The organism is Kaistella treverensis, assembly GCF_900114045.1.
GTDB classification, from domain to species: domain Bacteria; phylum Bacteroidota; class Bacteroidia; order Flavobacteriales; family Weeksellaceae; genus Kaistella; species Kaistella treverensis.
Map to the genome: position 1 here is coordinate 345,888 of NZ_FORQ01000002.1, position 57,671 is coordinate 403,558.

Sequence of the window (57,671 nt, forward strand, 5' to 3'; positions counted from 1 at the left end):
ATATTCTTTGCTGGTGATGACATAGATGTTTTCCGGAAGTACAATTTTGCTGATTCGGTTGTAGGTTTGCTGGATCATGGTGTGGCCGGTTCCCAAAATATCCTGAAACTGTTTTGGGTATTTCTGGGTGCTCATCGGCCAAAATCTGCTTCCTACGCCTCCCGCCATGATGACGCAGTAATTATTTGATTCTGACATATTTAACTTAGTTTTTCAACGCGGGCCAACGGCTTGAAAATATACTTTTTTCCGTTGTCCGTGTTCAGGCAAAGATAGTTTTTTTTCCGCTTCTCCTCAATGATATAAGTCTCCTTTCGGTAGGTAAAACGGTCGTTTTCGTTAAGGTCTTCGATATAAGAGGTTTCGTCGTCATAATTTTCAATGTGGAAATAGCGCACAAGATCGGGGCTTGACATAAAATTGGCTTTCGGCGCTTTTGAAAATCTCCGGATAATCGGTTTTAAATCTTCGGGATAAATCTCGATGCTTTCGAGTAACATCAGTCGGAAAGTCTGCTTCCATTCAGCTCCGTGTGCTGAAATGCGCTTTTTGCTTTGGTCAAAAGCGATAAGATGTGCGAGTTCATGCGTCAGCACAAAGAAAAAAAGATACGGCTGTAATGTGGAATTGATGGTGATTTGATGCGTTTTATCCGGCATTTTCCGGTAATCGCCAAGCTTCGAATTTCTCCCGCGCGTTACTTTGATGTGAATTGTATATTCACCGAACCATTTTTTTAGAAAAATTAGGCTATTATCCGGCAAATATTTCTGTAACAGCACGATGGACATAACAACAATTGAAGTTTTTTAAAACTACAAAGTTAAAGGAATTCCTGCGTAGAAATTTAGAAGTTTCAAGCTGAAAATGTAATTGTATTTTGCCTGTGCCACGCTGCCTTGCGCATTCGCATAATTATTACGCGCGTTGTTTAGGTCATAAACCGTGGCGCGGCCGGCGTTGTAGCTTTTCTCCGCAAAATCCAGGGCTAATTTGGCACTTTTTTCAGCTTCGCGTGACGCAATGAAAGATTCATAGTTGCTTTCCGCATCGAACTGTGCTTTCTGAACGTTTTGTAAAACGTCCTGCTTTTGTAAGAGTAAAGAATTCTTTGCGATATCTTCGTTTACTTTAGACTGCTCTACGTTAAGTCGCGTAATTCCTTTATTGAAAATCGGGATGTTTGCGGAAATGCCAACCTGCTGCCCGAAATTGTCTTTGTATTGTTTAAAAAATCCACTTTGCTGAATGGTGTTTCCGGTAAGATCTTTTCCGGCGTTCAGCAAATAAAAGTATGAACTTCCCAATCCGGCGTTTGCTGAAATTGTCGGCCAGAAGGCGGTTTCGGTAATTTCTGTTTGGGCTTCGGCCGATTTTATCCGGCTTTCAGCAGCTTTTATCTGCGGTTGGTTTTCAAAAGCTTTATTAATGATTTGGTCTGCTGTAAATAAAGGCGCCTGAATATCATCTTCAATGGCAACATTTTGCACATCGAAGTTTTTATAATCCGGAAGCTGCAGAAGCATTGCTAAAGAAAACAAACTTCGGTCGGTATTTATTTCCGCAGTTTTTACGTTCAGTTTTTCGCGTGCCAGCGCGGCTTCAGCTTCAGCTAAAACCGTTTGTGCCGTGGTGCCGACCTGCGTCGTGATTTTTGCACGCTCGTAAAGTCTTTCCGCATTTTCCAAAGCACTTTTCGCAATAGTTACAACTTCGCGGTTCAGCAAAATGGCTAAATATTGCTGCGCAATTTGCAGTGAAATGTCATTTTTTACCTGTTCCACATCAAATCCGCTTGCCTGAACATCATATTCGTTTTTGCGGATATTTTTTTCGAGTCTGCCGTGGTTGAAAAGCAACATATCAGCGCCAATATTTGCGCTGTTGCTGAAATTATCATTGCTGCCTGTGCGGCCAAAAGTATCGCGGCCCTGCCCGAAAGTTGCAGAATTATTGATGTTTCCGGAAACCGACGGAAGATATTGCCGTTTTGCAATCGACAGATTATAATCCTGAAGTTTCTTGTTGTACTCGTTCTGGATGACCTGCAGATTATTTTCTACGGCGTAATTCACGCATTCCTGAAGCGTCCATTTCTTTTGAGAAAACAGAAAAGCAGACATCAAAGTCAAGGAAAACAGCAAAGATTTTCTCATGGATTATTTTCTGTAATAAGACGGTTTTTTTGCAAAATTGTTACACAGATTTCTTTAATTCATTAATTCTGCTTACAATTGGTAGGGAAAATACTCCACTTTTTTGCAGATAGAGCTCGTAAAATTTCTGCGCTTTTGCAGCGAAATTTCCGTTTGTATTTTCCTTGTTTTTAAAGTAAAATAAATGACCGAGTAATTCGTAATACGGAATGTGGTGACTGCTGTCTTTCGCTTCGATGAGCTCAATTATTTCGTCGGTGCTTTTTGCCGACAAAGTTTCGAAATCCATTTTGAAAGTATCGTTCATGTTGGTATCGAAAATCCTTTCCTGTTCCGGCAATTCGCCTTCATTTTTTTCTAAAAGCAGCTTCGAAAGGAATTCGGAAAACTGCTTTACAATGCGGATGATGTAATCTTTATCGTGGATCATTTTAAAAAAATTTAATTAAAGTTTAAGCAAAGAAAAGGTAAGCCAAAATTACCGAAGTAATGATTCCCACCAAATCCGCCATCAGCATCGCAGTTACCGTGTATCTGGTGTTTTTAATGCCGACCGCGCCAAAATAAACCGCGATTACATAGAAAGTGGTGTCCGAACTTCCCTGTAAAACCGCTGCTAATCGTCCCTGGAAACTGTCCGCACCGAAAGTCTGCATAGTGTCCACCATCATGCCGCGTGCGCCGGAACCCGAAAGCGGCTTAATGAGCGCCGTTGGTAAACCGTCAACAAATCGGGTATCGAAACCGACAACCTGTGCTACCCATTTCATTCCATCGATTAAAACATCGAAAACTCCGGAAGTTCTAAGCAAGGAAATCGCGATGAGCATTCCCACTAAATACGGAATGATTTTCACACACGTCCAGAAACCTTCTTTAGCACCGTCAATAAAAGCATCGAAAACATTAATTTTTTTATAAACCGCGCCTAGAACAATTGCAAAGAAAATAAGCAAAATAATGCCGTTGCTCAGCAACATGCTGAAATTATCGAGCCCTTCTTTGGTTAAATTTACCAGATACACCACGAGCAGCGCAACAATGGCCGAAATTCCGCCAACATAAGCGATTACTGCGGGTTGCAACAAATTTATTTTCTGATAAAGCGAAACGAAAATCATCGCAGCTAAAGTGGCTGCAAAAGTTGCAATCATGCAGGGCAGAAAAATATCGGTTGGCGTTGTAGAACCCATCGAAGCACGGATTGCGATAATGGAAACCGGAATTAAAGTCAAACCGCCGGCGTGCAAACACAAAAACATGATTTGGGAATTACTCGCACGTTCTTTATCCGGATTTAATGTCTGCAGACTTTCCATTGCCTTTAAACCAAAAGGTGTTGCGGCATTATCCAAACCAAGCAAATTCGCGGAAAAATTAAGCAACATATGTCCGAAGGACGGGTGATTTTTCGGGATTTCGGGGAATAATTTTGAAAAAAACGGCTGAATTATGCGTGAAAGCAAATTGATTCCGCCAGCTTTCTCAGCAATGCTCATAAAACCCATAAAAAGCGTCATAATTCCGATTAAGCCAAGGCAGATTTTCACCGCGGTTTCCGAAGTTCCGATGACACCATCGGTTTCCTGAACACGGTAAACTGCTACTTTCGAAGTTGCTGAATCGCTTTTGTAATGAATTCGGTTTTGATTAAAATTGGGTGCTAAAGCAAGGTTTTTTTGAATTTCAGGTGAGAGTTCACCAATATTTTTGGCCGCAATCTTCACCGTATCACCGCTTTTGCCGACCACCATATCGTTGTAAATGGCTTTGTAATGATCTGAAAAAATATATTTGATGCTGGCGACAATAATCGCGACGATGATAAAGGCGCTCCAGATTCTGCTTAAAACCATTTTGTAGAAAATTTTGTTAAAAATAACCAAAATCTTGAAGTAATGGTTTGCGCGGTGCAATTATTCAGCTGAAAGTTTATAAAACGAAAAAATTTGACGTTTTAAGGGCAAATTTTTAATTATAATTTCATCAACACAAAACAAAAAAATTCCGCCTTAAAAGGACCGAATTTTTTAAATAAGTATGCTTACAATACGGCGAGAAACTCAACGCCGTCGTTGTTTTCTTCTTTAGGTATTTTCACGAAATGACGGTGAAAGTCTGCGTAATAATCATCATATTCCTGGCTTTTTTTCTTCAAAAACTGCTTGAGCCCAAAAATGCCGATTCCGATCAAGATACCGGCACCTCCCGCCAATAATATGCCTACCTGTGTTTTCATAAGTTTATTTTTCTCGACGATGTCAGAAGCAAATTATGTTCCTTTTGTGGTGGATGCCGGATTAAAAAATTGTTAAATAATCAAAAATTTTGTTTTATCATTTGTGAATGAGTAAAAAATTTCGCAGAAATCTTGCTGTTGAGCGCGGAATAATTCGGTAAAAAATGGTATTTTTGAACAAATCCTGAACTATGAATATTAAAACTTTTGCTTTGGGCGCCGCCGGTTTTTTGGCCGCAGCATGTACACCACAAAAAATGATCAGCACCATCAACTATCCTGAAACGAAAAAAATAGACCACACGGATACTTATTTCGGAACCACAGTTGCCGATCCGTACCGCTGGCTCGAAGATGATCGTGCCGCTGATACCAAAGATTGGGTGCAGCGAGAAGTGGCTTTTACCAACGATTATTTAGCAAAAATTCCTTTCCGCGAAGAAATTCGTGCGCAGCTGAAAGATATTTGGAACTACGAAAAAATCGGCGCTCCATTTAAAGAGGGCGACTATACTTATTTTTATAAAAATGATGGTTTGCAGGCGCAGTCTGTTTTGTACCGAACAGATAAAGCCGGTAAGACTGAAGTTTTCCTGGATCCAAATAAATTTCCCGAAAAAGGCACGACTTCTTTAGCCGGAGTTTCCTTTAATAAGAAAGGAAATTTAGTTGCTTATTCGATTTCCGAGGGCGGAAGTGACTGGAATAAAATTATCATTCTGGATGCTGTTACCAAAAATAAAATCGATGAAACCATCAACGATGTGAAGTTTTCCGGAGCTTCGTGGTTAGGTGACGAAGGTTTTTTCTATTCAAGCTACGATAAACCAACGGGCAGCGAACTTTCCGCAAAAACCGATACACATAAAGTTTATTTCCATAAGTTGGGAACAAAACAAAGCGCTGATCAGCTTGTGATCGGTGGCGACCAGTTTAAAAGACGCTATATGGGAATGGGCGTTACCGACGACGAACGTTTTCAGATTTTAAGCGCTTCGGAAGCTACCAACGGCAACGAAGTTTATATTAAAGATTTAAAAAATAAAAGCGATCTAATTCCGGTTCAGAACGGTTACGATTTTAATACAGATATCATAGATTCTAAAGGCGATTTCATCTACGCTTTAACTGATAAAGACGCCCCCAATATGCGCTTGGTTAAATTTAACATCAAGACGGCAAATGTTTGGGTAGATGTAATCCCGCAAACCGAAAATGTGTTGAGCGTTTCCACTGGCGGCGGCTATATTTTCGCAAAATATATGCAAGACGCGGTAACGTCTGTAAAACAGTATGATTACGACGGAAAGCTGATTCGCAAGATCGAACTTCCGGGAATTGGTACTGCGGGCGGCTTCAGCGGAAAAGAAAACGACAAAGATTTGTACTACACTTTCAGCAATTATATTACTCCTGGAACAACGTACAAATTCAATGTGGAAACCGGAAAATCCGAAGTTTACCAAAAACCGAAGGTGAAATTCAATCCTGAAGATTACGTTTCCGAGCAGGTTTATTACACTTCAAAAGACGGCACGCGCATTCCGATGATGATAAACTACAAAAAAGGCCTTAAAATGAACGGAAAAAATCCAACCATTTTATATTCTTACGGAGGTTTTAATATCAGCCTGCAGCCAGGTTTTTCTGTGGTAAACGCCATCTGGATGGAAAATGGCGGAATCTACGCTGTTCCTAATATCCGCGGTGGTGGTGAATACGGTAAAAAATGGCACGATGCCGGAACAAAGATGCAGAAGAAAAATGTTTTTGATGACTTCATCGCCGCTGGTGAATATCTTCAAAGCAAAGGTTACACTTCCAAAGATTATATGGCGCTTTCGGGCCGTTCAAACGGCGGACTTTTAGTCGGTGCTACCATGACAATGCGTCCGGATTTGGCTAAAGTTGCCTTCCCGGGAGTTGGCGTTCTGGATATGTTGCGTTACAACAAATTTACGGCAGGCGCAGGCTGGAGCTACGATTACGGTACCGCCGAAGACAGCAAAGAAATGTTTGAATATTTACGCTCTTATTCCCCGATTCATCAGGTGAAAGAAGGCGTATGTTACCCGTCCACTATGATTATCACCAGTGATCATGATGACCGCGTGGTCCCAGCGCACTCTTTTAAATTTGGTGCCGAACTTCAGGAAAAACAGTCGTGCAACAACCCGATTTTGGTTCGTATCGAGACCAATGCCGGTCACGGAGCAGGTAGAAGTACCGAACAGGTCATCGGTGAAAATGCTGATATCCTAAGTTTTGCGCTTTATGAAATGGGTTACAAAACCTTAAAAAAATAAAAACCTCTGAATAGTTTTGAAACTTTCCGCCCGCAAGCGGAAAGTTTTTTTATTCAAGTCAAGAAATAAATTCACTAATTTTGCCTTTATGCACAAAGAGGAAATTGCCGGTTATTATGATGTGTTTTCTGCAACGCAGGTGAAAACCGGCGCCAATGAAAGATTGATTTCTCTTTACAAAAGACTTCTTGAACTTGGTTTAAATTCGCGCTCAAATGTACTGGAACTCGGCTGTGGTGTGGGAAATTTTACCAAACTTCTGGCGGAAAAGGTAACGTCCGGAAAAGTTGAAGCGGTAGATTTTAGCAAAAAAAGCATAGAAATAGCCCGAAAAAAATGTGAGGCTAAAAAAAATGTACATTTCGAAGTTGCTGATGTTACGGCTTACACGCCAAAATTTTCTGACTTCGATTTTATCACTTTAATGGATGTTATCGAGCATATTCCGCTGGAAAAACATCAGGAATTATTTTCGAAAATTTGCCGTTTTAGCACGGAAAAAACCTTAATTGCGCTTAATATTCCGAACCCGGAATATATTGCATTTACACGCAAAAACCAGCCGGAAACTTTGCAGGTGATCGACCAGGAAATCCATTTGGCACCTTTGCTTACAATTTTAGAAAATTCCGGCTTAGAACTGGTTTTTTTTGAAAAATACAGCATCTGGGAAATTGAAGATTATCATTTTCTTTTGGTTCGTAAAAAGCAGAATTTCGAACTACGGCACCTTTCGGATGAGCGCACGCTTTCGGAAAAAGTTTTAAACAAAATTTCCCGAAAAATCGACGCGCTGAAATACCGATAATGCAGAAAAACCTTTATTTGATTAAATTTTAATGTCTGATATTATAAAACTTTTACCCGATCATGTTGCCAACCAAATTGCCGCAGGCGAAGTGGTGCAGCGGCCTGCGTCGATTGTAAAAGAACTCATCGAAAACTCCATCGATGCCGGAGCGACAAAAATTGAACTGATTGTTCGCGATTCCGGTAAAAACCTCATTCAGGTGGTAGATAACGGCAGCGGAATGAGCGAAACCGATGCACGCCTGGCTTTCGAGCGCCACGCAACATCGAAAATAAGCACCACAGAAGATATTTTTCGCATTTCTACAAAAGGTTTTCGCGGCGAAGCTTTAGCTTCAATAGCGGCGGTTGCGCAGGTGGAACTTCGCACCAAAACGCACGACGCGATAAGCGGCACCAACATTTACATTGAGGGCGGAGGTTTTCAGTTTCAGGAACCGATTCAAACTGTGGCGGGCTCCAGTTTTTCGGTCAAAAATCTTTTTTACAATGTTCCGGCGCGCCGGAAATTCCTTAAAAATAATAATATTGAGTTCCGTCATATTATCGATGAATTTCAGCGCATTGCGTTGGCGCACGATAATCTGGATTTCGAACTTTACCATAACGATGATATTATTTTCCGGCTTCGCAAAGCAAGTCTTTTACAAAGGATTGTAGATGTTTTCGGTCGGAAATTACAACCGCTTTTAATTCCCATTAAAGAAGATTTAGGCTGGGTGCAGCTTAACGGTTTTGTGGCAAAACCCGAAGGCGCAAAAAAAACGCGCGGCGAGCAATTTTTCTTTGTTAATGGCCGCTTTTTCCGCAGCGCTTATTTTAATAAAGCCGTTCAGGAAGCCTTTGAAGGTTTACTTTTACCCGGTTATATTCCTACTTTTTTCCTTTTTTTAGAACTCGATCCGGAGAAAGTGGATGTTAACATTCATCCGCAAAAAACGGAAGTGAAATTCGAAGATGAAAATCTGATTTTCGCTTTAGTACGTTCTACAATTAAGCGGTCGTTAGGAATTTATAATATTTCACCAAGTCTGGATTTTGACCGTGGTGAAGGTGTAGAAGCTTTTCTGGCGCAGTCAACCGGTGGAAACACCGCTTACAAAACACCCGAAATTGTGGTGGACCGCAGCTATAATCCTTTTCTGGAAGAGCGCGAAACTGAAGGTGAACGGGTGGCGATGACCGAGCTATATCAGCAAAATATGCCCGCAGAGCCGTCAAAAATTAATCTTTTTGAAGATGATGACTTTGATGAAGACCTGATGCGTTTGCCCAACGGTTACTGGCTTTTCAATAAAAACGGTAAAACCCTGATGCTGGATTTAGGTAGAATGCACCGCCTGGTTGTTTCTGAAAAAAATGCCAAAAAGAAGCGCAATTCCGAGAAACATACGCTGCTGTTTTCATTGGAATATCACATGAATGAAACCGAAAAAAATAAATTTCGGTCGATTAAAAAATTTCTGCCGGAACTTGGTTTTGAGATGATATTGGCGAACGACAATGTGTTGCGAATTGATGCTGTGCCCGAAGGTTTGAAAGAAACTCAGGTGATGAAATTCCTAGAAAATCTTTTCGAAATTCTGGATTACCGCACTGAAGATGAGTTTATGGAGTTTTACAACAGTCAATGGAACAAAATTCACAGCAAGTCGCGCTTCGATTTTCTGTACAAGACTGATGCCGAGCACGTCATCAAAGATTTTACCGCGCTGGGTTTCCCGGAATTTTTACCGTCCGGGAAGCGCTGCTACATCATTCTTCCGCTGGAAGAACTAAAAAACAAATTTTAAATTATGTTCCCACGACTAACGCCGATCACCAAAAATATTATCATTCTGAATGTTATATTTTATCTTGCCTCGAATTTCATTGCTTTTCCTAAACTTTATGAAATGTTTTCGGTGTTTTATTTTGAATCACCTTATTTTAAAGTATGGCAAATCATCACGCATATGTTTATGCACGCGCCTATGGGACAGGGCGTTGGACTTACGCACATTCTTTTCAATATGCTGACGCTGATGAGTTTCGGACCAGTTTTAGAGCAGGTTTTGGGCGACAGAAAATACATTATTCTTTATTTTGCGAGCGGCATCGGCGCTTATCTGTTGAACTGTGGCTGGAATTATTTTGAAATAACACAGGGTGCAGATCCGATGGAAATTTATTCCATTCCGATGATGGGTGCTTCCGGTGCAATTTTCGGCGTTGTAGCGGCATTTTCTACTATGTTTCCTGATTCTAAACTTTACTTCATGTTTATTCCGTTCGGCATCAAAGCCAAATATTTATTACCCGGGATTATCCTGATTTCACTGTATTTAGGCTTCAGTGGCTCGATGGGTGGAATTGCGCATTTTGCGCATATTGGCGGCGCGATTGTCGGATATGTTTTAGCGCAAAAATGGAAAAATGATCATTTCAGAGTCAATTAAGCAAAAATTTCTGTGAAAATAATCCGTTTTTTTTCTACGCTGTTTCATGCTGGTGTTTTGATTTTGTTGTTGGCAACTTCACTCAATGCTGTGGTTCCGCCGCAAAAATTTGCTTATTTAAACCTACTTTCGCTGGCTTTTCCGGTTTTAATGATTTTAAATGTTTTACTGTGTTTATGGTGGATGATTCGAGGTAAAAAAAGAGCAATTCTTTTCATTGTGCTTTCGTTACTTTTAATAAAACCAACCGGTCGATGGCTAAACTGGCAGACTAAAAGTGATGAAAAAGCAAATCTGAAAGTAGTTTCTTTAAATATAAAAGGCGGCAATTTCGGTCGGGAGAAAGTTTATGAATATCTGAAAAACCAGAATGCGGACATTATTTTTGCTCAAGAATTTGGTACTGAATTGAATGTTCCTACTTATGCGAACAAAGTGGTGGATTACCAAATTGTGGCTATAAATTCAAAATTTAAAATCATTAATACCGATAAAATTGCGACTTCAGGAAACGGAAATTCTTTTTATGCTGATATCGAAGTGAATGGTAAGATCATCCGCTGCATCAATTTATATCTGACGCCCTTCGCTTTTGATAAAAAAAAGGTAAAACCGAGTGAAGACTTGGAAACGAACAAAACTAAGATGAGTTATATTCTGAAACGCCTTGTGCCGACATTTAAAGCGCATCAGCAGGAAGTTGCAGAAGTGCGTCAGGCGGTTTTGGATTCGCCCTATCCGGTTTTGTTAGCTGGCGATTTCAATGCGGTACCAAATTCCTACGAATATTATCAGGTGAATTCCGTGTTGGAGGATGCCTTTGTAAAAGTGGGGCGTGGAAGCGCGACGAGTTTTCATGATTATAAATTCCCCATTAGAATCGACTATTTTTTCTCTTCAAAAGAAATTCAACCGATTACCTATCGCGTGGACAGAAGCGTAAAAGTTTCCGATCATTTTCCCGTAATTGCAACCTTCAAAGTACATTAAAATGCCAAAAACGAAATTTTTGCTCATTTTGCTCGTAATTTTTTCCTGCAATAAAGAAACTGCTGAAAAAACTATAATCAGCGCCGAAAATACCACAATACCACCCTACGACACAGTAGCTATTGATTCTTTTTCTGCCGGTGCAACCTCGGTGGATATAGCACGGCAGATACGGATGTCTACCGTGAAATTTCAGGATTCTTTACAGCAGGTTAAAATTAAAGCCGAAGAAGAGCAGCTATTGAAAAAAGCTAAAGAAGAAAAACAGAAGCTGGAAAAAGCTAAAACGGAAAAAAATGCCGCTGAAGCAGCCAAAAAATCAAAATCTGAAGAGCCAAAAGCTTCTGTGCCGGAAGTAAAAACCGAAAAAGCAGAGTAATTACGCTTCGTTCATCTGAATGAGCGGCTCGATATATTCGCGGTCGTTGCTGAGACGCGGAACTTTATTCTGTCCACCCAATTTTCCGCGCTGCGACATCCAATTGTAAAAAAGCTGAGGTTTTGCGACATGAATAATCGGTTTTTTCAACGTCATATCATTGTATCTTTTCGCCTCGTAATCGGAGTTCACGGACTTCAGATGATTGTCGAAAATTTCACCAAAATGCTCGATATTTTCCGGTTTCCGCTGAAATTCCAAAACCCATTCGTGCGCTCCGCTTTCGCCATTTTGCATAAAAACCGGCGCGCCGGTGAAGTCGAGAATTGATGCATCTGTTGCTTCGCAAGCTTTTGTCAGCGCCGTTTCCACGTTATCAATCATCAACTCTTCGCCAAAAGCATTGATATAATGTTTTGTACGACCGGAAACTTTAATTCTGAAAGGCTCAAGCGAGGTAAAACGTACGGTGTCGCCAATTAAATAGCGCCATAATCCGCTGTTGGTGGTGATAACCATCGCGTAGTTTTTGCCAACTTCCACTTCTTCCAGCGGAATTGCGTGGAGATTTTTTTCATCGAAATTTTCCATTGGAATAAATTCATAGAAAATCCCGTAATCCAGCATCAGCAACATTTCATCGCTGCCGTGCTGATCCTGAATGGCAAAAAATCCTTCGGATGCGTTATAGATTTCGTAGTAATTAATTTCTTTGCCAATCACCTGACGGTACTGGTCACGATATGGTTTGAAACTGATGCCGCCGTGGAAAAAAACCTCCAGATTCGGCCATAAATCCGAAATCGTTTTGTGTCCGGTTTCGGCTAAAGTTCGCTGTAACAAGACCAACATCCAGCTTGGAACGCCGGTTAAACTGCCGACATCTTCATTTTTAACTTCGGAAATGATGGCTTTCAACTTACTTTCCCATTCGGACATCAACGAAACTTTTTTGCTCGGTGTTGTGGTTATTTCTACCCAAAACGGCAAATTATCAATTAAAATCGCGGAAAGATCGCCAAACTTGGTATTGAAATCTTCATAAAAATCTGCGCTGCCGCCGAGACGTAAATTTTTGTTGGTAAAGAGTTGGTTGTCGGGATGATTATTCGCGTAAATGGAAATTAAATCTTTACCGGCTTTCATGTGGCAAAGCTCCAGACTTTCGTCGGTGATTGGAATGAATTTACTTTTAGCATTTGTAGTTCCGGAAGATTTAGCAAAATTCTTTACCAAACCCGGCCAAAAAACATCGCGCTGGCCTTGGCGCGCACGTTCGATATACGGCTCGAAATCTTCATACGTAACGATTGGAATATTGCGGCGAAAATCTTCGTAGCTGGAAATGGAGCTGAAGCCGTGAATTTTACCGTAATCGGTATTTTCAGCATGGTAAAGCTGGGAAAAAAGCACGCCTTTTTGAGTTTCAACCGGGTGATCCATAAAATTCTGGATCTGGTCTATACGCTGACGGATAAACCAATTGACGACCGTATTGAAAAGTGCTTTTGTTGCCATAAAGACAAATATAATATATTTTGTCTAAAGGAGCTCCATCAATTTTTTACAAAAAAATTCCGTGCAAAAAGCACGGAATTTCAGGTTTTAACTAAAGTTTTAGTTTAACAATATTCAGCGTAAGCGCCCTGCAGGTTAGCAGCAATTGCGCCAGCAGGATTACCTTCAATGTGGTGTCTTTCCAGCATGTGCACCAACTCACCATCTTTGAAAAGCGCGATACATGGTGAACTTGGTGGAAAAGGTGCCAAATGTTTTCGTGCAGCGTCAACTGCTTCTTTATCTACACCTGCAAATACGGTGATTAAATTATCTGGTTTTTTGTCGCCTGTCAAAGAAAAAACAGCTCCTGGTCTCGCAGCACCTGCCGCACAACCACAAACGGAATTGATCATCAACAAAGTTGTTCCTTCTTTTTTGATGGCTTCATTTACTTCTTCAGCTGAAGTTAAGTCCTGGAAACCTTTATCGGTTAGCTCATGCTTCATTGGCATTACTAAATCATCTGGATACATATCTATATTATTTATAAGTTAAAATATTGAGTACAAAATTAATTCTTTTTAATCAATCACCCGCTATTTATAATCCATCAAAACAATACCAATAATCTATTGCGACTTTTTGGCGGAGTTTCTGGCCGGTTTTGGCAAAATAAAAAAAATGGGCTTAAATACAGGTAAAAAACCCGACGCATAAAATGCGCCGGGTCTCAATCAAATCGATATGCAAAGGTTGAATATCCGTACTACTTTTAGGAAAGTAATTTTTTAGCCATTTCGGAAATGCTTTTCCCGTCGCTTTTTCCGGCAAGCGATTTACTCGCCAGGCCCATTACTTTTCCTAAATCTTTGGCGCTTGTGGCGCCGGTTTGCGCGATGATTTCTTTCATCGCACTTTCTAATTCTTCAGCAGACAACTGCTGAGGTAAAAATTTCTCGATGACTTTAGACTGCGCTTCTTCAACTTCTGCCAGGTCGTTTCTGCCCTGTGCCGTAAACTGGTCGAAAGAATCTTTGCGCTGCTTGATCATTCGCTGTAAAATTGCGGTTTCCTGCTCTTCCGAAACTTCAGCACCTTTAGCTTCGGTTTTTAAAAGAAGAATTTGAGATTTTACCGCGCGAAGAGCATCCAAAGCAACTTTGTCTTTAGCGCGCATCGCGTCTTTTATCGCTTCGCTGATAGTGTTTTCTAAACTCATGATTTTACTTATTAATCTACGTCTTTATTTAAAAAACGGTTTTCGCGAACTTGCATTTTTCCGTTGCTGTCAGCTAAAAAATTGTTGATTTTCTGCTCAGAAGCATTTTCCTGGCCGATTGAAATATTTTTTCTTCGGAATGCCGGTACAGTTTCGAACTCATTTTCAACTTCCATATTCTGGTAACGGGAATTGAATTCTTTTAATTTATTACGTCTTTCCTGAACTTTTTCGTTGGTTGGAGTTTTTGTGATGAAGGTGAAATCGCTTTCAGACTCGAAGACATTATTTTCCTCAATTTGCGGTTCTGCAGGAATTACCGTCGGTTTCGCAGGTTCTTCTTTAACAACAGCTTTTGGTTCCGGTTTTTCGTAAACAGGTTCCTGAACCGGTTCATTGATTACAAAACTGAATTCTTCCACCGGTTTGGTTGGAATTTGTGAAGCTGGCATTTCTGCTTTTTTTTCTTCAGTTTCAAAAGTAAAAGCACGTGAAACTGGTTCATCAATTTGCTCCTCGCTGATGGTGAACAAATCGAATTCGTTTTTTACGTTATTCTGAGGCGTTTCAGAATCGTCCTTCGGAATTGGAAAACGGTTGATTTCAGTTGGAGTTTCTCTTTCAATAATCATTTTTTTTTCCACCGTATTCACTTTAAAATCAGTGCGCGGATAATCATCTTCGTCGTCCAGAATAAATAAATTACCTGCTGAAAGGTGATCTTTTTTCAAATCGGTTTCTTCATCAGGCTGAAAAAAAGACTCCTTTTTGCTCGAAGAATCTCTCGAGTCAGAAAGTGTTAACTTCACTTTTTCGGTCACGCCGGAGTGTTTTTTATGATCTTTTGCAAAACCGGTTGCAATCACCAAAACGCTTACAGAATCGCCCAATTCTTCATCGGTACCAACCCCGAAAATGATATCGGCAGTGTTTCCGGCTTCGTCCTGGATATGATCCATGATAACTCCGATTTCGTCCATGGTAACTTCTTCAGAACCACTTCGGATAAGAAGCAAGACGTTTTTAGCGCCGGTGATTTTGTTGTCATTCAATAACGGAGAATCAAGCGCTTTTTTTACCGCTTCTTCGGCCTTATTTTCGCCGGATGCAACACCGTTGGACATTAATGCCGTACCGGAATTTGCCAAAACAGATTTCGCATCACGGAAGTCAATATTTACATCGAAATAGCCGGTAATAACTTCAGCCATGCCTTTTGCAGCATTTGTCAGAACCTCATCGGCTTTAGAAAAACCGGATTTAAAGCCTAAATTTCCGAACTGCTGACGTAATTTATCATTATTAATGACAATCAGGGAATCCACATTATTTCTCAGTTTATCCAAACCAAGTTCCGCCTGCTCTAATCTTCTTTTGCCTTCAAAACTGAAAGGTACGGTGACAATTCCAACAGTCAGGATTCCCATATCTTTAGCAACTTTCGCGATAACAGGAGCAGCTCCGGTTCCGGTTCCACCGCCCATTCCAGCGGTAATGAAAACCATTTTGGTATTCTGTCCCATTGCAGCTTTGATGTCTTCAATGCTTTCAATTGCTGCTTTTTCGCCAACTTCAGGATCGGCGCCCGCGCCCAAACCTTCGGTGATGGTGATTCCCAACTGAACTTTGTTGGCAACCGGGTTATTATCTAATGTCTGTGAATCGGTATTGCAAATCACGAAATCTACACCGTGAATGCCGCGCTCGTACATGTGTTTCAGCGCGTTATTACCGCCGCCACCGACGCCTATTACTTTAATGATTGAAGAACTTCCTTTTGGTAAATCAAATGAAAATCCTGTCGTGCTTATGTTTTCCATAGTATTGGTTTTTTTATTATTCAACTTCTTCAAAGAATTTCTTTACACTTTCCATAATTTTCTGGCCGATGGTCAGTTTGTTGCGTCTTTTTTCGGCGCTTTGCGCGATGTGTTCTTCACGCGTCATCTCTTCCTGCTGCTCAGTTTTTTCCGCTCCAACCGGTGTTTCGTTTTTCGGTGCTGTTTCGGCATCTTTTTCTTCAACAGGTTGTGGTGCACCTTTTTTATCGCGGATTTTAAGGCTTTCCATCAGCAAACCGATAGAAGTTGCGAATTCCGGACCTTTTAAAAGTTGGCTTTTGTCATTCACCACATATTCATTTGCAAAACCGATTCTGCTGTCAAAACCTGTGGTGTAATTTGCCAATTGCCGAAGATGACGAAGATTGGAACCACCTCCAGTCAATACGATTCCGGCGATCAATTTTTTCTTCTGCTCGAAAGCGCCGTAAGCTTTAAGTTCAGTGTTCACCATTTCCAGGATTTCTTCAACGCGTGCGTTTACGATTTGCGCCAAAGTTTTTAAAGAAATTTCTTTGTCCGGTCTGCCGTGCAAACCTGGAATGGTTACAAAAGTGCTGTCTTTTTCAAGTTCGGGAACTGCAGAGCCGAAATTTACTTTGAGCTTTTCAGCATGTTTTTCAATGATTGAACAACCTTCTTTGATATCTTCGGTAATAATGCCGCCACCGTAAGGAATTACGCAAGTATGGCGAATAATATTGTCCTTAAAAATCGCGATATCTGTAGTACCACCACCGATATCAACTATCGCAACACCAGCTTCTTTTTCTTCTTTGGTTAAAACCGCTTCAGACGAGGCTAAAGGTTCCAGCGTTAAAGCTTCCATAACTAAACCTGCTTCGCGAACACATCTTGCAATGTTTCGGATGCTGCCCATTTGGCCTACAACTACGTGGAAGTTGGCTTCCAGACGGGTTCCGTGCATGCCGATAGGTTCCTGAATTTCACCCTGTGAATCCACTTTATATTCCTGCGGAAGCACGTGAATAATTTCTTCACCAGGTAACATGACCAACTGTTTTACCTGATCTTTCAGTCTCTCGATGTCGTCATCCGTGATGTATTGGTCCGGATTTTCGCGCATGATGTAGTCGGAGTGCTGCAGCGATCTGATGTGTTTGCCCGCAATACCTACCGTAACTTTGTGGATGGGAACTTCGGCGCTGGACTGGGCTTGTGCTACTGCAGACTTGATAGACTGTATGGTTTGCGAAATATTATTCACAATACCTTTGTGCACACCCAAACTTTTTGCGGTTCCAACGCCGAGGACTTCGATTTTTCCGTGGGCGTTTCGTCGGCCGACAATGGCCACAATCTTTGTGGTACCGATGTCTAAGCCTACTGAATACTCGTGATTTTCCATTTTATGTCGATTTGATTTTTAACATTTTCTTATTCAACCTTAACCGTGGCTTTGCGCTTGGTCTCAGTTTTTTTCGGCGTTATAGCGGCTTTTTTTTCTGATTTAGCCTCTGCCACTGTATTTTTTACCGGCTTTTTAGCCGTTTTTTTCGTATTTGCCGAAGTTGCTGAAACACTGCTTTTCTTTTCAGCCTTTTCTTTTCTCTCCGCTATAACCGGCAATTTTGCCAATTCTTTTTTTCCTACGGAAATAATGCTGTCGTTTTCCTCGAAAGACGGGTTTAAAGTCGTAACGATTTGATTATCATATTTTAAAGAAACTTTCGTATACTTTTCCGGCGACTGATAAATCAGATATTTATTTACAAAAGCTTTAAAACCTTTAACTTTCAGGTCGATATTTTCCAGATCACCAATTTCTACCTTAAAGTTTCCTTCGCTGGTTAAAAGGTTATAATCGTTTTTTGTTTTTGAAACACCGATGAAATATTTCCTGCTGAAATCATCTTTATTTATTTTATTGATGAGTTCTGCAAGCTGCACATATTCAGCCTTTTTCACGTTTCCTGTAACGAGCATACACGGAAACGAATAGTTTTTCGAAATCGGAAATTCAACGCCTTTTTCATCAACATAGAAATCTTCACCATTTTTATTCAACCGGAAAGCCGGCACGCGCTGTTTGATATTTAAATTCAGATTTCCGTTGAGGTTTAAATACACATTTGCGCTGTCCACACCCGGAAGCTCGTTCAGTTTTTTTTCAAGCTCCGGAATATTGATGTCGCCTACTTTCTTCGTAGGATTCGATTTTTTTACGAGCTCTTTTACCTCTTTTTCGTCAATAAAATAAACCGGTTCTTTGGTTTCCGTCATCTTCACCGAAACTTTTTCCATCGGTTTTTCATTGAATCTTTTCAACGAGAAACTCAACAGAAAACCAAAGATGATTACTGTGACTAAAATTTTTAATATTCTGAATTTCTTTTTCATTCGTTCTTAGAAAGCCATTCTACAATTCCGTCGTACAAAGTGTCGATATTTCCGGCACCAACCGTCAGCAAAACGTCGAAATCCTTTTCTTTTATTTTGTCAAAAGCGTCCGCCAGGGTGGAAACTTCTTTATTTTTAAGTTCTATTTTTTCCGATAACCAGTCGGAAGTTATTCCTTCGAAATTTTCCGGAAGTTCACGCGCCGGATAAATATCAAGCAAAATCAATTCTTCTGCTTTAGCCAAACTGTCCGCAAAACCATCCGCAAAATCACGCGTTCTGCTGAAAAGATGTGGCTGAAAAACCACCAATAATTTTTTTTCAGGATAAAAAGTTTTTATCGAGCCAATTACCGCGTTTAATTCAGTTGGATGATGCGCGTAATCATCGATATAAATTTTCCCGCTTGTGAACTGATGTTTGGTGTAACGTCTTTTAATTCCTTTAAAACTGGCAATTCCAGATTTTAAAGTTTCGAAATCCACACCGTAAGAGTTTAATAAAGCAATCGCCGCGGTGGCATTTTCTACATTATGAATTCCCGGAATTTCCCATAAAAAACCCGGAATTTTTGTATCGCAGTGATGAAAATCAAACGAAATTTTATCGCCTGACTCGTGGATATTATCCGAATAAAAATCTGCTTCTTCATTTACAGCGTACGTTTTCGCGTCACGACCGATGTTAATTCCTTTTCGTACAAAAAGCTGCTGTTCTTTCGGAACTAAATCTGCAAAATCCTGAAAACCTTTCTGAATCGTCGCATTGTCGCCATAAATATCGAGATGATCGGCATCCGTTGAGGTTATTACCGCCCAATCCGGTGAAAGCGTAAGGAAACTTCTGTCGTATTCATCAGCTTCAACCACTGAAATTTCGTCTCCGTTGAAGAAAAAATTCGATTTAAAATTTTCGGCAATTCCGCCTAAAAAACATGAAAATGGCAAATTTGCTTCTTTGCAAAGATGTGCCACCAAAGATGAAGTCGTGGTTTTTCCGTGCGTTCCGGCAATTGCAATGCTTTTGGTTTTTTCGGTAATCATGCCGAGAACTTTCGCTCTTTTTAAAATATCAAAATTTTGGGCGTTAAAATGGCTTAAAATTTCTAATTTCTTAATTGCAGGCGTATAAATGACCAAAGTATTTTCCGCTGTTAAACCGTTGATTTTTTCATTAATTACATCTTCAAAAACAATATCAATTCCTTCGGAAATTAGCGCCTGTGTTAATTTCGTTGGCATCTTATCATAACCCAGGACCTTTTTTCCGGACGCATTGAAATAGCGCGCCAAAGCACTCATCCCGATGCCGCCGATTCCCACGAAGTAGAAGTTCTGATAAGTGGTTAAAGGATTCATGATGATTGAATATTTAAAATTGAGATGATTTCGTCAACTATTTGTTCTGTTGCCAAAGGCTTCGCAAAAAACTGCAGATTTCCGCTCATTTCGCGGCGTAAATTTTCATTTCCACACAATTCCATCAAGGTCTTCCAGAACTTTTCTGTCATTTCCGAATCTTTTACCATTTTAGCGGCGTTTTTTTCTACCAGCGTTTCCGCATTTTTGGTTTGATGATCTTCGGCTGCAAAAGGAAAAGGTACCAAAAGCAAAGGTTTTTGCGCCATTGCCAACTCCGAAATCGCAATCGCGCCGGCGCGTGACACAATTATATCAGCAGCGGAATAAGCCAGCGCCATATCTGAAATAAATTCTTTTAAGAAAATTTGGCCCTTATAAGCGGTAATTTTTTCGTTTTGGCTTAAATTCTTAAAATCACGTTTTCCGGTTTGCCAGATCAGCTGGTAACCGTTTTCTATCACTTTACCGAGGTTTTCCTGCCAGCCATTATTTAAAGTTCTGGAACCTAAAGAACCACCAACCGAAAGTATCGTCAGTTTTTCGGGGTTTAAACCGAGTTTTTTCTTTGCTTCCACAGTTTCTTCAAGATCGGTAATGATATTTTTCCGGATGGGATTTCCGAAAAAAAAGGTCTTTGAACGCGGAAAAAAATGGTTCATCGCCGGATAAGCCGTGAAAACTGCTTTTGCTTTTCGAGCCAGGAAAATATTGGTTTTCCCGGGCAAGGAATTCTGTTCCTGAACAAAAATCGGAATATCCGAAGTTGCCGCCATATAAAGCGCTGGCCCACTTGCAAAGCCGCCAGTTCCGATAGCAAAATCGGGCTTGAATTCTTTAATGGTTTTACGCGCTTTTGCTAAACTGGAAATCAATTTATAAGGTAATTTGAAATTATTCAGAAGATTTCCGCGGTCGAATCCGGCGATATTTAAACCGACGATTTTAAAACCGGCTTGCGGAACTTTTTCCATTTCCATTTTGCCTTCGGCACCGATGAACAGAAATTCTGCTGTCGGAAACCGTTTCTGGATTTCCTGCGCAAGGGCAATGGCCGGGAAGATATGTCCTCCGGTTCCGCCGCCGCTCATCAGAATTTTTAATGTTTTGCTCATCTTATGCAATGTCATTTATTTCTTCGATACTCTGTTTTTTACCCATTCCTTCTTCATCATACACCTGGATTCTGGAACTTACGTTTAAGATAATTCCGAGCTGGATATAGGTTACCAACATCGACGTTCCACCGTAACTTATCAGCGGTAGCGGTTGTCCCGTCACCGGAATTAAATTAATAGCCACTGCAATATTAACTGCAAGCTGCACGAAAATCATCGTGCCGAGACTCAGCACCAGTAAACTTCCGAAAAAAGCCGGCATTTTGCTGGCGATCATCACAATTCGGATGATCATTATTAAATACAGCGCGATTAAAAACGTGGCGCCAATAAAACCATATTCTTCGACGATAATTGCAAAAATAAAATCGGACGCTGACTGTGGAAGCATTTGTTTCAAAGCGCTTTTCCCGGGTCCCATTCCAGCAATTCCACCATGAACAATAGCAGCTTTCGCCTGCATGATCTGGTAATTTTTTGCTTTGTCGGCTTCGTCTTCAACCTGACTTTCTTTTTTGGTAAAAGTTTCCACGCGGCTCATCCAGGTGTGAACACGGTTACTTCCGATTAAATCGGTTTTTAAAGCCAAAAACATGAAAATTCCGATCACCACTGAAGATAATCCGACAAAACCAAATATATATTTACGGTCCAGCTGGCCAACCAACATTACGATCATCGAAACCATTAAAATCATTAAAGCCGTGGAACCGTTATCTTTTGCTACAAGACCAAAAACCAGCAAAACAGGCCCGAAAACGTAGAATATATTTTCGATCGGTAGGCGCTGTCTTTTTATTTTTTTGGTTAAATATCTGCAGAGATAAATTACCAACATCAGATAGGCAAACGACGAAGGCTGAAAGGAAATCGGAGTGCCCGGAATTTTTAACCAACGCGAAGCTGAAGCTCCGTCAATTGTCTGCCCCGAAACCATAGTCAGTAGAAGTAAAACCACTGTTAATGCTAACAAAATACTGCTGAGCTTGCCGATATATTCGTATTTTACAACACCCACAAACCGCATAATCACCAGACCAAGCACCACGAAAAAAGTGTGCTTGATGAGGTGCGAAGTGGTAGTTCCGCTGTTTACAATATATTCCAAATTAGAACTGGCGGAATAGACGGGAAATATGGAGAAGAACGAAATCAGTAATATTACGCTCCACAGCACTTTATCGCCTTTTAGCAGTTCGAATTTGTTATCGCTGTCCTGCATTTTTAGTTGAGGATTTTTTCATTATTTTTTAAAACTTCGCTTTTAAACTGGTTGCCGCGGTCTTCGTAATTATCGAAAAGGTCGAAACTCGCGCAGCAAGGTGATAAAAGTACGGTATCACCTTCTGTAGCTAAAGATTTTGAAACTTTTATCGCTTCCGCCATGCTGGAAGTGCTGTAAATCAAATCTTTTTTATCCTTGAAAAAGTCGATAATTTTCTGGTTATCAATTCCTAAGCACACAATTGCTTTTACTTTTCTTTTCACCAAATCTTCAATTTCCGTGTAATCATTTCCTTTATCAACGCCACCCACGATCCAAACTGTGGGCTGATTCATACTTTCGAGCGCGAAATATGACGCATTTACGTTCGTTGCCTTGCTGTCATTAATGAAAGTCACGCCGTTGATTTTCGCAGCCTGCTCCAAACGGTGTTCAACCGCCTGGAATGTCATTAAAGAATTTCGTATACTTTCATTGCTGATATGCAGGATCTTACTAGCAATTGAAGCTGCCAGGCTGTTTGCAATATTGTGATTTCCAACCAAGGCGAGTTCCGCGATTTTCATTGAAAATTCTTCCTCTATTTTCACCACAATTTTGTCTTTATTTATAAAGCCTCCCTCCGGAAGTTTTTCGTGAGTTGAAAACGGAATTTTGGTTGCATTAATGGCCAATTTTTCCAAAATTTTCATGCTCATTTCATCATCTTTATTGTAGATGAAAAAATTATCGTTCTCCTGGTTTTCCGCGATGCGGAACTTTGCAAGTGCGTACTCGTCGTAGTTGTAATTATACTGGTCCAGATGGTCTTTGCTTAAATTCAATAAAAGCGAGATAAAAGGCCGAAAATTTTGAATGTCATCAAGCTGAAAGGAACTTACTTCCAGAACGTAATAGTCGAAGTTTTCATCAGCAACCTGGCGTGCAAAACTTTTTCCGATGTTTCCAGCCAATCCAACTTTTAAATCGTCGTTTTTCAGGATGTGATAAATAAGCGATGTCGTGGTAGTTTTTCCGTTGCTTCCGGTTATTGCGATGATTTTTGCTGTGGTAAATTCTGCTGCAAATTCAATTTCAGATGATAAACGAATTCCTTTCTGGTTGATTTTATAAATAATTTCAGCCTTTTTCGGAATTCCGGGCGATTTTATAACCCAATCTGCTTTTAAAATCCGTGCTTCATCGTGTTTACCTTCTTCAAACTCAATTTCAGCATCGATAAGCTGTTTTTTGTATTCATCTTTAATCACACCTTTATCCGAAAGAAAAACATTCAAGCCTTTCTTCTTTGCCAAATATGCTGCGCCTACACCACTTTCCCCGCCACCTAAAACAACTATTTTCATTTTTTTTATCTGACTTTAAGAGTAATTAAACATATAATCGCGAACAAAACCCCGATAATCACCATGCGGTTCACGATTTTGCTTTCGTGATAACCTTCTTTCTGATAATGATGATGAAGCGGCGACATTTTAAACAGTCTGTTATTTTGTGCGTATTCTAAGCCGTATTTTCTTTTTCGATATTTAAAAACCGCAACCTGCAGCATGACTGACAGGTTTTCAATTAAGAATATTCCGCATAAAACCGGGATCAAAAGTTCCTTTCGTAAAATAATGGCAAGAACTGCGATAACGCCGCCGAGCATTAAACTTCCGGTATCGCCCATAAAAACCTGCGCCGGGTAGGTATTGTACCAAAAAAATCCGATAACTGCCCCGACAAGTGCCAGCGTGAAAATAGTAGTTTCACCCATATTTGGGAGGAACATGATATTCAGATAATCTGCGAAAATAATATTCCCCGATAAATAGGCAAAAAAGGCGAGTGTCAGCAGTATGACGACGCTGGTTCCGGCCGCAAGCCCGTCGATTCCATCGGTAATATTGGCGCCGTTCGAAACCGCGGTTACAATGAAAATTACAATCGGGATGAAAACAATCCAAGCCCATTCCTGCGCGTCTTCCGGTGTCATCCAGAATAAAAGCCCGCTATAATCAAATTCATTATTTTTCACAAACGGAACGGTAGAAAATGTGGATTTTTCAGTTTTCATAAAGTTTGCTTCCACGTTATTGCGGTTTACTTCTTTTGCGTCAGCATATTTCCGCTGCACTGTAATATCTTGGTGAAAGTACATGGTAACACCGACAATCAGCCCTAAACCGACCTGTCCGATTACTTTAAACTTTCCGCTTAAACCGTCCTTATTTTTCTTTATTTTCTTCAGATAATCATCAATAAAACCAATTGCGCCCATCCAAACAACAGAAACAATGAGTAAAATGATGTAGATATTTAAAATTTTGGTAAAGAGCAAAACCGGAATCAGTGTCGCAAAAATGATGATTAAACCACCCATTGTCGGTGTACCTTCTTTCTGCTTTTGTCCCTCTAAACCTAAATCGCGCACGAGTTCGCCCATCTGTTTTTTTCGGAGGTAATTGATGATTTTTTTACCAAAAACCAATGCAATAATCAGCGATAATAGTACCGACATCCCCGCCCGGAACGAGATGAATTTAAACATACCCATTCCCGGAACGTGAATTCCGTGAGCGGTCAGATATTCGAATAGGTAATATAACATGGTTTATAATTTTCTCTTCAATAATTTACTTTGACATCAATCTTGCCAGTTCTAAAATGGTTTCCTGATCATCAAAATGGTGTTTTACGCCATTTATTTCCTGATAAGTTTCGTGACCTTTTCCGGCAACTACCACAATATCTTTTGGTTCCGCGAATTTTATCGCCATTTTAATCGCTTCTCTACGATCCGGAATTGAAGTGTATTTGCTGAAAAACTGCGGCTCTACACCAGCTTCAATTTCTTTGATGATTTCCGCAGGATCTTCGGTTCTCGGATTATCCGACGTGATAATTGCGAGCGTAGATTTTTTGGTTGCTATTTTGCCCATTTTTGGTCTTTTAACTACATCGCGGTCGCCGCCACACCCGAAAACGGTGATCAATCTTTCGTTTTTTGTACGGATTTCATTGATGGAATCCAGAATATTTTCCAAAGCATCCGGCGTATGAGCATAATCCACGACGAAGAAAATTCCGCCGTCGGATTTGAAGGTTTCAAACCGGCCTTTTACGCGTGTCAGTTGCGAAATAGCCGGTAAAATATCATCCGCATGAAAGCCACATTCAACAGCAACAGCATAAGCAAGCAATAAGTTGTACGCGTTGAATTTTCCAGTTAAAGTTGTCCAGAATTCCTTTCCGTTAAAGTTCAGCAGCATTCCGTTAAAATCAACTTCGGTAATTTTACCATGGAAATCTGCCATCGATTTCATAGCAAAAGTTTTCTTTTCAGCCTTCGTATTTTGAAGCATCACCAACCCGTTTTTGTCATCAACATTGGTAATTGCAATAGCTTCGGAACTTAATTCATCAAAAAATCTTTTTTTGGTTTTAATGTATTCGTCGAAAGTTTTATGATAATCGAGATGATCGTGGGTGATATTGGTAAATCCTGCAATTTTGAACTGCAAACCTTCGGTCCGGTATTGATGAATGCCGTGTGAAGAAACTTCCATGAAAGCATATTCACAACCTTCATACACCGCTTGTGACAAAATCTGGTTTAAGCGGATAATGTCAGGCGTGGTGTGTGTGGACGGAATTATTTCTTCATCGATGCGATATTCCACCGTGGAAATTAAAGCGCTTTTAAAGCCCAGAATTTTAAAAATATCGAAAAGCAGAGTAGTGGTAGAAGTTTTTCCGTTGGTTCCGGTAATACCGATAAGATTGAGTTTTGCTGAAGGATTTCCGTAAAAATTTGCCGCTAAAAGGCCTAAAATTTTCGCAGAATTTTTAACTGAAATATACGTGATTTCTTCATGTAAATCTTTCGGTAAATCTTCGCAGACAATAGCTTTTGCACCATTTTCGATTGCAGCATTAATGAAATCATGACCGTCAGAAACCGTTCCTTTAACCGCCACGTACATCGAGTTTTCCACTGCTTTTCGGCTGTCGAATGTTAAATCTGAAATATTCAGGTCCTTAGCACCGAAAATTTCTAGATGGGGAACTCTGTTTAAAACTTCTTCTAATTTCATATTTGTTTACAGAAACTAATTCTGCAGTGTGAGGTAAATTTTTTGATTTTTATTGATGATGGTTCCTTCCAGCGGAAACTGTTCCTTGATTTTTCCAACACCCTGATAATCCACACGATAACCTTGGTTTTCTAATTGCGGAATAATATTTTTTCCGATCAAGCCGGTAACATTTGGCATGGTGTTGCTTTTTCCCGCAAGTTTTACCGTTGGTTTAAACATTTTGCTGAGGTCCACTTTTTTGTCCACCAACATTTCCTGCTCAATATTTTGCGGCGTTTTCAGGAAGGTTTTCCCTGCAATTTCTTTAAACACCGGCGCTGCAACAGTAGAGCCGTAAAAACCTTTTGAAGTATCGGGCTCGCTGACCATGACATAGCACGTATATTTCGGATTGTCGGACGGATAAAACCCTGCGAACGACGCTCTGTATTTCATTTTGCCAGGCAGCCAATATTCAAATCTTGCGGTTCCGGTTTTTCCGGCCATTTTTAAATTGGGAGTGAAAATACTTTTTGCAGTCCCTTTTTCTACCGCTTTAGTAAGGGCGCTTGTCATCATTTCAATGGCATCTTTGGACGCCATTTTATTTACCATTACTTTGGGTTTCGCTTCATACAGTGTACGACCGTCTTTTAGAATTTTCTCTATAAAAAGAGGTTCTACCATTTTGCCCTTATTTGCAATTCCGTTATAAAAGGTGGTGAGTTGCAGTAAGTTAATATTAGTTGCATAGCCGAAAGAAATTGAAGCCAGTGCTCCGGGGCTCCACGTTTTACTCTTCGGAGTTATAATTCTTGGCTTTGTAATACCAGGAAGTTCAATATCCATCTTATCGAACAATTTCCATTTTCTCAAGTGATCTAAAAATACCTCTGGATTACTGCCGTAATACTGAGTAATGAGTTTGGCGGTGCCCACGTTGCTGGATTTTGCCAAGACATCTGAAATTTCATAAGTTCCGCCACCGTGACCATCTGATATTCTTTGTTTCGCATAAGTCCAAACCCCGTTTCCGACATTTACAGTTGTATTTTCATCAATAAAACCATCATCCATCGCCGCCAGTAATGATATGGTTTTAAAAGTCGAGCCTGGTTCAATATTGTCTTTAATAGCGTAATTATAAGCATCAACATAAATTTCGGGTTCAGTCCGACGCAGATTTACCATTGCTTTTACCTTTCCCGTAGAGACCTCCATCACGATCACAGAACCGTGCTCAGCATCAAATTTTATTAATTGTTTTTCTAAAGCGGAATGCGCAATGTCCTGAATACGGATATCGATGGTGGTGTAAACGTCCTGTCCGTCTACAGGTTCTTTAACTTTCCAGTAATCAATAGGTTTCCATTGGCTGGAATTTACGCGCTGTTCAAGCCGGGTCCCGTCCGTTCCGGTAAGATATTTTGAAAAAGCGCCTTCCAGACCCGATTTTGCTGCGCCGTTGTCCATACCGATGGTTCCGGCACCGATTTGCGTGGTCGCTAGTTCACGCTTATATTTTCGGTCAACGATAAATCCGCCACGGTTTTTACCTTTTTTAAATATGGGAAATTTGCGGATGCGGTCATAATCATCGAAATCCAAGCCTTTTACCAACGCATAGTATTGGTTTTGTGCGGCTTTTTGCTGATCGAAACGATCGCGGAAATAGCTTCTCGGTTTTCCGAACATCTTGGAAAGAGAATCGGTTAACGCACCGATGTTATTTGAATAAACAGTGTCTTTAATGATTTTAAAATCAAGGTAAACATCGTAACGCATTACCGTAGTTGCTAAAATTGAACCGTCTGACGCGAACAAATTTCCGCGCGCGGCCTGCAAAGTCGCTTCACGGTAATTATTGTTGATGTAATCGTCCTTGATTTCCTGAACATTAGAATTTTGTAAAATCAAAATTCTGGCGAGAAAAACGACAAACAAAACAAAGGCAAACCCTGTAAAAAGGTAGCCCCAACGTAACGTTTTCGAACGTTTTTTTTCATATTCATTTTGCACCGCCATCTAAACTGTCTAGTTTTATCAATATTTTATGTGGATGATTTTCTAAGGACAACAGGGAGTCCTGCACCATTTCTTTACCTAATTCGGATTCTAGTTTTACTTTTATTAACCGGCTTTGCGCGTACGCATTCCGGGATTTATATTCTTCGGTCTGTTCTTTTAACGCATTTACCTGCTCAATTTTCTGGCTGACCAGGTGATTGCTGTAAATCATGATCATAAGCAATACGAAAACAACGGCAAAATAGCGGTAGTGGATTTTTACCTCGTCGCGGTTCAGAAAATTTCCTTTCACAATGTCTATGAAAGTCAGTTTTTTCTGTGGGCGATATGTTGGTTTTTTTGCCATTTAAAAATTCCGGGTTATTTCGTGCTTTTTTATAGTTTTATACCTGTTCTTAGTTTTGCGCTTCTTGCGCGCGAGTTTTCATCAATTTCTTCACTGCTCGGAATGGTCGCTTTGGTTTGCAGCAAATCAAAAGTTTTCGCAAAATTTCCATAAATATCGCGTTCAGGTTCTCCTTCGAACATTCCGTTTTTCAAAAATCTTTTTACCAATCGGTCTTCTAATGAATGATAAGAAATCACCACCAAACGGCCGCCCGGTTTTAAAATACGGTGTGCCTGCAAAAGCATTTCTTTCAAAGCTGCCAGTTCCTGGTTTACTTCAATCCGGATTGCCTGAAAAATCTGGGCGTATACCTTATTTTGCTTAAACTGCGGGATATAGCTGAAAACTTTTTTTAATTCTTCCGTAGTTTCTATCGGTTTATTTTTTCGGGCCTGAACGATTTCTCGCGCTAATTTCCGCGATTCGCGGATTTCACCATACTGAAAAAGGATATTCGCGATATCGTCTTCTTCATATTCATTAATGATTTTCTTGGCGTCTAAAAGCTGCATTACATTCATCCGCATATCCAGCGGCGCGTCACTTCTTGTCGAAAATCCACGGTCGGCTTCATCAAACTGATGAGAAGAAACACCCAAATCTGCCAAAACACCGTCCACCTGCGTAACTCCGTAGATAAATAGCGCATTTTCCAGAAACCGGAAATTTTGGTTGATCAGCGTAAAACGTTCATCTTCGATGGTGTTTTTCAGCGCGTCCAAATCCTGGTCGAAACTGTAGAGTTTCCCTTTTTCCGAAAGCCTGCTGAGAATTTCGCGGGAATGACCACCGCCGCCGAAAGTACAATCCACGTAGATACCATCGGGATTTGTTACCAAATCATCGACACTTTTTTTTAGCAAAACAGGATTGTGATACATTATATTCAGGTTAAATTCTCTTGATTTCCTTAGAAATTACAGCGCTTCATCATCAAAGCTCAGGTTTCCCATCACTTCTTCGGCAAGGTTCGCAAAATTTTCTTCGGAGGTTGCGATTACGTTTTCGTAGGCTTCTTTGTCCCAAATTTCCAAAAGCTCGCCAGCACTCGTAATTACGATTTCTTTTTTCAGATGAGCGAACTGTGTTAAATCTTTAGAAATTTGGAGGCGCCCTGCATTGTCCAGTTCTACCACTTTTACACCCGCGGTAAACTGGCGGATGAAGTCGGCATTTTTCTTGATAAACCGGTTGAGGCCGGTAAGTTTTTTCATCAGCCGGTCCCAAACCGTCATTGGATAAACCTCCAGACATGGCTGAAACACAGCACGTTTGATGACAAAGGAACCATCATCGAAATCTCCCATTTGCTTTACCAGCGCGGCAGGGAGTTTTAGCCGACCTTTGTCGTCTATTCTACATTCATATGTTCCGATGAAATTCTTCATTTGGGACAAATTTATATAAAAATTTCTAAAAGCTCCCACTTTTACCCACTTTTTGACTTAATGTTAATAAGTTTCTATTTTCGTGTTAAAACGCTGATTAAAAAGGAGTTATTCAAACCATAAAAATTACCCCTTTTAACGGCATATTTTTGATAAAAAAAATCTTAATTTTATTATTATAAAAAGGTAAATTATAATTTGGTGTTTAATTTGTATTTTTGCACACGCTCAATGCGTACACTCTATGATATTTAAAACTAAAAAAGAAAAAAAATTCGCTTTTATTGAAGCTGGTGAAGGTGAACCTATTATTCTGCTGCACGGATTAATGGGCGGTTTAAGCAATTTCGAAAAGACAGTAATGTTCTTTTCTGAGCGTGGTTACAAGGTTTTTGTTCCCGTGCTTCCGGTGTACGATTTGCCGGTGCTTAATACCAACTTAACCACAATAGCGAAATACGTTTCCAAGTTTATTGAAGAAAAAGTAGGGAAGCCGGCGGTAATTGTCGGAAATTCTATGGGTGGACATATTGGGCTGATCCTGACCTTAGCACGCCCGGATTTGGTGACGCATCTTGTGCTTACCGGAAGCTCCGGCCTTTACGAACGCGCTTTTGGTGATAGTTTCCCGCGGAAAAGCGATAAAAACTACATCAGAAAGAAAACCGAAGAAGTTTTCTACGACCCGATTGTCGCAACCGATGAATTGGTGGATGAGGTTTTTGCGGTGGTGAATGACCGTATGAAAGGTATTAAAACCGTGATGCTTGCACGAAGTGCTATTAAGCACAACATGCTGAATGATTTACCAAAAATCACCACACCGGTTTGCCTGATCTGGGGACGGCAGGATAATGTAACGCCGCCGGATGTTGCAATAGATATGAATAAATTTCTGCCAAATTCCGAACTCCACTGGATTGAAGAATGCGGGCACGCTGCAATGATGGAAAAGCCAGACAAGTTCAATGAAATATTGTACGAGTGGTTGCAGCGCAAGAAAATATAGTTTGATGGAAGTTCTACTTCCATTTTTTATTTCAGTTAATTAAATTTCAGAACATGGTTATCAAGACAGCAGAATTCGTAAAAAGCAGCGGCAAATGGCAGGAATGTCCCGAACCGACTTTACCGGAATATGCATTTATCGGCCGCTCCAACGTGGGAAAATCTTCACTGATCAACGCACTGATGAACCATAAAGATTTAGCAAAAACCTCCGGAACGCCGGGAAAAACGCAGCTTATCAATCATTTTATCATCAATGAAAAATGGTATTTAACAGATTTGCCGGGTTATGGTTACGCCAGAGTTTCTAAAACTTTGCGGAAAGATTTCGAAAATCTCATCATTAATTATATTCTGAACCGCAAAAATCTGGTGAACCTTTTCGTGCTCATCGATTCCCGACACACGCCACAAAAAATTGATATTGAATTTATTGAATATTGCGGCGAAAGTGGAATTCCGTTTTCTTTGGTTTTTACCAAAGCTGATAAATTGAAACCGAACGTGGTTCTTGCGAACGTGGAAAAATACAAACAGGAATTGCTGAAAACCTGGGAAGATCTGCCGGAAATTTATGTAACCTCCGCAGAAAAGAAAACGGGTGGCGATGAGATCCTGGCTTTCATTTCGAAAACCAACCAGTTTCTTCACGAAAATCATGTTAAATTCGATAATTAGCAGCTTTTAATTTTTATGAAATCTTACGCAGTCGTCTGGCAGGTAAAATCCTTCAGCGAACTTTCTACCCAAGAATTATATAAAATTTTGCAGGCAAGAATCGATGTTTTTGTGGTGGAACAAAACTGTCCTTACCCGGAAACCGATGGTTATGATGAAAAAGCACTTCACCTTTGGGCAGAAAAAAACGGTGAAATAGCGGCATATTGCCGAATTTTCGCACCCGAAATTAAATACGAATTTGCCTCGATCGGGCGCGTTTTAACCAATCAAAATGTTCGCGGGCAAAATTTCGGTAAAGGTTTAATGAAAATCGCGCTGGATATTATAGAAACCCGTTTTAAAACAAGCAAAATCCAGATTTCAGCGCAGGATTATCTTTTGAATTTCTATGCGGATTTCGGTTTTCAATCAACCGGAAACTCTTATCTTGAAGACGATATTCCGCACACCGAAATGTTACGGTCTTAGAAAACGTAAAAATTTGCCTTTTTAACGCCGAAAAAATACAAACCGAAACTGCAGTTTTCCGGTTTTTTTGATGCTTTGAAGTAAAAGTTATTTCTTAAATTAGCACATTAAATAATATTAAATGAAAAGAATTTTTTTACTGCTCACCTTTATGCTGAGCTTTCTGCAACTGAAAGCAGATGAGGGAATGTGGCTTTTGACCATGATCAAAAGATTGAACGGTGTAGACCTTCAAAAACAAGGATTAAAACTTACCGCAGAAGAAATATATTCTGTGAACAATTCCAGCTTAAAAGATGCTATTGTGCAGTTTGGCGGCGGCTGTACCGCAGAAATGGTTTCCAAAGAAGGTTTGCTTTTCACGAATCACCACTGTGGTTACGGAAATATCGCAGCACTTTCTACTCCGGAAAAAGACCATTTAACCAATGGTTTCTGGGCGATGAAAAGAAGCGAAGAACTTCCTGCAAAAGGTTTATCTGTACGCTTTCTGGTAAGAATGGACGATGTTTCCAAAAGAATCAACGCAAAACTGAACAACACCATGTCTGCAGATGAAAGAAAAAATATCATCGATGCAGAATACAAACTCATCCAGAACGAAAACTCTGAAAACGGAAAATATACCGTTGTAGTTCGGGATTTTTTCAATGGTAATGAATTTTACTATTTTGTATACCAAGATTTTAAGGATGTAAGGTTGGTAGGAACTCCGCCAAATTCTTTAGGTAAATTCGGTGGCGATACCGATAACTGGGAATGGCCAAGACATACCGTAGATTTCTCTGTCTTCCGTGTTTATGCTGATGCCAACAATAATCCAGCGGAATATTCGGCTACCAACGTGCCGATGAAACCAAAACATTCGCTTCCTATTTCATTGAAGGGTTACAAACCTGGTGATTTCACCATGATTCTTGGTTTCCCGGGAAGAACCAACCGTTTTTTACCGTCTTTCGGTATTGAGCAAATGGTGAACAAAGATTATCCGGCTTGGGTAGAAGCTTCTAAAGTTGCCATGGATGTCATGAAAAAATACATGGACAAAGACCAGGCGACTAAATTAGACTACGCTTCACAATACGCAAGTGTGGCAAACTATTGGAAAAACAGACAGGGAACCATCGATGCTGTCGAGAAAAACGGAACAGTTGCTGACAAGCAAAAATTGGAAGCTAAATTCCAGGCTTGGGCACTTTTACCTGCTAATGAAGAAATGTACGGAACAGTTCTTCAGGACTTGAAAAACAATTACGCACAGTTTTCTAACAGAAATGTGGAGAGAAATTACGCGTCACAACTTCAGAGAAATGCAAAATACATCGGTATTGCATATCAGCTCGGTTCATTGTTGAAAACTTACGCAGATCAGGATGCAACGGCTCGTCTCGCGATGAAACCTAAAGTTGAAGATGCAATCAACAGATTTTACGACAAAATAAACGTAAAACTGGAAGGCGAAATGCTGAACTCTATGGTGGGACTTTACCAGCAAAGAGTTACAAAAGAAGATTCTTCGCCAACACTTTTAGCTGCAGATGCTAAAAACCTTTCTACAATGGCTTATGCATCCATTTTCGCGACCAAAGAATCTGCAATGAACTTCTTAAACAATCCGGACAGACTGAAAATTGATGCAGATCCGTTATTGAAATTGGCTAACGGTTTTGTTAACGACCAGAAATTAGGTGCTGAAAAATATGCTAAAGTTGATGAAGCTTTTGCAAAAAATAACAGAATCTTCTTAGATGGTTTAAGAAAATCCCTTCCGGATCAAGCATTTTATCCGGACGCGAATTCTACAATGCGTTTAACTTACGGTTCTATCAGCACTTTGCCGGAAAGAGCAGACCGCAACTACGCGGGTATTTCTGAAAAAAATAACTACTATACAGACATCAACGGAATGGTGGCGAAATACAAAAAAGGTGATGAAGAATTCGATTTGCCACAGCGCTTTTTAGACTTGGTGAAAAAGAAAGATTTCGGCCAATATAAAGACAAAAAAGGATTTATGCCGGTAAACTTCCTGTCGGACAACGATATCACCGGAGGAAACTCAGGCTCACCGGTTCTTGATGGCGAAGGAAGATTGCTTGGTTTGGCTTTCGATGGAAACAGCGAAGCGTTAAGCGGCGATATTATCTTCGATCCAAAATTGCAGAAAACCATCAGTGTTGATGTAAGAATGGTACTTTGGACCATTGAAAAATACGGAAACGCAGGTCATTTGATCAGTGAGATGGTATTGGTAAAATAAGAAAAGGTTTTCCTATAAATAAGAAGACTGCTGAAATTTTTCAGCAGTTTTTTTGTGCTTAAAAGCGGCATTTTTTTAATAATGATTAATGGTTAATTATTAATGAAAAATATAAAACCAAAAAATCCCCTGCTTTATGGGCAAATTTTTCTAAACTTTAAAACCAAAAAATCTGGCACTTTAACGCGAAATTTTAATATTGAAGAGATGAATGTTGACTGGTTTTTGAAGTATTAAAATCGAAAAAATTACCTGCTTTAAAGCCGAATTTTTTCAATTTTAAAAATAATATTTCCAATGCAAAAATTGATTATTCGAAAACATTAAAACAAAAAAATATGCCGCTGAAACGGCATATATTTCAAATTTACAAAAAGCAAAAAAAAGGTCTTTTTGCAGCTAAAAAAGTAGTTATTATTTTTCCCAAACCAAAGCGCTGGCGCCTAAAATTGCGGCATCAGCTTCATTCAGTTCACTAAAAACCAATGAAACTTTATTTCGGAAAATTGGTAAAAGATTGCGTTCCATATGTAGTTTTGTGGGTTTTAAAATGAAATCTCCGGCTTTAATCACGCCACCGAAAAGCAAAATCGCCTCTGGTGAGGAAAACATCACAAAGTTGGCTAAAGCTTCGCCCAATTTTTGTCCCGTATAACGGAAAACTTCGATAGCGGTTTCGTCGCCGGCAATGGCGCACTCATACACCACTTTGGAGCTTATGTCTTCTTCCGGATGATTGTTAAGCATTGAACTGGGGAATTCTGCGCGCATTTTTTTCGCCGTAATCGCAATTCCGGTGGCAGATGCGTAGGCTTCGAGAGAACCTTCTGAGCCGGTGCTCCAGTGTTTTCTGCCGCCAGGTTTCACGATTGTATGTCCAAGTTCGCCTGCAAAGCCATCGTGACCGTAAAGCAGCTGTCCGTTGGTGATAATTCCGCTTCCTACGCCGGTTCCCAAAGTCATCATAATGAAATCTTTCATACCGCGCGCAGCACCAAACATCATTTCGCCAAGTGCCGCAGCATTGGCGTCGTTTGTCATTTTGCAGCGTATACCGAACTTTTTAGTCATAAGATCCGCAAACGGCACAATACCTTTCCAGTTCAGGTTTGGTGCCTGCTCAATCGTTCCGGTATAATAATTTGCATTCGGTGCGCCGACACCAATTCCGTCAAGTTTTTCTTCATCGCAATGTCTGGCAATGAGTGGCGTAAGATTTTCGTATAAAGCCTCAATAAAGTCTTCCACAAGCGGGAAATCATCGGTTTTCAAGCTGCCTTTTTCTAAAATCTGGCCCCGATGGTTTACAAGTCCGAATTTGGTATTGGTACCGCCGATATCAATACCGAGTGCAACTTGTTGCGAAAGATCTACTAATGCCATTTATCTATTTTTATGGCATTAAAAGTACAAAAAATTAAAATGTGCGCACAAAAAAACTTCTCCAGCAAGCTGAAGAAGTTTGGTATTTAGAAAGTGTTAATTACGTCGGGATTTCGCCTTTGTAAAGGAAAGAAATAATTTCTTTGTTTACTCTCTCCACCATTTCGGTGAAAAGGTAAAAAGATTCCTGTTTGTAAATTACAAGCGGATCTTTCTGCTCGTAAACCGCGCCCTGAGACGAACGACGAAGGTCGTCCATTTCTCTGAGGTGAAGTTTCCAGTTTTCATCGATAATCGCTAAAGAAATATTTTTTTCGAAATCGTTTATTAAGGATTCACATTTCGTTTCGTATGCTTCTTTCAAATCCGTCACGATGGTCATTGTTTTAATGCCGTCGGTAAACGGAACCTGAATCATTTTAAACATTGAGCCCTGGTTTTGGTAAACGTTTTCGATGATCGGATAAGATTTTTCTTTCAAAAGATTCAGCTTCATCTGGTAATCGTCGGATGCAGCTTTGTATAAAATATCAGTAAGTTCCGGAACCTGTTTTGTTTTGAAATCGTTTTCACTGAATGGAGTTTCCATGGTGAAAAATTTAATGATTTCATATTCCAGCTCTTTAAAATCGCCTTCCAGTTTTCCGCGTGAAACCAATGATTGCGCAACATCGAAAATCATGTTGGAAATATCGTATTTCAGGTGGTCACCGAAGAGTGCATTCTTTCTTCTTTTGTAGATAACGTCGCGCTGTTTGTTCATCACGTCGTCATATTCCAAAAGCTTTTTACGGACACCAAAGTTATTTTCCTCAACTTTTTTCTGGGCTCTTTCGATGGATTTTGAAATCATACCGTGCTGAATAACTTCTCCTTCTTTGTGACCCATTTTATCCATCATTTTCGCAATTCTTTCAGAACCGAAAAGACGCATCAAATTGTCTTCCAGGGAAACGTAAAACTGGGAACTTCCTGGGTCACCCTGACGACCGGCACGTCCACGCAACTGTCTGTCTACGCGTCGTGAATCATGTCTTTCTGTACCAATGATCGCTAAACCGCCATTTTTCTTCACCTCTCCCTGCAGTTTAATATCTGTACCACGACCTGCCATGTTGGTTGCGATGGTTACAACACCAGGTCCACCTGCCATTGCTACGATTTCCGCTTCACGAGCGTGAAGTTTCGCGTTCAAGACATTATGCTGAATTTTTCTGAGCTGAAGCGCTCTGGATAGCAACTGAGAGATTTCTACTGAAGTGGTACCCACCAAAACCGGTCGGCCATCTGCGGTTAATCTTTCAATTTCTTCAATTACTGCGTTATATTTTTCTCGGTTGGTTTTGTAAACCAAATCCTGTCTGTCATCTCTGATAATTGGTTTATTGGTTGGGATAACCACTACATCCAGTTTATAAATTTCCCAAAGTTCGCCTGCTTCAGTTTCTGCTGTACCCGTCATCCCCGCAAGTTTGTTGTACATACGGAAATAGTTCTGAAGCGTAATTGTTGCAAAAGTTTGGGTTGCAGCTTCGATCTTTACATTTTCTTTCGCTTCGATCGCCTGGTGAAGTCCGTCGGAATAACGTCTTCCTTCCATAATACGGCCGGTTTGCTCATCTACGATTTTTACCTCGCCGTCGATTACCACGTATTCATCATCTTTTTCGAATAAAGTATACGCTTTCAGCAGTTGATTTAGCGTGTGAACGCGCTCAGATTTTACCGCAAATTCACTGAATATTTTTTCTTTGGCTTCAAATTCTTCCTCTTTTGTTAAATTTTTAGCTTCAACTTCGGCGATTTCAGTTCCGATGTCCTGCAAAACGAAGAAATCCTTATCTTCATTTCCCGCAGACATATATTCTACACCTTTATCGGTCAGGTCAATCTGGTTATTTTTTTCATCGATAACGAAATATAAATCTTTATCAACAATCGGCATATCGCGGTTGTTGTCTGCCATATATTGTCCTTCCACTTTTTGGAGAAGCGATTTGTGACCACTTTCAGAAAGGAATTTTATAAGCTGACGGTTTTTTGGTAAACCTCTGTAGGCCTGCAACAATTTAAAACCACCTTCTTTCGTATTTCCGTTGTTAATGAGCTTTTTAGCTTCATTAAAAATCGCGCTCACCGTTTTTTTCTGAATTTCCACAATTCGGTCAACGGAAGGTTTTAAAGTATCAAATTCCTGACGGTCGCCTTGTGGGACCGGCCCGGAAATTATTAATGGTGTTCTGGCATCATCCACCAAAACAGAATCTACCTCATCGACGATGGCAAAATTCAATTCACCCTGAACGAGTTCTGAAGGTGAAGTCACCATATTATCTCTCAAATAATCGAAACCAAATTCGTTATTTGTTCCGTAGGTGATGCTTGATTGGTAAGCTTTTCTACGCGCATCAGAATTCGGTTGGTGATTATCAATACAATCGATGGAAAGACCGTGGAACTGGTAAAGCGGTCCCATCCAAAGAGAGTCACGTTTCGCCAAATAATCATTTACGGTAACCACGTGTACACCACGGCCCGGAAGAGCATTTAGATAAATTGGTAAGGTCCCAACCAAGGTTTTACCTTCACCTGTCGCCATCTCCGCGATTTTACCGTTATGCAAAACTACACCACCGATAAATTGCACGTCATAATGCACCATATCCCACTGGATCGGTGTTCCGGCAGCATCCCAATGATTTTTCCAAACTGCAGTATCGCCGTCTAATTCCACAAAATCTCTCGTGGCAGCAAGCTGGCGGTCCATTTCTGTGGCTTGTACGCGGATTTCTCCGTTTTGTGCCAGTCTGCGTGAAGTTTCTTTAATGAGCGCAAAAGCTTCAGGTAAAATATCCGAAAGTACTTTTTCTTCGATCTGATAAGAATCTTTTTTCAGCGCTTCTATTTTAGCAAAAAGGGCTTCTTTCTCATCAATATTTGATGAGTTTTTTATCTGTTCTTTGGTCTGTTCAATCTGTGCTGAAATTTCCGCGGTTGCCGTTTTCAGTTTTTCTTTAAATTCAGCAGTTTTCTGTCGTAAGCCATCATCCGACAATTCGGCGATGTTTGGTTCTGCTGCTTTTATTCTGCTTACAACTTTTTTTACGTCTTTAAGATCAGTTATATTTTTATCACCAAGAAAACCTTTAAGAACTTTGTCTATAAAACCCATACTATTTACTTTAAGCTTATGTGGAAAAACACGCCGCTATTTAAAATTTTAAAATTTTTAGAATTTTTCTAAAATATAAAAGCCGATAGCCAAAGATGACCACCGACTGTGTTTTTTAATATTCATCTTCATTCCAGAGGAAGTCATCGTCGGTTGGATAATCGCTCCAAACCTCTTCGATGGATTCATAAATTTCCCCTTCATCTTCTATTGCCTGAAGGTTTTCTACCACCTCCATTGGTGCGCCTGTTCGTATTGCATAATCAATAAGTTCTGCCTTTGTCATCGGCCAGGGTGCGTCGCTCAGATAAGAAGCCAATTCTAATGTCCAATACATATCATTTTATTTTTTGCAAAAGTATAAAAATAGGCGACATAAAAAAGGTTTTTGTCGCTGATTTTCAACAAACTTTGGTTATTATTTTCATTCAATTTCAGGAACCCTTTCTCAAAAACCATTCCACAAACTTTTTTATGCCATTTGGGAAATGGGTCACCGGCTGATAACCAAGCAAAGTCTTGGCTTTATGGATGTCAGCGTGTGTTTTCTGCACATCACCAGGCTGCATTGGCAAAAGATTTTTCCGTGCTTTTGTCTGCAGCTCATTTTCTATGGTTTCCACCATTTCATTTAATGTCACCACCTGATTTTCGCCGAGGTTAATAATTTCATAAACCGACGTGTGTGTTTCCAAATGGGTGACTGCTTTTTGAATACCTTCAATGATATCATCGATGTAGGTATAATCCCGTGCTGTGGAACCATCTCCATAAAACGGAATTTCGGCGTTATTACTGATGTTTTTCGTGAATTTATGTATTGCAAGATCAGGTCTTTGCCGCGGTCCGTAAACGGTAAAAAACCGAAGGTGAATCATGTTTATACCGTAAAGATGATGGTAAACATGACCTAAAATCTCGGTGCATTTTTTAGTGGCCGCGTAGGGAGAAATTGGTTCATCAACACGGTCATCTTCATGAAACGGAACATGCTCATTATTGCCGTAAACGCTTGAACTAGAAGCAGATATAAACTTTTGAATATCAAATTTTTTCGTCAGTTCCCACAAATGCATGGTGCCTTTAATATTTACTTCCTCGTAATCCAAAGGTTTTTCGATGGACGGCCGCACACCCGCAAGCGCCGCGAGATGAATAACCATATCGATTTTATGCTTTTCAAATATTTTTTCAAGCCCGTCGAAATCCCGGATATCCTGATAATAAAGTTGGTAATGTTTGGTCGAAGTTTCAAATATAAGTTTCTGAATATCAAGTTCTTTTTCATGAAAACTGAATTCGGAAGTTTTTCGCACGGATTCGAGCGTATTTTTGATTTTTACCCTATAGTCATAAAAATCATCAAAATTGTCTATGTTAATGACAGAATGTCCGCTCTTCAGCAAATGTTCCACAAGGTGCGAACCGATAAATCCGCTTCCGCCAGTAACTAGATAATTCATGTTGTGCTTTTAATCACACAAATTTAATTAAAATCAAATCATTAAATTTACTGAAATATTTAGCCATGCAATTTACCGGACAGCTCCTGAAAATGACGACGATTAACGGAAAACCCATTCAGTATTTCCTGAATCTTTCCAATGATCTTATTAATATGAATCAGGTCATCGGTAAAAATCTGAAAATTAAGCTCGTTGGTTACGAATGTGTAAACTGCGGACGCGACAATAAAATTTACCGCATGGGTTTCTGTAAAAAATGTTTTTTTGAAAGTCCGTATGCGAGTGACACCATTATCCGGCCGGAACTTTCCACCGCACACCTCGGCATTGAAGAACGCGATCTGGAAGTTGAGCAAAAAATTCAGCTCGCGCCGCACATCGTATATTTGGCTTACACCGGCGATGTAAAAGTTGGTGTCACGCGCGAAACACAACTGCCAACGCGCTGGATTGATCAGGGTGCAACTTTTGCGCTGCCGATCGCGAAAACCGACAACCGCTACGAAGCCGGAATGATAGAAGTTGCGCTGAAAGAACATCTTGCCGACAAAACCAACTGGAAAAAAATGCTCGAAGACGATTTTGAAGACGATTTGGACCTCGCAGATTTCCGGGAAAAAATAAAGGGTTATTTCCCCGAAAATTTTCAAAATTTCTATACCATGGAGCACGAAATGGAGCGGCTGGATTATCCATACGAAGCACCAGAAAAAATCTTGTCGTTCACGCTGGATAAAGTTCCGGAATTTGAAGGTGTTCTGCGCGGAATCAAAGGACAATATTTATCTTTCGAAGGCGGAAATTTCATAAATGTGAGAGGGCATGAGGGCTATGTCGTGCAGCTGGATGTTTCCAAGTAATTTACCGCAATTCGTGGCATAGATTTTTATTCATCCAAAGGATGAAGAAAAATTACATCCGGTATCTTTCCATTTTTTTGCCGGTTACAGTGCTTATTTTTTTGGCTTTTAATTTTGGAACCAATTTTTGGCTCCAAAATAACCTTGCCGGATATATCAAAAAAAACTCCAATTACAAGGTCGCTTATAATGATCTGAAAGTCGATTTGGTGACCGGAGATATTTCTGCTTCAGCAATTTCCATTGAAAATAAAAAAAACTCCAACCCGAATGTCATCGGACTTCAAGGCCATATAGATTCGCTTTCGATAAGTCGGCTCGGGATTTACGACGCTGTTTTTAATAAGGTCATCAATTCCTCGCAATTGGTTTTAGTCCGTCCAAATCTGAAAATCACGCTCGCAAAACCCGTTGACGAAAAAACCGGAAAAAAAAGAAATCCGGTTGTTTTCGAAAATTTGACCATAAAAGGGGGAAACATTTCGATTTTTAAACACACTCAACAAAAATATTTTTCGGTAAAAAATCTCGATCTGAATGTTGAAAATATTCAGATGACCGAAGAAAGTGTGGAGCGAAAACTTCCGGTGGTTTTTGATAAATACGATATTCAGGGACAAAACTTATTTTTCCGACCAGATAATGTGTATGCGATAACCGCAAAACACATCACCACCGAAGCCGGAAAAATGAGTGTGAAAAACTTCGCACTGATTCCGCTGCTGTCATTTCGAAATTTTACCAAATATCATCCGAAGGATAAAAATCTTTACGATTTTAAAACCGCAGAAATGAATTTCAGCGATATTGAGGTAAACGAAAATAAAATTTCTCTCACAAACGCGCATTTTGAAAATCCAGAACTGAACATCCGAACAACTTCGGCAAAACCAAATAAGAAAAAAAAGGATTTCGATTTGGTAATTAATCTTGAAGATGTGCTTTTTAAAAATGCAAAGGTTTCTGTTTTGAAACCCGATGGAACCCCGAAATTTTCTGCCGGAAATGTGACGCTGAACATCAATAAATTTCTGATGAACCGCGAAACTTCTACAGAATCGCTGCCGTTCGAATATGCAAATTTTGATATTGCGGCACAGCACCTAAACTTTGTTTCAGACACCGAAAATATCAATATCGAAAACTTTAGTTTTAACCCGAAAAATGCAGATTTAAAAAATATCGCCTTAAAGCCGGTAATTTCTGCTGAAAATAAAACCAAACTAGCTTTAAATATTAAGCAAATTCAGCTTAAAATAAAGGAATTGAAGCTGATAGAAAATAAGCTGAAAGTTGATGTTCAGAAGGTTTTGCTTAATTCCGTTCAAGGTAATATTTCAGCAGCTAAAAAAAACGGTGCTAAAAAGGCAAATTTTTCCGGTTTACAGTTTCCGCTTACGGTGAAAAACTTCGAAATTCGAAACAGCAATATTTCCATTGAAAATGAAAAATCGCCGGTTGTTTTAAAAAGTTTGAATGGTTATGTTCAAAATATTCAAATGGATGCCGAAACGGTGAAAAATCCTTTTCCATTCAAAACCGGAAAATATGCCCTTACAACCCGGAATTTTCAGTACACCACGGAGTTTTATAACATTACAGCGTCGCTGCTGAAACTGAACAAAGATGTTTTGCAGGTTTCGAATTTTGCAGCAAAACCACGCCTCACACGCGCGCAATTCATCCGAAGGATTCCGACAGAAAAAGATTTGTATGATGTAAAAGTCAGTCAGATTTCGATGAACGGTGATTGGGATTTTCTCTCTGAAAGAAAGTTTCTGAATGCGTCGCAGGTGACTTTAAACCAAATGAATGCAAATATTTTCCGCAGCAAATTACCGAAAGATGATTTGAGCGAAAAACCGCTGTATTCCAAATTATTGCGCAGCATTAAATTTCCGATGTACATTCAGAATCTTGATGTAAAAAATTCCGTTTTGGAATATGAAGAAGACACCAAAAAAAGCGACGGCCCTGGAAAATTGACGTTTGGAAATTTCAACATGAATGTGAAAAACCTGAATTCGGCAAAAATGAAAGGCAAACCGACTTTTGTTCCAATAAATATTTCCTGCCGCTTTATGAATGCTTCGCCGATGAATGTAAAATGGAGTTTTGATACGGCAAACCTCAACGACGCGTTTTCTATTTCCGGAAATATTGCGGATTTACCGGCTTCCAGAGTCAATCCGTTTATTGAACCATATCTAAAAATTCAGGCTACAGGACTGATTTCGGATTTGATTTTTAATTTTAAAGGCACACAGCGCGGGATTTATGGAAGTTTAAAAATGTTGCACCAAAATCTGAAAATCGGCGTGCTGAAAGAAAGCGGTGAAAAAGATAAGTTATTATCGGCTGTCGCAAATATTTTTGTGAAAACAAATTCGGGTAATTATCCCGAATCTGTGGAAGTTGAAGAAGTGTTACGCGATAAAAGCAAGTCTTTTTTCAATCTTTTCTGGCGCGGAATTGAACAGGGATTAAAGAAAACTTTGCTTGGAAAAAACGCTCCGAAAACCGAAAAATCCATTAAAAACACCATGGATAATACCAAAACGGCATTGGAACAGAATAAAAAAGACCTGCAGCAAACCAAAAGCGAGGTGAAGGAAAAAGTGGAAAATATCACCACTAAACCGGAAGAAAAAAAAGCGCCTAAAAAGCGCGGATTTTTCGAAAAAATATTCAAGAAAAAATCCGGAGATTAAATTTTCCGGATTTTATTTTTTATTGAATATCGTATTCTGCTTTTTCGTGAATAGGAACTTTGCGCAGAAAATTATCGAATTCTTCGCCGCTGTAATTGCTTGTTGCGCCGTAAGAATCGAGCAACGTAGCGAGTTCACCGTCGCGGTCTTCAATTAAATACAGCACCGCATTATCATCGGGATTACTTTCACCTTCGAAACGGTAAGATTTCACGATAACGAGATCTTCCGGATTATAAATTTTTTCTTTTTTACCTAAAATCATCTGATGGTCTTCATTCATACAGATTTCTTTGGTAATGCCTCTTTTGTTAAGCGAATTATAAACTTCGGATAAAGTTTTAAGATTGTGAATTGACATGATTTTTTAATTTGCAAATAGCTAACAAAAAAAGTACCAGCCCACGGAAAGCGAATTTTTTCGTGGTTAAATGGGCTTTTTTTTGGTTTTTTCTGAAAGGGAAAATTCTGGTATAAGCAAAAAAAAAACGCTGTTAATCAAAATGATTAACAGCGTTTAAAGTACCTCGGACGGGACTTGAACCCGTACATCCTTACGGACACAGGATTTTAAGTCCTGCGTGTCTACCAATTCCACCACCAAGGCAAGTGGAGCGAAAAACGGGATTCGAACCCGCGACCCCGACCTTGGCAAGGTCGTGCTCTACCAGCTGAGCTATTTTCGCGATGAATTTCCTTAAATTTTATTTAAAAAAATTGTGCGGATGGAGGGACTCGAACCCACACGCCTCACAGCACCAGATCCTAAGTCTGGCATGGCTACCAATTACATCACATCCGCGAAATGAACACCTGTTCTGTTTTTTTGTGAGTGCAAATATAAAAACTTTTCCCACTTAAAGCAATAATTTTTTTTAAAAATTTAATTTTTCAAAAATACTTGTAGAACTTTCTTTTTCTGTCCAATTTTATTACTTTTACCAACTTAACGAATTTATATCATGGAATTACAAGGCACAGTAAAGAAAATAACTGAACTTCAGACATTTGCAAGCGGTTTTCAAAAAAGAGAAATGATCCTGATGACCGAAGAACAGTACCCACAACCTATAAATATTGAATTTTTACAGGATAAAAGCGATTTGCTGAATCAGGTAAAAGAAGGTGATAAAGTGAAGGTTTCTATCAATATCAGAGGTAGAGAGTGGACTTCTCCACAAGGTGAAGTGAAATATTTTAACTCTATCGTGGGTTGGAGAATGGAAAATGTTGCTTCAAATGATGCGGAACCAACGCAAGCTTCATCTTCAAACGCGCAGCCGGCACAAGGCGGAAATGTTTTCGAAGAGGAAGACGACGATTTGCCTTTCTAAAAAATTGAGTACAAAAAATTTAAAATCCTGCTTTCACGGCAGGATTTCATTTTCCTATGATTCTCTTAGATCAGAACGAAATTTCTTTTCCGGACCCGCGTCAATTCGATTCTGAATCCGGAGTTATTGCCATTGGCGGTGATCTCTCGCCGGAGCGCTTGCTTTTTGCGTACCAGCTCGGAATTTTTCCGTGGTTCAATCCGGGTGAAGAGATTTTGTGGTGGTGTCCCGATCCGCGCTTTGTGCTTTTCCCGGAAGATTTAAAAGTTTCAAAATCGATGCGGAAAATTATACGTGACGAAGTTTTTAGTTTCACAGAAAATACCTGTTTCCGACAGGTTTTAGAAGAATGCGCAACGATTTACCGAAAAGATCAGGACGGCACCTGGCTTTCAGAAGAATTAATGGATTCTTTGGAAAAACTTCACGAACTGAAAATAGCCAAAAGCATTGAAGTTTGGCAAAATAACGAGCTGGTCGGCGGTTTTTACGGCATTCAGATCGGTAAAATTTTTTGTGGTGAAAGCATGTTTTCCAAAGTTAGCAATGCATCAAAAGCAGGTTTTATCAATTTTATTCAAAACCAAGGTAAAAATCTCGAGCTTATCGATTGTCAGGCGCATTCTGATCATTTAGAAAGTTTAGGCGCAAAAATGATTTCGAAAACTGAATATTTAAAAATTCTAAAGAACAACAGCTATGAATCCTGAAAAAGAAAGATGGATTTTATTGATCGTACTTTCCATTATTTGGGGTTCATCATTTATTTTAATTAAAAAATCGCTGGAGCATTTCAATCCGTACGAAGTCGGTGCTTTGCGCGTGCTGATTGCAGGGATTTTGCTCTTGCCCGTGGCGCTGAGTAACATTAAAAAGTTCCCCAGGAAACACTTAAAATGGTTAATTCTTGCCGCTATAACCGGTAATTTTATTCCCATGTTCTTGTTTCCAATTGCAGAAACCGAGCTCAGCAGCAGCATTGCCGGGATTGTAAACTCCATGATGCCAATTTTCGTGATTATCGTCGGTATGTTGTTCTGGAAATTTTCAACCACCAAAAGACAACTTATTGGTGTTGTAATAAGTTTCACCGGAGCTTGTATTTTAGCGCTTTCAGGCGGTGAAAGTGGCGAGCTGAAAGTCATTCCGATTTTGTTACTTTTACTTGCAACTTTATGTTACGCAATTTCTACAACTACCGTAAAATCAAAATTGCATCAAATACCGGCGAAAATTCTTTCCGCTTTTGTATTTTCCTTTGTTTTGATTTTGCCTTCGCTGGTTGGCTTGGTAATGGCAGGTTTTTTCAATGATTTGCAGCCAAATAAAAGTTTGTTCATCGGTTTGGGCTTTGTGAGTTTGCTTTCAATTTTCGGAACCGGACTCGCAATGATGCTGAATTATCGTTTACTGAATATTTCAACGCCGTTGTTTGCCTCAACGGTAACATTATTAATGCCGGTTGTCGCGGTGATTTGGGGAATCATTGATGGTGAAAAGCTAACGGTGATGCAGTTTGTAGGCGGACTTATTATATTAGCAGGCCTGATTTTTTTACGGGCTAAAACGCCTAAAAAAGAAAAACCGCAAGAGCCAGAAGTCCTGCGGTTTTAAATAAATCTAATAAAAAGTAAAAATGAAAGGCTACAAAGATATATAAATTTTGTTATTGCTTTAAAATTTTTTTGCTGATTTTTACGGTTAATTTATGCGGCGCTTCTTTTTTTTAATTTTCCTAAATTTGGCTTATGTTTATCAAAGATTATATTTCCAAAGATTATCCGGCCTTCAATACCACCGATTCTATTGAAGACGCGAATGAAATGGCAAAGGAATTTGGATATTCCCACGTTTTTATCAAGAAAAAAGGGTTTTTTCTGGGTGCGCTCAGCCAGTCTTTTTTAGATGAAAGTCCGGAAGGTCAGCTGTCTTCTTTGGAAATTCATTACGAAAAATTTGCCTTGTTCGAAGACGGAAATATGCTGGATTCTGTAAAGCTTTTTCACACGTACAACACCAATATTTTACCGATTCTAAATAAATCTGAGAAATATTTAGGTTATATGTGCGCCGACGATCTGTTTGGTGAGTTTGCAAAATATCCGCTTTTCTCGGAAACCGGTGCGATGCTGATCGTTCAAATTAATGAAAAAAGTTATTCGATGACTGAAATTGCGAAAATTGTGGAGTCGAATAATGCTAAAATTTACGGCTGCTATATCAGCGCTTTTCTTGGTGATGATGTACAGATTACTTTAAAAATAAGCAGCGGAAACTTAAGTTCAATCGATGAAACTTTTGAACGTTACGGCTACAATGTCGTCCTTAAATATTATGACGACGAAAAAGAAGATTTAATGAAAGACCGATTTGGGTTTTTTCAGAAATACATGGAATTTTAAAATAATGAAAGCTGCAATCTACAGCCAGAAAAGTGATCTGGATACATTTTTATACCTGAGCAAATTCGTTTCGGAGCTTGAAAAAAGAGGCGTTCAGGCGATTTTATATGGTCAGATGGCGGAAGCGATGCAGTTTTCTAAAGTTTTCGAAACCTTTGATGGTAAGGAAGATTTAAAGGAGAAAAAAGTCGATCTGTTTTTTACCTTCGGCGGCGACGGAACGATTGTAAATTCCCTGCTTTTTGTGCAGGATTTAGAAATTCCTGTCGTCGGAGTAAATACGGGAAGATTAGGATTTCTTGCGAGTTTTACCAAAGAAGAAGCTTTTTTGGAGCTCGACAGAATACTGAAAGGCGATGTAAAAATCAGCCATCGTTCGGTAATCGAAATTATTTCCCCTAATAACAGCATGTTTTTTCCTTTTGCCTTGAACGACCTTACGATTTCTCGCAAGGAAACAACCGCTATGATTACGGTGGACTCCTATATTAATAATGAATTTCTGAATACATTTTGGGGCGACGGCATCATCATCTCCACGCCTACAGGTTCTACCGCATATTCCTTAAGTTGTGGCGGCCCGATTATAACGCCAAATAACGACACTTTTGTTGTCACACCAATTGCGCCACATAATTTAAATGTCCGTCCGCTGATTGTTAACGACGATGTTGAGATTCGCTTAAAAGTGAAAAGCCGCGTGCCGCAATATTCATTATCTCTGGATTCGCGCCTTTTCCACATGGAAACCGACACCGAAGTGATACTGCGCAAAGCAAAATTCCAAATCCTGCTGGTGCACCCGCCAAGCTTAAGTTTTTACGAAACCATCCGCCAGAAACTGCTTTGGGGGAATGATAAAAGAAATTAAATATTCGACATAAAATTCCTAACTTTACTGTTCCAAAAAACAGCAAAAATACAACTCTAAAATATTCCGATTATGAGCAAGAAGTTTCCGGCAGGCGTTGCCACAGGACAAATGGTTACAGACATTTTTCAATTCGCCAAAGAAAATAAATTTGCGCTGCCAGCAGTAAATGTAATAGGTTCCAGCAACGTAAATGCAACTATGGAAACTGCAGCCAAATTAAATTCACCGGTAATTATTCAGTTTTCAAACGGTGGTGCCGCTTTCAACGCCGGAAAAGGTTTAAGCAATGACGGTCAGCAGGCTGCAATTTTAGGCGGTGTCGCCGGTGCGAAACACATTCACACTTTGGCAGAAGCATACGGTGCAACCGTAATTTTACATACCGACCACTGCGCGAAAAAATTGCTTCCGTGGATCGATGGTTTAATGGTTGCCAACGAAGAATTCTATAAACAAACCGGAAAATCGCTTTATTCTTCTCACATGTTAGATTTGTCGGAAGAGCCAATTGAAGAAAATATGGATATTTCCTGCCGATATTTTGAAAGAATGGCAAAAATGGGAATGACTTTAGAAATTGAACTGGGAATTACCGGCGGTGAAGAAGACGGAGTTGATAATTCTGGGGTGGATTCCTCAAAATTATACACGCAGCCCGAAGAAGTTGCCTATGCTTATGAAAGATTAAGCGCAATTTCACCGAACTTTACCATCGCAGCAGCTTTCGGAAATGTACACGGCGTTTACAAACCCGGAAATGTGAAATTAACACCGAAAATCTTGGATAATTCACAGAAATACGTTTCGCAAAAATTTGGTTTGGGTGCAGAACCAATTAATTTCGTTTTCCACGGCGGTTCTGGGTCTTCTTTGGAGGAAATTCGTGAAGCTATTGATTATGGTGTAATTAAAATGAACATCGATACCGATTTGCAATTCGCTTATACCGAAGGAATCCGTGATTATATGAACCAAAATCTGGACTTCCTGAAAACTCAGGTTGGTAATCCGGATGGTGACGATAAACCAAATAAAAAATATTACGATCCGCGGGGTTGGGTAAGAAAAGGTGAAGAAACTTTCAGCAAAAGATTGGTTCAGGCTTTCGAAGATTTGAACAACATCAATACACTTTAAATAAAACAGAAAAAAAGATGCTTTTAGCAGCTAAAATTTATTCTGGAAAATTTAAAATCCAAAATTTAGAAAAATATGGCATTCGACTGGTTTAAAAGAAAAACCCAAAATATTACCACTTCTACCGAGGACAAAAAAGATGTGCCGAAAGGGCTTTGGCATCAGACGCCGACGGGAAAAGTGATCGAGCATGACGAGCTGAAAGCGAACAATTATGTTTCGCCGGAAGATGGTTTTCACGTAAGAATTGGGAGCAAGGAATTTTTTTCAATTATTTTTGATGACAACAAATTCACTGAACTTGACGCGAATGTGGAAAGTGTGGATATGTTGAACTTCAAAGATACCAAGTCGTACACAGACCGTTTGAAAGAGGTAAAATCTAAAACAAAATTGACAGATTCCATCCGAAATGCGGTGGGAACCGTGAAAGGTGAGCAAATGGTGATTTCGTGTATGGATTTCAGTTTCATCGGTGGTTCTTTGGGTTCTGTGATGGGCGAGAAAATCCGCCGTGCTGTAGATTATTGCATCGAGCACAAACTTCCATATATGATTATTTGCCAATCCGGTGGTGCCAGAATGCAGGAAGCGACTTATTCATTAATGCAGCTGGCAAAAGTTCAGTCGAAACTTGCGCAGCTTTCCGAAGCGGGGCTTTTGTACATCGCTTACTTGTGTGACCCAACTTTTGGTGGAATTACCGCTTCTTTTGCTATGACAGCCGATATTATTATGGCTGAGCCCGGAGCTTTGATCGGTTTTGCCGGTCCGCGCGTCATCCGGGAAACCATTGGTAAAGATTTGCCGGAAGGTTTCCAAACCTCCGAATTTCTTCAGGAAAAAGGTTTTGTAGATTTCATCGTGAAAAGAACTGAAATCCGGGAAAAAGTTTCACAAACAGTAAAATTGCTAAGCCACGCTTAAAAAGATTGGATTAATAATAAAATCTCACCTCATTTGAGGTGGGATTTGTTTTTTTATGAGAAATTTAAAATTAATTTTAACCACGCTTTCATCATTGAGTTTCAAAAAAATACTGAAACTTTTAGGCTTGATACTTCCGCATCCGCTGTTTTCGCTGCTTGGACTCTACGCAACGCTGCGAAGTTTTGCCCTGGCGCAGAAACATTTCCCTAAATCACATTCGAACAATGGCGTGGGAAATGCGTTCCGACATGCGCTCTGGACGTGTTTAATTATGATGTATTGCTGCAAAATTTCTTCCCCTAAAAAAGCCCAAAATTATTGTAAAAGAATGACCGATCTGCACGAAGAATTATTTCCAAATAAACCTTTGGAAAAGAAAATGGATCTGCACAATAACAAAGTCGGAATGGATTATTTCATGGAATTGCTGCCCGGAATCCACCGCCAGTTTTTCGAAACGAGTTTTTTCGTTGAAGAATTTTTAAACAAAACCAAATCGGCGCGGCTTTTAAAAAATCTTAATGATGATTTTGATGGAAATTTGGTCTATTTAACACCATAAAAAAAACCTCCACAATCGCGGAGGTTTTTTAATACTTGAAAATTGACCGAAAATTTCCTACTTTTTCGAAACTTTATAAAGTTTTCCGCTGTCGGTAATGCCGTAGAGATTACCGTCGGATGCACTTAAAACATCGCGGAATCTTTCTTTTTTGTCTTCCAGCAGCCATTCTTCGCCCACCACTTTATTGTCTTTAATAACCAAACGGATAATTTTTTCGCCGCTCAGACAACCAACCATTAAATTGTTTTTCCATTCATCAATATTTCCGGTGTAGAAGTCGATTCCGCTCATTGAAATGGATGGATCCCAATAATAAACCGGCTGTTCTGTTCCGGCTTTTTGTGTGGTTCCGTTATTTATTTTTTTACCGCTGTATTCAATTCCGTAGGTCACATCGCCCCAACCATAATTTTTTCCGGCTTGAATGAGGTTTATTTCGTCACCGCCTTTAGGTCCCATTTCAGCTTCCCAAAGCTGGCCTTTTTCATCCATCGCCAAACCTTGCGGATTGCGGTGACCGTAGGTAAAAATTTCCGGTTTATATGCCGAATTTTCTGTAAATGGATTTCCTGCTGCGGGCTTGCCGTCTTTGGTAATTTTCAAAACTTTGCCCAAATAAGCGTCAGTTTTTTGTGCGTACGGTCTGGTTTCGAGGTCGGAACGTTCGCCCGTGCTTACGAAAAGGTTTCCATCTTTAGCAAAAACCAGTCGGCTGCCGTAATGCATGGTTCCGTCATAAGTAGGTGTTGCACGGAAAATCACCTGTGGATTTTCAATCATTTTTTCGTCCGCTGAAAGTTTTCCTTTACCAACCGCGGTGTGATTACCTCCGGTAACCGGTTCGGTAAAACTCCAGTAAATCATGCGGTTTGTTTGAAAATCGGGGTCTAAAGCAACATCCAGTAAACCACCTTGACCTCTGTCATCAACTTTTGGCAAACCTTCAACTTTGTTCAAGGATTTTCCGTCCGCAGATAAAATGGTCATGTAGCCGGTTTTATCGGTTACAATAAAACGACCGTCGGGCAAATTCGCGATTCCCCACGGTTTATTTAAATTGCTGTTTACCACCTCTACGTTGTACGCGGTGTTAGTTTTTACACCTTCAATGCGTGTTTGTCCGGGGAACGCAGGATTGTATTCCGGTGAATTTTTGGCGGCGGTTTCCGGATTTTGCATCGCCTGATTTTCGGTTACCGGCGTTGACTCTTCTGTAACAGTATTGTTGCCGTTACACGCAGACAGAAAAAAAACCGCAATAAAGGCGGGAATTTTTAAGATGGAATTTTTCATAACAGTGTGATTTTTATTCCATTAAATTTACAAAAAAAAGAAAGAACCGAAATTCCTTCTTTTATCTCAATTCAAACTCCACCGGTTTAAAGGATTTCTCGTTTTCACTTGAGAAATAAATGCCGTTTTCTTTTTCCGAACCTTTCACCTTATAATTAAGGATTTTCCGCGTTTCCGCAATTACGTTTATCCGATATTTCAAACCGTTTTTATCAGCCGGTGATATGGTTTTTTTTATTCTGTTAATTACCACTGCAGCGGGTTTTACATTATCATTTGAAAGCTCAAATTCTATAATATAACCACGTTCACCATTAATCTGGTAAGGTTTATAGGTTGCATTTTTAACTTCTGGATAAGATTTTTGTCCTACACAGGAAAATATCCAAGCAAAAAGCGAAATTATTATCAATTTACTAGAAATATTTTTTATATTTTTGAGTTTCATAATTACAAATCTATCAAAAAAAATGAATTTTAAAAAATACTTAGTAGTTTTCGCAGCGGCAGCGCTTGTTAGCTCATGTTCCCGTGATGATGATCCAACGCCACAGCCGAAACCGGAAACCGCTGTAACGCCGGTTCGCGCCAATGATTTTGTCTGGAAAGGACTAAATTCCTGGTATTACTGGCAAAAAAATGTACCTGCACTTGGCGACAGCTATTTTAAAACGCCAAATGACTACGCAAATTTTGTAAATGCTAAAAAACCTGATGATTTATTTTACAGCCTGCTGTACGATTATCCAAATAAAGACCGTTTTTCCTGGATTGTTCCGGATTATAAAGAACTGATCGCTCAGTTTGCCGGAGTTTCCAAAAGTTCCGGAATGGACCTGAGTTTATATTTGAAAAACTCGGGAAATACCGATGTTGTAGCAATTGTAAACTATATCGTTCCGAACTCACCTGCAGCAGCAGCCGGTTTAAAAAGAGGTGATGTCATCAGCGCAGTAAATGGCGCAGCATTAACCGTAAGCAATTATACCGCTTTGTTTGCGGACCAGTTTTCTGTAACAGTTGCTAAAGATGTTACAGTATCATCAGCAGGTATTACAACGTCCGGAACTGCAAAAACCGCCAACATAACCGCGGTGACTTTAGAGGAAAATCCGGTTGCTTACTACGAAACCAAAAAAATTAACGGTAAAAACATCGGATATTTGGTTTATAACGGCTTCCAGTCGAATTATAATGATGAGCTGAACGCGGCCTTTGGTCAGATGAAAGCTGATAATGTAACCGATCTTATTTTAGATTTACGATATAATGGCGGCGGATCCGTAGAAACGGCTACAGCACTTGGCCAGATGGTAACAGGACAGTTTACCGGTAGCCCGTATGTTATTTTGGATTTTAACGATAAGCACAACCAGTATGACGAAACCGATAATTTATCTACGACCGTAAATACGTATAGTTATAGCAGTGGAGGCGTACAAAATACCGGTGCAGTTCCAGTAAACAGCTTGAACTTAAACAGAGTTTATGTGCTGACTTCCAGCGGTTCTGCATCTGCAAGTGAATTGACAATCCAGGGACTGAAAGCGTACATTAATGTAACCACAATTGGTGGTGAAACGTACGGAAAGTTTGTGGGTTCCATCACCTTATACGATTCTCCAACTTCCGATTATACCGATGTTAATACACGAAATACATCGCATACCTGGGCAATGCAGCCGATTACTTTCTCCTATTATAACGGGAAAAAGCAGGAAAATCCAGTCTCCGGCGGTATCGCACCGAACTATGTTTTCGCACCGGCTGATTATTTCGGAAAGCTGAAAGAATTTGGTGATGTTTCCGGCGATGTGGCTTTAGCAAAAGCTTTGGAATTGATTACAGGTGTAAGCGCGGGCGCAAATAAAATGGTGAGTCCGTACAACCCGAAACTGAAATTCCTGGGCACAAATTCTACTTTAACTCCATTCGGTTCCGAACTTTATTTGGAACATCCGGGAAAATATCTGAAAAAATAATTTGATAGAAAATAGAAAAAAAACCGCTGTTTAAGGCGGTTTTTTTTATGTCCAGTTTTTTTTGGATAATATTGAAATTCAAATTTTTAGTAAAAATATTTGTGTATTAAAATTTTAATTCTACATTTGTAGAATAAACAATGCAATTGTAGAAATGAAAACCAAATTAACCGAAGCGGAAAAAGAAGTGATGGAAATTTTATGGGAGCGTAAAACCGCTTTTATGAAAGATATTTTAGATGCTTTTAAGGAACCAAAACCTGCTTCAACCACGATTGCAACTTTGTTAAAGCGGATGCAAAACAAAAATCTCGTGGGTTATAAAACTTTTGGCAATTCCCGCGAATATTTTCCGAAGATCGCCAAGGAAGTTTACTTCAACCACGAAATGACTTCTATGATCGACCGTTTTTTCAACAGTTCAGTTTCGCAGTTCGCCTCATTTTTTACCTCAAATACAAAACTGTCGCAGCGCGAGCTGAAAGAACTTCGTGACATTATCGATAACAAAATAAACAAGTAGCTATGATACCAATTATTGTCAAAATAATCCTGTGCTCATCATTCCTGATTGGATTTTACTTTCTTTTTTTGGAAAAGGAACGCACTTTACGGTTCAACAGATTTTTTCTTTTGACGGCGCTGTTTTTTTCGTATTCAATTCGGTTCATCGGCATTCCGGAAATTTTTCCGGCTAAAACAAGCAAAATTTTGGTTTTTGGCGAAACCTCCCAAACTGTAATTTCCGCTTCTCCAAAACTATTGGAAGCAAATTTCATTAACTATTGGCTCCTTTTTTATGCAGTGGTGTCGGTTTTCTTTTTAGTGAAATTCATTTATTCCTTCATCAAAATTAAAAGAATCCAGGGTGAAAAGCTTCTTTTTAAAAATCAAAATATTCTGCTTTCGGAAAAAATTGAAGTACCCTTCAGTTTTTTAAATACCATTTTTTTGCCCTTAAAGCAGTCAAAAAATAGTGAAATTGAAGAGCAGATTTTTCTTCACGAAAAATGTCACGTCGTGGAGAAACACAGTTTTGATTTGCTCCTTCTTGAATTTCTAAAGATTTTTTCCTGGTTTAATCCGGCGCTTTTCCTCTACAAAAAAGCGATGATTGCGAATCATGAATTTTTGGCGGATGAATATGTTTTAAAGCATAATTTCAACATCAGAGATTACCAAAAATTAATTTTAAGTGAAATCAGAAGTTTAGAAAAGTTTGAACTTTCACATCAATTCAATTTTAACAACACCAAAAAACGGTTTATTATGATGACCACAAAAAATTCCCCAACCGCGGGCCTGAAAAAACTGGCATTTTTGCCTGTTTTAGCTATTTTAGCTTTATTTTTCACCAAGAAAATAAATGCCCAAACAACGACAAATAAAGTTTCAGAACAAAAAGTTTCTCCTGAAATTAAAGACATTGCAATTCCGGAGGTGAAAAGTATCATTCCGGAAGTGAAAATTTTCGAGGAAAAAACTTCGAAAATTGAAGAATTTCCGCCGGTAAAAATGGATACGATCCGTAAAAAAGTATCAGCACCAGACAACGCGACGGTTCCTCCACCGCCGCCACCGCCAAGTGAATTTGAACAAGTTCTTCCTCAATTTCCGGGCGGTCTCAACGCTTTGCGCCAGGCTATCGGCCAAACCTTTGATACTTCAGTCATTAAGAACATTGAAGGTTTACTGAAAACAACTGTTTTCCTGAGCATTGATGAAAAGGGGAAAGTGACAAATGTTGTGGCGGAAGGCGACAATTTTGCTTTCAACAGAGAAGCGGAACGTGCAACAAAATTTGCCACGAATGGGAAATTATTTATACCTGCAACAGAAGACGGTGTGCCGGTTAAAACTGCCATGAAACTGCCGATTACCATGAAGTTTGAAAGCGCTGCAAGCATGAAATAAATTCCATTTCCAAGCAGAAGTAAATAGAAAAAAAATGATTGTTTTGCCGCCAAAATTTTTCGCTAATCAAATAAAATACAGTCTTTTAAATTCCGTATTTTTGCAAAATGCAATTTCAACTTCAATCAGAATATCAACCTACTGGCGATCAGCCGACTGCAATAAAAAAATTAACAGAAGGCCTGGAGATCGGTGAAAAGTACCAAACCCTGCTCGGCGTCACAGGTTCTGGGAAAACTTTTACCGTGGCCAATGTCATCCAGAATGTGCAGAAACCTACTTTGGTTTTGGCGCACAACAAAACTTTGGCGGCGCAGCTTTTCATGGAATTTAAGGAGTTTTTCCCCGATAATGCCGTGGAATATTTCGTTTCCTATTACGATTATTACCAGCCGGAAGCTTTCATCGCTTCAACCAACACTTATATTGAAAAAGATTTATCCATCAACGAAGAGGTGGAAAAACTTCGACTTTCCGCGACGGCAAGTTTGCTTTCCGGGCGTCGTGATGTTTTGATCGTGGCTTCGGTGTCGTGTATTTATGGTATCGGAAACCCGAAAGAGTTTCATAAATCTCTGATTTCAATCGAAAAAAACCAGAAAATTACGCGAACCAACTTGCTTCATTCTCTAGTTAATGCTTTGTATTCCCGGACATTAAATGAGTTCCAGCGTGGGACGTTCCGAGTAATTGGCGATGTGGTAGATGTTTTTCCGGCTTACGCAGATAACGGGATCAGGTTTCAGTTTTTCGGTGATGAAATTGAAACCATTCAAAGTTTTGATCCAGCTTCCGGAAACGTGATGGCAAATTTTGACCAAATTCAGATTTATCCGGCGAATCTTTTCGTCACTTCGAAAGAAACGCAGGTGAGCGCGATTCGAGAAATTCAGGACGATATGGTAAAACAGGTTGATTTCTTTAATGAAATCGAAAAACCTTATGAAGCAAAACGTCTGCAGGAACGCACCGAACTTGATTTGGAAATGATGAAAGAACTGGGTTACTGCAGCGGAATTGAAAATTATTCACGCTATTTTGACGGCAGACTTCCTGGTTCCCGACCATTCTGCTTGCTCGATTATTTCCCGAAAGATTATTTAATGGTGATTGATGAAAGTCACGTAACGGTGCCGCAGGTTCACGCAATGTATGGTGGCGACCGCAGCCGAAAAGAGGTTTTGGTGGAACACGGCTTCCGACTTCCGGCAGCGATGGATAACCGACCGTTAAAATTCGAGGAATTTGAAGGAATTCAAAACCAGGTGATTTATGTTTCGGCAACGCCGGCAGATTATGAGCTTGAAAAATCTGGTGGTGAATATATTGAGCAGCTGATCCGTCCGACCGGATTACTCGACCCGATTATCGAAATCCGTCCGTCACTGAACCAAATCGATGACTTGATGGAAGAAATCCAGAAAAG

Annotated in this window: 54 protein-coding genes and 3 tRNA genes (2 of these 57 cut by a window edge); 24 read left to right on the forward strand and 33 right to left on the reverse strand. The window is 39.8% G+C overall.

Annotated elements, in window-relative coordinates; all coding sequences use genetic code 11:
* The 6 genes from BMZ55_RS07005 to BMZ55_RS07030 all read right to left on the reverse strand — a co-directional run.
* Nucleotides 1-198, reverse strand: partial view of a mannose-1-phosphate guanylyltransferase gene (locus BMZ55_RS07005; RefSeq protein WP_089819724.1) — the 5' end (the start) only. 885 nt of this gene lie to the left of the window's left edge; the window shows 198 of its 1,083 coding nt (coding positions 1-198); it begins with the start codon at nt 196-198; the stop codon falls past the left edge of the window.
* Between the two features lie 2 nt (nt 199-200).
* On the reverse strand, nt 201-791 hold the full coding sequence (locus BMZ55_RS07010; protein ID WP_089819725.1) for an ImmA/IrrE family metallo-endopeptidase: 591 nt from the start codon (nt 789-791) through the stop codon (nt 201-203).
* A 24-nt stretch (nt 792-815) separates the two neighbouring features.
* Nucleotides 816-2,156 (reverse strand): TolC family protein, encoded by a 1,341-nt coding sequence (locus tag BMZ55_RS07015; protein ID WP_089819726.1) that lies wholly within the window; start codon nt 2,154-2,156, stop codon nt 816-818.
* A 40-nt stretch (nt 2,157-2,196) separates the two neighbouring features.
* On the reverse strand, nt 2,197-2,586 hold the full coding sequence (locus BMZ55_RS07020; protein ID WP_089819727.1) for a hypothetical protein: 390 nt from the start codon (nt 2,584-2,586) through the stop codon (nt 2,197-2,199).
* A 22-nt stretch (nt 2,587-2,608) separates the two neighbouring features.
* On the reverse strand, nt 2,609-4,012 hold the full coding sequence (locus BMZ55_RS07025; protein WP_089819923.1) for a nucleoside recognition domain-containing protein: 1,404 nt from the start codon (nt 4,010-4,012) through the stop codon (nt 2,609-2,611).
* 188 nt (nt 4,013-4,200) lie between these two features.
* Entirely contained in the window at nt 4,201-4,395 is a 195-nt protein-coding gene (locus BMZ55_RS07030) for a hypothetical protein (protein WP_089819728.1), read from the reverse strand.
* 191 nt (nt 4,396-4,586) lie between these two features.
* On the opposite strand from BMZ55_RS07030, the gene BMZ55_RS07035 reads away from it, so the two are divergent.
* From BMZ55_RS07035 to BMZ55_RS07060, 6 genes are read left to right on the forward strand one after another with little or no spacing between them, the layout of a single operon-like run.
* Nucleotides 4,587-6,701, forward strand: a complete 2,115-nt coding sequence (locus BMZ55_RS07035; RefSeq protein WP_089819729.1) for a prolyl oligopeptidase family serine peptidase — start codon at nt 4,587-4,589, stop codon at nt 6,699-6,701.
* A gap of 16 nt (nt 6,702-6,717) precedes the next feature.
* Nucleotides 6,718-7,509 (forward strand): class I SAM-dependent methyltransferase, encoded by a 792-nt coding sequence (locus BMZ55_RS07040; protein WP_262493337.1) that lies wholly within the window; start codon nt 6,718-6,720, stop codon nt 7,507-7,509.
* A gap of 31 nt (nt 7,510-7,540) precedes the next feature.
* Entirely contained in the window at nt 7,541-9,304 is a 1,764-nt protein-coding gene (gene mutL, locus BMZ55_RS07045) for a DNA mismatch repair endonuclease MutL (protein ID WP_089819731.1), read from the forward strand.
* A 3-nt stretch (nt 9,305-9,307) separates the two neighbouring features.
* Nucleotides 9,308-9,949 (forward strand): rhomboid family intramembrane serine protease, encoded by a 642-nt coding sequence (locus tag BMZ55_RS07050; protein WP_089819732.1) that lies wholly within the window; start codon nt 9,308-9,310, stop codon nt 9,947-9,949.
* 12 nt (nt 9,950-9,961) lie between these two features.
* Nucleotides 9,962-10,939 (forward strand): endonuclease/exonuclease/phosphatase family protein, encoded by a 978-nt coding sequence (locus BMZ55_RS07055; RefSeq protein ID WP_089819733.1) that lies wholly within the window; start codon nt 9,962-9,964, stop codon nt 10,937-10,939.
* 1 nt (nt 10,940) lies between these two features.
* Entirely contained in the window at nt 10,941-11,318 is a 378-nt protein-coding gene (locus BMZ55_RS07060) for a hypothetical protein (protein ID WP_089819734.1), read from the forward strand.
* Here BMZ55_RS07060 and BMZ55_RS07065 read toward each other — a convergent pair whose 3' ends face one another.
* The 16 genes from BMZ55_RS07065 to mraZ form a co-directional block, all read right to left on the reverse strand.
* A complete protein-coding gene (locus BMZ55_RS07065) occupies nt 11,319-12,836 on the reverse strand; it encodes a GH3 auxin-responsive promoter family protein (protein ID WP_089819735.1) in 1,518 nt (505 codons plus the stop codon). It lies immediately after the preceding gene.
* Between the two features lie 104 nt (nt 12,837-12,940).
* A complete protein-coding gene (locus BMZ55_RS07070; RefSeq protein WP_039342474.1) occupies nt 12,941-13,351 on the reverse strand; it encodes a BrxA/BrxB family bacilliredoxin in 411 nt (136 codons plus the stop codon).
* Between the two features lie 239 nt (nt 13,352-13,590).
* Entirely contained in the window at nt 13,591-14,037 is a 447-nt protein-coding gene (locus BMZ55_RS07075; protein WP_089819736.1) for a GatB/YqeY domain-containing protein, read from the reverse strand.
* Between the two features lie 11 nt (nt 14,038-14,048).
* Nucleotides 14,049-15,857 (reverse strand): cell division protein FtsZ, encoded by a 1,809-nt coding sequence (gene ftsZ / locus BMZ55_RS07080; RefSeq protein ID WP_089819924.1) that lies wholly within the window; start codon nt 15,855-15,857, stop codon nt 14,049-14,051.
* Nucleotides 15,858-15,873: 16 nt separating this feature from the next.
* A complete protein-coding gene (gene ftsA, locus BMZ55_RS07085; RefSeq protein ID WP_089819737.1) occupies nt 15,874-17,247 on the reverse strand; it encodes a cell division protein FtsA in 1,374 nt (457 codons plus the stop codon).
* A gap of 29 nt (nt 17,248-17,276) precedes the next feature.
* On the reverse strand, nt 17,277-18,239 hold the full coding sequence (locus tag BMZ55_RS07090; protein WP_233701917.1) for a cell division protein FtsQ/DivIB: 963 nt from the start codon (nt 18,237-18,239) through the stop codon (nt 17,277-17,279).
* Nucleotides 18,236-19,597 (reverse strand): UDP-N-acetylmuramate--L-alanine ligase, encoded by a 1,362-nt coding sequence (murC, locus tag BMZ55_RS07095; RefSeq protein ID WP_089819738.1) that lies wholly within the window; start codon nt 19,595-19,597, stop codon nt 18,236-18,238. The genes BMZ55_RS07090 and murC overlap by 4 nt, the downstream gene beginning before the upstream one ends.
* Nucleotides 19,594-20,712 (reverse strand): undecaprenyldiphospho-muramoylpentapeptide beta-N-acetylglucosaminyltransferase, encoded by a 1,119-nt coding sequence (murG, locus tag BMZ55_RS07100; protein ID WP_394332631.1) that lies wholly within the window; start codon nt 20,710-20,712, stop codon nt 19,594-19,596. Before murG ends, murC begins: the two co-directional genes overlap by 4 nt.
* A gap of 1 nt (nt 20,713) precedes the next feature.
* A complete protein-coding gene (locus BMZ55_RS07105) occupies nt 20,714-21,937 on the reverse strand; it encodes an FtsW/RodA/SpoVE family cell cycle protein (protein WP_089819740.1) in 1,224 nt (407 codons plus the stop codon).
* Between the two features lie 2 nt (nt 21,938-21,939).
* The gene (gene murD, locus BMZ55_RS07110) at nt 21,940-23,286 is read right to left on the reverse strand and encodes a UDP-N-acetylmuramoyl-L-alanine--D-glutamate ligase (RefSeq protein WP_089819741.1); all 1,347 of its coding nucleotides are present in this window, start codon (nt 23,284-23,286) and stop codon (nt 21,940-21,942) included.
* Nucleotides 23,287-23,291: 5 nt separating this feature from the next.
* On the reverse strand, nt 23,292-24,533 hold the full coding sequence (gene mraY / locus BMZ55_RS07115; protein WP_089819742.1) for a phospho-N-acetylmuramoyl-pentapeptide-transferase: 1,242 nt from the start codon (nt 24,531-24,533) through the stop codon (nt 23,292-23,294).
* Between the two features lie 25 nt (nt 24,534-24,558).
* Entirely contained in the window at nt 24,559-26,019 is a 1,461-nt protein-coding gene (locus BMZ55_RS07120) for a UDP-N-acetylmuramoyl-L-alanyl-D-glutamate--2,6-diaminopimelate ligase (RefSeq protein WP_089819743.1), read from the reverse strand.
* A 15-nt stretch (nt 26,020-26,034) separates the two neighbouring features.
* Nucleotides 26,035-28,026: a penicillin-binding transpeptidase domain-containing protein gene (locus BMZ55_RS07125; RefSeq protein WP_089819744.1), complete on the reverse strand. Its 1,992-nt coding sequence runs from the start codon at nt 28,024-28,026 to the stop codon at nt 26,035-26,037.
* Entirely contained in the window at nt 28,010-28,375 is a 366-nt protein-coding gene (locus BMZ55_RS07130; protein ID WP_039342503.1) for an FtsL-like putative cell division protein, read from the reverse strand. Before BMZ55_RS07130 ends, BMZ55_RS07125 begins: the two co-directional genes overlap by 17 nt.
* Nucleotides 28,376-28,404: 29 nt before the next feature.
* The gene (gene rsmH / locus BMZ55_RS07135) at nt 28,405-29,298 is read right to left on the reverse strand and encodes a 16S rRNA (cytosine(1402)-N(4))-methyltransferase RsmH (protein WP_089819745.1); all 894 of its coding nucleotides are present in this window, start codon (nt 29,296-29,298) and stop codon (nt 28,405-28,407) included.
* A gap of 36 nt (nt 29,299-29,334) precedes the next feature.
* A complete protein-coding gene (gene mraZ, locus BMZ55_RS07140; RefSeq protein ID WP_089819746.1) occupies nt 29,335-29,805 on the reverse strand; it encodes a division/cell wall cluster transcriptional repressor MraZ in 471 nt (156 codons plus the stop codon).
* 244 nt (nt 29,806-30,049) lie between these two features.
* On the opposite strand from mraZ, the gene BMZ55_RS07145 reads away from it, so the two are divergent.
* From BMZ55_RS07145 to BMZ55_RS07160, 4 genes are all read left to right on the forward strand, one after another.
* Nucleotides 30,050-30,814, forward strand: coding sequence for an alpha/beta fold hydrolase (locus BMZ55_RS07145; protein WP_089819747.1), 765 nt, complete (start codon nt 30,050-30,052; stop codon nt 30,812-30,814).
* Nucleotides 30,815-30,867: 53 nt separating this feature from the next.
* Nucleotides 30,868-31,491 (forward strand): ribosome biogenesis GTP-binding protein YihA/YsxC, encoded by a 624-nt coding sequence (gene yihA, locus BMZ55_RS07150; protein ID WP_089819748.1) that lies wholly within the window; start codon nt 30,868-30,870, stop codon nt 31,489-31,491.
* A gap of 15 nt (nt 31,492-31,506) precedes the next feature.
* Nucleotides 31,507-31,962: a GNAT family N-acetyltransferase gene (locus BMZ55_RS07155; protein ID WP_089819749.1), complete on the forward strand. Its 456-nt coding sequence runs from the start codon at nt 31,507-31,509 to the stop codon at nt 31,960-31,962.
* 121 nt (nt 31,963-32,083) lie between these two features.
* Complete coding sequence (locus BMZ55_RS07160; protein ID WP_089819750.1) at nt 32,084-34,222, forward strand: S46 family peptidase; 2,139 nt, start codon at nt 32,084-32,086, stop codon at nt 34,220-34,222.
* A gap of 414 nt (nt 34,223-34,636) precedes the next feature.
* On the opposite strand, the gene BMZ55_RS07165 is transcribed toward BMZ55_RS07160, so the two are convergent.
* The 4 genes from BMZ55_RS07165 to BMZ55_RS07180 all read right to left on the reverse strand — a co-directional run bounded on the left by BMZ55_RS07165 (nt 34,637) and on the right by BMZ55_RS07180 (nt 40,240).
* Nucleotides 34,637-35,605 (reverse strand): ROK family protein, encoded by a 969-nt coding sequence (locus BMZ55_RS07165; RefSeq protein ID WP_089819751.1) that lies wholly within the window; start codon nt 35,603-35,605, stop codon nt 34,637-34,639.
* A gap of 100 nt (nt 35,606-35,705) precedes the next feature.
* On the reverse strand, nt 35,706-38,777 hold the full coding sequence (gene secA / locus BMZ55_RS07170; RefSeq protein WP_089819752.1) for a preprotein translocase subunit SecA: 3,072 nt from the start codon (nt 38,775-38,777) through the stop codon (nt 35,706-35,708).
* Between the two features lie 115 nt (nt 38,778-38,892).
* Nucleotides 38,893-39,114 carry a DUF2795 domain-containing protein gene (locus BMZ55_RS07175; RefSeq protein ID WP_015807225.1) on the reverse strand — a complete coding sequence of 74 codons (222 nt, stop codon included), beginning with the start codon at nt 39,112-39,114 and terminating at the stop codon, nt 38,893-38,895.
* A 97-nt stretch (nt 39,115-39,211) separates the two neighbouring features.
* The gene (locus BMZ55_RS07180; protein ID WP_089819753.1) at nt 39,212-40,240 is read right to left on the reverse strand and encodes a GDP-mannose 4,6-dehydratase; all 1,029 of its coding nucleotides are present in this window, start codon (nt 40,238-40,240) and stop codon (nt 39,212-39,214) included.
* A 65-nt stretch (nt 40,241-40,305) separates the two neighbouring features.
* On the opposite strand from BMZ55_RS07180, the gene BMZ55_RS07185 reads away from it, so the two are divergent.
* Nucleotides 40,306-41,103, forward strand: a complete 798-nt coding sequence (locus BMZ55_RS07185) for a DUF2797 domain-containing protein (protein WP_089819754.1) — start codon at nt 40,306-40,308, stop codon at nt 41,101-41,103.
* A 41-nt stretch (nt 41,104-41,144) separates the two neighbouring features.
* Nucleotides 41,145-43,814 carry a hypothetical protein gene (locus tag BMZ55_RS07190; RefSeq protein ID WP_089819755.1) on the forward strand — a complete coding sequence of 890 codons (2,670 nt, stop codon included), beginning with the start codon at nt 41,145-41,147 and terminating at the stop codon, nt 43,812-43,814.
* 19 nt (nt 43,815-43,833) lie between these two features.
* On the opposite strand, the gene BMZ55_RS07195 is transcribed toward BMZ55_RS07190, so the two are convergent.
* The 4 genes from BMZ55_RS07195 to BMZ55_RS07210 all read right to left on the reverse strand — a co-directional run bounded on the left by BMZ55_RS07195 (nt 43,834) and on the right by BMZ55_RS07210 (nt 44,616).
* The gene (locus BMZ55_RS07195) at nt 43,834-44,175 is read right to left on the reverse strand and encodes a hypothetical protein (RefSeq protein ID WP_089819756.1); all 342 of its coding nucleotides are present in this window, start codon (nt 44,173-44,175) and stop codon (nt 43,834-43,836) included.
* 162 nt (nt 44,176-44,337) lie between these two features.
* Nucleotides 44,338-44,421 (reverse strand) — tRNA-Leu (locus tag BMZ55_RS07200).
* Nucleotides 44,422-44,424: 3 nt separating this feature from the next.
* A tRNA-Gly gene (locus tag BMZ55_RS07205) sits at nt 44,425-44,500 on the reverse strand.
* Nucleotides 44,501-44,534: 34 nt separating this feature from the next.
* Nucleotides 44,535-44,616: transfer RNA gene (locus BMZ55_RS07210), tRNA-Leu, on the reverse strand.
* Nucleotides 44,617-44,776: 160 nt separating this feature from the next.
* On the opposite strand from BMZ55_RS07210, the gene BMZ55_RS07215 reads away from it, so the two are divergent.
* The 8 genes from BMZ55_RS07215 to BMZ55_RS07250 all read left to right on the forward strand — a co-directional run bounded on the left by BMZ55_RS07215 (nt 44,777) and on the right by BMZ55_RS07250 (nt 51,053).
* Entirely contained in the window at nt 44,777-45,148 is a 372-nt protein-coding gene (locus BMZ55_RS07215) for a DUF3127 domain-containing protein (RefSeq protein WP_089819757.1), read from the forward strand.
* 56 nt (nt 45,149-45,204) lie between these two features.
* Nucleotides 45,205-45,858 (forward strand): leucyl/phenylalanyl-tRNA--protein transferase, encoded by a 654-nt coding sequence (gene aat / locus BMZ55_RS07220; RefSeq protein WP_089819758.1) that lies wholly within the window; start codon nt 45,205-45,207, stop codon nt 45,856-45,858.
* A complete protein-coding gene (locus tag BMZ55_RS07225; protein ID WP_089819759.1) occupies nt 45,848-46,762 on the forward strand; it encodes a DMT family transporter in 915 nt (304 codons plus the stop codon). Before aat ends, BMZ55_RS07225 begins: the two co-directional genes overlap by 11 nt.
* A gap of 134 nt (nt 46,763-46,896) precedes the next feature.
* Entirely contained in the window at nt 46,897-47,550 is a 654-nt protein-coding gene (locus BMZ55_RS07230) for a CBS domain-containing protein (RefSeq protein ID WP_039340974.1), read from the forward strand.
* Between the two features lie 4 nt (nt 47,551-47,554).
* A complete protein-coding gene (locus tag BMZ55_RS07235) occupies nt 47,555-48,421 on the forward strand; it encodes an NAD kinase (RefSeq protein ID WP_089819760.1) in 867 nt (288 codons plus the stop codon).
* Nucleotides 48,422-48,493: 72 nt separating this feature from the next.
* A complete protein-coding gene (gene fbaA / locus BMZ55_RS07240) occupies nt 48,494-49,561 on the forward strand; it encodes a class II fructose-bisphosphate aldolase (protein ID WP_089819761.1) in 1,068 nt (355 codons plus the stop codon).
* Between the two features lie 75 nt (nt 49,562-49,636).
* Nucleotides 49,637-50,488 carry an acetyl-CoA carboxylase, carboxyltransferase subunit beta gene (gene accD / locus BMZ55_RS07245; RefSeq protein ID WP_089819762.1) on the forward strand — a complete coding sequence of 284 codons (852 nt, stop codon included), beginning with the start codon at nt 49,637-49,639 and terminating at the stop codon, nt 50,486-50,488.
* A 55-nt stretch (nt 50,489-50,543) separates the two neighbouring features.
* The gene (locus tag BMZ55_RS07250) at nt 50,544-51,053 is read left to right on the forward strand and encodes a DUF6973 domain-containing protein (protein WP_089819763.1); all 510 of its coding nucleotides are present in this window, start codon (nt 50,544-50,546) and stop codon (nt 51,051-51,053) included.
* Nucleotides 51,054-51,110: 57 nt separating this feature from the next.
* Here BMZ55_RS07250 and BMZ55_RS07255 read toward each other — a convergent pair whose 3' ends face one another.
* Both BMZ55_RS07255 and BMZ55_RS07260 read right to left on the reverse strand, forming a co-directional pair.
* Entirely contained in the window at nt 51,111-52,349 is a 1,239-nt protein-coding gene (locus tag BMZ55_RS07255) for a PQQ-dependent sugar dehydrogenase (RefSeq protein WP_089819764.1), read from the reverse strand.
* 61 nt (nt 52,350-52,410) lie between these two features.
* Entirely contained in the window at nt 52,411-52,761 is a 351-nt protein-coding gene (locus BMZ55_RS07260) for a hypothetical protein (RefSeq protein ID WP_143068758.1), read from the reverse strand.
* Nucleotides 52,762-52,819: 58 nt separating this feature from the next.
* Between BMZ55_RS07260 and BMZ55_RS07265 the strand changes: the two genes are divergently transcribed.
* Nucleotides 52,820-54,331 carry a S41 family peptidase gene (locus BMZ55_RS07265; RefSeq protein WP_089819766.1) on the forward strand — a complete coding sequence of 504 codons (1,512 nt, stop codon included), beginning with the start codon at nt 52,820-52,822 and terminating at the stop codon, nt 54,329-54,331.
* Between the two features lie 154 nt (nt 54,332-54,485).
* A complete protein-coding gene (locus tag BMZ55_RS07270; protein WP_089819767.1) occupies nt 54,486-54,854 on the forward strand; it encodes a BlaI/MecI/CopY family transcriptional regulator in 369 nt (122 codons plus the stop codon).
* Nucleotides 54,855-54,909: 55 nt separating this feature from the next.
* Here BMZ55_RS07270 and BMZ55_RS11460 read toward each other — a convergent pair whose 3' ends face one another.
* Nucleotides 54,910-55,110: a hypothetical protein gene (locus tag BMZ55_RS11460; protein WP_233701926.1), complete on the reverse strand. Its 201-nt coding sequence runs from the start codon at nt 55,108-55,110 to the stop codon at nt 54,910-54,912.
* Nucleotides 55,111-55,156: 46 nt separating this feature from the next.
* Between BMZ55_RS11460 and BMZ55_RS07275 the strand changes: the two genes are divergently transcribed.
* Together BMZ55_RS07275 and uvrB are read left to right on the forward strand one after the other, a co-directional pair.
* Entirely contained in the window at nt 55,157-56,245 is a 1,089-nt protein-coding gene (locus BMZ55_RS07275) for a M56 family metallopeptidase (RefSeq protein ID WP_233701925.1), read from the forward strand.
* Nucleotides 56,246-56,352: 107 nt separating this feature from the next.
* A protein-coding gene (uvrB, locus tag BMZ55_RS07280; RefSeq protein ID WP_089819769.1) for an excinuclease ABC subunit UvrB crosses the window boundary here: on the forward strand, nt 56,353-57,671 show its 5' portion. 676 nt of this gene lie beyond the right edge of the window; 1,319 of the gene's 1,995 nt are visible here — the first part of the coding sequence; it begins with the start codon at nt 56,353-56,355; its stop codon lies off the right edge, out of view.

What these genes read in the sequence shown, in the direction of transcription:
- BMZ55_RS07010 (WP_089819725.1), bottom strand. Translation starts at nt 791, where the DNA reads ATGTCCATCGTGCTGTTACAGAAATATTTGCCGGATAATAGCCTAATT.
- BMZ55_RS07015 (WP_089819726.1), bottom strand. Translation starts at nt 2,156, where the DNA reads ATGAGAAAATCTTTGCTGTTTTCCTTGACTTTGATGTCTGCTTTTCTG.
- BMZ55_RS07020 (WP_089819727.1), bottom strand. Translation starts at nt 2,586, where the DNA reads ATGATCCACGATAAAGATTACATCATCCGCATTGTAAAGCAGTTTTCC.
- BMZ55_RS07025 (WP_089819923.1), bottom strand. Translation starts at nt 4,012, where the DNA reads ATGGTTTTAAGCAGAATCTGGAGCGCCTTTATCATCGTCGCGATTATT.
- BMZ55_RS07030 (WP_089819728.1), bottom strand. Translation starts at nt 4,395, where the DNA reads ATGAAAACACAGGTAGGCATATTATTGGCGGGAGGTGCCGGTATCTTG.
- BMZ55_RS07035 (WP_089819729.1), top strand. Translation starts at nt 4,587, where the DNA reads ATGAATATTAAAACTTTTGCTTTGGGCGCCGCCGGTTTTTTGGCCGCA.
- mutL (WP_089819731.1), top strand. Translation starts at nt 7,541, where the DNA reads ATGTCTGATATTATAAAACTTTTACCCGATCATGTTGCCAACCAAATT.
- BMZ55_RS07050 (WP_089819732.1), top strand. Translation starts at nt 9,308, where the DNA reads ATGTTCCCACGACTAACGCCGATCACCAAAAATATTATCATTCTGAAT.
- BMZ55_RS07060 (WP_089819734.1), top strand. Translation starts at nt 10,941, where the DNA reads ATGCCAAAAACGAAATTTTTGCTCATTTTGCTCGTAATTTTTTCCTGC.
- BMZ55_RS07065 (WP_089819735.1), bottom strand. Translation starts at nt 12,836, where the DNA reads ATGGCAACAAAAGCACTTTTCAATACGGTCGTCAATTGGTTTATCCGT.
- BMZ55_RS07070 (WP_039342474.1), bottom strand. Translation starts at nt 13,351, where the DNA reads ATGTATCCAGATGATTTAGTAATGCCAATGAAGCATGAGCTAACCGAT.
- BMZ55_RS07075 (WP_089819736.1), bottom strand. Translation starts at nt 14,037, where the DNA reads ATGAGTTTAGAAAACACTATCAGCGAAGCGATAAAAGACGCGATGCGC.
- ftsZ (WP_089819924.1), bottom strand. Translation starts at nt 15,857, where the DNA reads ATGGAAAACATAAGCACGACAGGATTTTCATTTGATTTACCAAAAGGA.
- ftsA (WP_089819737.1), bottom strand. Translation starts at nt 17,247, where the DNA reads ATGGAAAATCACGAGTATTCAGTAGGCTTAGACATCGGTACCACAAAG.
- BMZ55_RS07090 (WP_233701917.1), bottom strand. Translation starts at nt 18,239, where the DNA reads ATGAAAAAGAAATTCAGAATATTAAAAATTTTAGTCACAGTAATCATC.
- murC (WP_089819738.1), bottom strand. Translation starts at nt 19,597, where the DNA reads ATGAATCCTTTAACCACTTATCAGAACTTCTACTTCGTGGGAATCGGC.
- murG (WP_394332631.1), bottom strand. Translation starts at nt 20,712, where the DNA reads ATGAGCAAAACATTAAAAATTCTGATGAGCGGCGGCGGAACCGGAGGA.
- BMZ55_RS07105 (WP_089819740.1), bottom strand. Translation starts at nt 21,937, where the DNA reads ATGCAGGACAGCGATAACAAATTCGAACTGCTAAAAGGCGATAAAGTG.
- murD (WP_089819741.1), bottom strand. Translation starts at nt 23,286, where the DNA reads ATGAAAATAGTTGTTTTAGGTGGCGGGGAAAGTGGTGTAGGCGCAGCA.
- mraY (WP_089819742.1), bottom strand. Translation starts at nt 24,533, where the DNA reads ATGTTATATTACCTATTCGAATATCTGACCGCTCACGGAATTCACGTT.
- BMZ55_RS07120 (WP_089819743.1), bottom strand. Translation starts at nt 26,019, where the DNA reads ATGAAATTAGAAGAAGTTTTAAACAGAGTTCCCCATCTAGAAATTTTC.
- BMZ55_RS07125 (WP_089819744.1), bottom strand. Translation starts at nt 28,026, where the DNA reads ATGGCGGTGCAAAATGAATATGAAAAAAAACGTTCGAAAACGTTACGT.
- BMZ55_RS07130 (WP_039342503.1), bottom strand. Translation starts at nt 28,375, where the DNA reads ATGGCAAAAAAACCAACATATCGCCCACAGAAAAAACTGACTTTCATA.
- rsmH (WP_089819745.1), bottom strand. Translation starts at nt 29,298, where the DNA reads ATGTATCACAATCCTGTTTTGCTAAAAAAAAGTGTCGATGATTTGGTA.
- mraZ (WP_089819746.1), bottom strand. Translation starts at nt 29,805, where the DNA reads ATGAAGAATTTCATCGGAACATATGAATGTAGAATAGACGACAAAGGT.
- BMZ55_RS07145 (WP_089819747.1), top strand. Translation starts at nt 30,050, where the DNA reads ATGATATTTAAAACTAAAAAAGAAAAAAAATTCGCTTTTATTGAAGCT.
- yihA (WP_089819748.1), top strand. Translation starts at nt 30,868, where the DNA reads ATGGTTATCAAGACAGCAGAATTCGTAAAAAGCAGCGGCAAATGGCAG.
- BMZ55_RS07155 (WP_089819749.1), top strand. Translation starts at nt 31,507, where the DNA reads ATGAAATCTTACGCAGTCGTCTGGCAGGTAAAATCCTTCAGCGAACTT.
- BMZ55_RS07160 (WP_089819750.1), top strand. Translation starts at nt 32,084, where the DNA reads ATGAAAAGAATTTTTTTACTGCTCACCTTTATGCTGAGCTTTCTGCAA.
- BMZ55_RS07165 (WP_089819751.1), bottom strand. Translation starts at nt 35,605, where the DNA reads ATGGCATTAGTAGATCTTTCGCAACAAGTTGCACTCGGTATTGATATC.
- secA (WP_089819752.1), bottom strand. Translation starts at nt 38,777, where the DNA reads ATGGGTTTTATAGACAAAGTTCTTAAAGGTTTTCTTGGTGATAAAAAT.
- BMZ55_RS07175 (WP_015807225.1), bottom strand. Translation starts at nt 39,114, where the DNA reads ATGTATTGGACATTAGAATTGGCTTCTTATCTGAGCGACGCACCCTGG.
- BMZ55_RS07180 (WP_089819753.1), bottom strand. Translation starts at nt 40,240, where the DNA reads ATGAATTATCTAGTTACTGGCGGAAGCGGATTTATCGGTTCGCACCTT.
- BMZ55_RS07185 (WP_089819754.1), top strand. Translation starts at nt 40,306, where the DNA reads ATGCAATTTACCGGACAGCTCCTGAAAATGACGACGATTAACGGAAAA.
- BMZ55_RS07190 (WP_089819755.1), top strand. Translation starts at nt 41,145, where the DNA reads ATGAAGAAAAATTACATCCGGTATCTTTCCATTTTTTTGCCGGTTACA.
- BMZ55_RS07195 (WP_089819756.1), bottom strand. Translation starts at nt 44,175, where the DNA reads ATGTCAATTCACAATCTTAAAACTTTATCCGAAGTTTATAATTCGCTT.
- BMZ55_RS07215 (WP_089819757.1), top strand. Translation starts at nt 44,777, where the DNA reads ATGGAATTACAAGGCACAGTAAAGAAAATAACTGAACTTCAGACATTT.
- aat (WP_089819758.1), top strand. Translation starts at nt 45,205, where the DNA reads ATGATTCTCTTAGATCAGAACGAAATTTCTTTTCCGGACCCGCGTCAA.
- BMZ55_RS07225 (WP_089819759.1), top strand. Translation starts at nt 45,848, where the DNA reads ATGAATCCTGAAAAAGAAAGATGGATTTTATTGATCGTACTTTCCATT.
- BMZ55_RS07230 (WP_039340974.1), top strand. Translation starts at nt 46,897, where the DNA reads ATGTTTATCAAAGATTATATTTCCAAAGATTATCCGGCCTTCAATACC.
- BMZ55_RS07235 (WP_089819760.1), top strand. Translation starts at nt 47,555, where the DNA reads ATGAAAGCTGCAATCTACAGCCAGAAAAGTGATCTGGATACATTTTTA.
- fbaA (WP_089819761.1), top strand. Translation starts at nt 48,494, where the DNA reads ATGAGCAAGAAGTTTCCGGCAGGCGTTGCCACAGGACAAATGGTTACA.
- accD (WP_089819762.1), top strand. Translation starts at nt 49,637, where the DNA reads ATGGCATTCGACTGGTTTAAAAGAAAAACCCAAAATATTACCACTTCT.
- BMZ55_RS07250 (WP_089819763.1), top strand. Translation starts at nt 50,544, where the DNA reads ATGAGAAATTTAAAATTAATTTTAACCACGCTTTCATCATTGAGTTTC.
- BMZ55_RS07255 (WP_089819764.1), bottom strand. Translation starts at nt 52,349, where the DNA reads ATGAAAAATTCCATCTTAAAAATTCCCGCCTTTATTGCGGTTTTTTTT.
- BMZ55_RS07265 (WP_089819766.1), top strand. Translation starts at nt 52,820, where the DNA reads ATGAATTTTAAAAAATACTTAGTAGTTTTCGCAGCGGCAGCGCTTGTT.
- BMZ55_RS07270 (WP_089819767.1), top strand. Translation starts at nt 54,486, where the DNA reads ATGAAAACCAAATTAACCGAAGCGGAAAAAGAAGTGATGGAAATTTTA.
- BMZ55_RS11460 (WP_233701926.1), bottom strand. Translation starts at nt 55,110, where the DNA reads ATGAAATTTGCTTCCAATAGTTTTGGAGAAGCGGAAATTACAGTTTGG.